This is a genomic window from Stenotrophomonas sp. YJH_SMC_20 (genome assembly GCF_059367845.1).
The window spans coordinates 114,536-172,206 of sequence record NZ_JCAFRG010000012.1; the positions used below are offsets into that span (position 1 = coordinate 114,536).

Genomic DNA, 57,671 nt, shown 5'->3' on the forward strand with positions numbered 1-57,671 from the left:
GCGGCCGCATCGCCCGCGAGACGCTGGAGATCTACGCGCCCATCGCCCAGCGCCTGGGCATGAGCCTGGTCAAGAGCGAACTGCAGAATCTTGGCTTCAAGGCGCTGTACCCGTGGCGCCACGCGATCCTGGAAAAGCACATCCGCAGCCAGCCGGTGGTACGCCGTGAAGCGCTGGCACAGGTGGAAGTGCAGCTGTCGCAGCGGCTGGCGAAGGAAGGTATCGAGCACCGCCTGGTCAGCCGCATCAAGACCCCGTGGAGCATCTACAACAAGATGCGCGACGAGAACAAAACCTTCGACCAGGTGATGGACGTGTTCGGCTTCCGCCTGGTGGTGCGCAGCGTACCCAGCTGCTACCACGCGCTGGGTTCGGTGCATGCCACCTTCAAGCCGCTGGATGGCCGCTTCCGCGATTTCATCGCCATTCCCAAGGCCAATGGTTACCAGTCGCTGCACACCGTGCTGTTCGGGCCGTATGGCTCGCCGATCGAAGTGCAGATCCGTACCGAGGAAATGGACCTGATCGCCGAACGCGGCGTGGCCGCGCACTGGACCTACAAGTTCGGCGGCGATTCACCCAACAGTGCGCAGAGCCGTGCGCACGCCTGGATCGTCGAACTGATCGATTCGCAGCGTGCTGCCGGTTCCTCGCTGGAGTTCCTCGACAACGTCAAGGTCGACCTGTTCCCGGACGAGGTCTACCTGTTCACCCCGAAGGGCAAGATCCTGGCCCTGCCGCGCAATTCCACCGCGCTCGATTTCGCCTACGCCGTGCACACCGACGTCGGCAACATGGCGGTGGCCTCGCGCGTGGACAAGAAACTGGTGCCACTGCGCACCAAGCTGGTGTCGGGCCAGTCGGTGGAGATCATCACCGCACGCTCGGCCACGCCGAAACCGCAGTGGCTGGAATTCGTGGTCACCAGCAAGGCGCGCACTGCCATCCGCCACCAGCTCAAGCAGCTGGAACACGAAGATGCCGTGCAGCTCGGCCACCGCATGCTCGACCGTGCGCTGGAGGCGATGGATTCGTCGCTGGAACGGTTGCCGAAGGGGCGCCTGGATGCGTTCCTGGCCGAGCATCGTTTCCCACGCCTGGAGGCGCTGCTGGCCGAGGTCGCACTGGGCAACTGGATGCCGACCCAGGCCGCGCAGGCGCTGATGGCCTACGCCGAACTGCGTGGCGGCCCGCATTCGCGCCACCACTCGCAGGAAAAGATCCTGATCAACGGCAGCGAGCGTGGCGTGGTCACCTTCGCCGGCTGCTGCCAGCCGATTCCCGGCGACGAGATCATGGGCTACCACACCGCCGGCAAGGGCATCGTGGTTCACCGCATGGACTGCCCGAACCTGGCCGAGCTGCGCAAGTCGCCCGAGCGCTGGGTGCCGATCGGCTGGGACACCACCGTTTCCGGCGACTACGACACTTCGCTGGTGGTGGAAGTAGAGAACGGCACCGGTGTGCTGGCGCAGCTGGCTGCTGCCATCGCGCAGAGCCATTCCAACATCGAGCGCGTGGACTACCTGGACCGCGACTTCAACGCCGCCGTGCTGGCGTTCAACATCCAGGTACGCGACCGCAACCATCTGGCCGAAGTGATGCGCCGCCTGCGCCGTCTGTCGGTCGTGCAGTCGGTACGCCGGCAATAACCCGCGCCGGCACCGATCCGTAGAGCCGAGCCCATGCTCGGCTGCTCTTGCCTGAAGCAGCCGAGCATGGGCTCGGCTCTACAGAGAGCGCACGGGGTCAGAGCCGTTTCCCGCCAGGAGACGGATCCGACCCCAGCCGACATCGCCCCCACCCGGTACAATCACCGCTCTGTTTTCCCCCAAGCACCGGAGCGACCCATGTCCCGCCAGATCATCAACACCGAAAAGGCCCCCGCCGCCATCGGCCCGTACTCGCAGGCCGTGCGCGCCGGCAACACCGTGTACTTCTCCGGCCAGATCCCGCTCGACCCGGCCACCGGCGACATCGTCGGCGCCGGTGACGTCGAAGCACAGGCCCGCCGCGCCTTCGACAACCTCAAGGCCGTGGCCGAAGCCGCCGGCGGCTCGCTGGACAAGGTCGTGCGCCTGGGCCTGTACCTGACCGACCTGGGCGAGTTCGCCAAGGTCAACGCGGTCATGCAGGACTACTTCCAGGCCCCGTACCCGGCCCGTTCCACCATCGAAGTCTCCGGCCTGCCGAAGGGCGCCAACTTCGAGGTCGACGCGGTGATGGTCATCGACTGACCGCCACGTGGCACGCAAGGCGGCGGTCACCCCGGTCCTGTCACCGTCCGGCGAAGCATCCCTGGCGATGCTCGCGGGCGTCGGTCCGGCCGTGGCCGCCAAACTGCAGGCGCGTGGCCTGGCCACCCTGCAGGATCTCTGGCTTCATCTGCCACTGCGCTATGAAGACCGTACCCGGCTGACCCGCATTGAGGACCTGCGCAACGGCGTACCGGCGCAGGTGGAAGGGCGGGTGGTCGCGGTCGAGCGCGGCATGCGCTACCGGCCGATGCTGAAAGTGGCGGTGGAAGACGAAGGGCGGGGCACTTTGGTGCTGCGCTTCTTCCACTTCCGCCAGCAGCAGGTCGGCCAGTTCGCGGTCGGCAACCGGCTGCGCTGCTTCGGCACGCCCAAGCCGGGCCACCTCGGCCTGGAAATCGTCCATCCCAGCTACCAGGTGCTGGGCCGCAACGACGATCCCGAACTCGGCGACCGCCTCGACCCGGTGTATCCCACCGTCGAAGGCGTGGGCCCGATGACGATGCGCAAGCTGATCGGCCAGGCGCTGGACCGCCTGCCGGAGGAAAGCACGCTGGAACTGCTGCCCAGCGGCTGGCTCGATGGCCTCGGGCTGCCGTCACTGCGCAGCGCGCTGCTGACCGTGCACCGGCCGCCGCCCGATGCCGACCTGGCCGCGCTGGCGGCCGGCACTCATCCAGCGCAGCGTCGCCTGGCAATGGAAGAGCTGCTGGCCCACCACCTCAGCCTGCGTCGCCAGCGTATCGCGCTGCAGGCGCACCATGCACCGCCGCTGGCCGGCCCCGGCAAGCTGGCCAAGGCGCTGCTGAAGCAATTGCCGTTCGCGCTGACCGGCGCGCAGGCGCGGGTGTTCAAGCAGATCCGCGAGGACCTCGCGCGGCCCAGCCCGATGCTGCGGCTGGTGCAGGGCGATGTGGGTTCCGGCAAGACCGTGGTCGCCGCGCTGGCGGCGATGCTGGCGGTGGAGCAGGGCAAGCAGGTTGCATTGGCTGCGCCCACCGAGCTGCTGGCCGAACAGCATCTCAACAACCTGCGCGGCTGGCTGGAACCGCTCGGCGTGCGCATCGCCTGGCTGGCCGGCAAGGTCACCGGCAAGGCGCGCGCCAAGGTGATGGAGCGGGTCGCCAGCGGCGAAGCGCAGGTGGTGGTCGGCACCCACGCACTGATGCAGGAGGCCGTGGTGTTCCAGGATCTGGCACTGGCCATCGTCGACGAGCAGCATCGCTTCGGCGTGCATCAGCGACTGGCGCTGCGTGACAAGGGCGCGGGAGGCAACAGCGTGCCGCACCAGCTGGTGATGACCGCAACACCGATTCCGCGCACGCTGGCGATGTCCGAATACGCGGACCTGGATGTCTCGGCCATCGACGAACTGCCACCGGGCCGCACGCCGGTGCAGACCGTCGCACTGAACAATGACCGTCGCCCGGAGCTGATCGAGCGCATTGCGCTGGCCTGCCAGGAAGGGCGGCAGGTGTATTGGGTGTGCACGCTCATCGAGGAAAGCGAAGAGCTGGATGCAACCCCCGCGCAGGCCACTTACGAATCACTGCAGGCACTGCTGCCCGGCGTACGCGTCGGGCTGGTGCATGGCCGCCTGAAAGCCGCCGAAAAGCTGGCGACGATGGTGGCGTTCAAGGCCGGCGACATCGACCTGCTGGTGGCGACCACGGTGATTGAAGTGGGCGTGGATGTGCCCAATGCATCGTTGATGGTGATCGAGAATGCCGAGCGCTTGGGCCTGGCCCAGCTGCACCAGCTGCGCGGCCGCGTCGGCCGTGGTTCGGCGGTGTCGCGCTGCGTGCTGCTGTACCAGGCACCGCTCTCGCAGATGGCACGCGAGCGCCTGCAGACCATGCGCGAAACCAACGATGGTTTCGTCATCGCCGAGAAGGATCTGGAACTGCGCGGCCCCGGCGAACTGCTGGGTACGCGGCAGACCGGCCTGGCCGGCTTCCGCATCGCGGATCTGGCCCGCGACGCCGGCCTGCTGCCCGGCGTGCACGACCTGGCCGAGCGCTTGCTGGACCAGCAACCCGCGCTGGCCGACCGCGTGGTGCAGCGCTGGATCGGCACCGCCGTGCGTTACGCCTCGGCGTGATGTCGCGTTGGTGGGGGTGGACCTTGGTCCACACATCCACGCATGGCGTGGATCTACAACACCAAGCGTTCCGACAGGCCTGGAAGCACCAGATATTCTGACGCTTTGCCGACGCGCTCTTTGCTGACAAGCCCAGATGCCACCAGTCCATTCAGATCCTTCAATGCGGTCGGATAGGTGATGGTGTGTGCCGCCTGGTGGCTGGCGACGGTGTAGGTCCGATCAGGATCTTTCAGCGCGTTGGCCAGCAACGCGCGCTGACGGTGATTGAGCTGCATGCCGCCAAGCCGGGCGGTTCGCAACATGCGTCGCGCTGCCTGATCCTCTGCATGCTTCCTGGCGATGTAGGCGTGCAGTCCCTGGATCGATTGCTCAATGGCCTCCAGCTGTTGCGCAACGAAGTAGCCAAGATCCCGGTTGTCACTTTCGGTGTACAGGTAGGCCCGCATGTACTTGCCTGGGGACTTCTTCAGCACGCTGGAAATGGAGAAGTACTCGGTCATCCAGTACCCGGCATTCATCATTGCCCAGTAGAACAGTGCGCGCGCAGTACGGCCATTTCCATCCACGAAAGGGTGGTCATAGCCAATCTGGAAATGTAGTGCGATGGCTTTGGCGACTGGATGCACAAACGGTGTGCTTTCTTCATTGATGAACGTGCACAGCCGCTCAATCCGTGCAGGCACTTCCTCGGCCGGAGGAGGGGTGTGCAGAAGCGTAGGCGGTGAGCCGCGGTCGAAGATCGCAACGTTGTCTTCGGCGGTTCTGAAACGCCCGCTGTCGGTTGGCAGCTCCAGCGTTCCGTCGGTGAGAATGCTGTGCAGTTCCAGAATCTCGCCGGGAGTGATCGGGCGTATGCCGCGCTCGCGGATCACGTTCATTGCCACGTAGTTGTTGTAGATCATGCGCTCGGACTGGTCGCGCGGCGCGCGGCCCGTGCTCAACATTTCCTTTGCCACGGCCCGCGTGGTTGAGGCGCCCTCCAACTGCGATGAGGTCATCGCTTCCTCGATAAGCGACCGGATCATGAACCGTCCTTGGCCGCTGGCAGCATCCACACCCTTCACCGAGCCTGCGGCCTCCCGGTCAATGTAGTGCAGGTGCCGCTGCATTGAATCGGTAAGTGCGAGCTTGAAGGGTTGCTGCGTCTTGTCCAGCAACAGCGGTAGCGGCTTCAGCAATGCTGCGCGCGTCCACGTGATACCCAGCCACCACTGCTCCGCGTTCAGGCCTGCCGGTGGCGCTCTGTGGCGCACCTTGTCCCAGTGCTCATAGGCGCCGTTCATGGCGGCTTTCTATAAAATATTTATCACTTTTTATAGCAAATGAATGTTGAGCGCTCCAAGCGTGCCCAATCAAAATTCGTTCATGTTCGTGAGCGAGTCGGGCGGGGCCGTTAGTGGCGAGCAAAGGATCCGACGCTCTCCCCGACACCTTTGCCGTTGGGGCTGTGCGGTATTGCAACGGTCATCAACCCGGTCCACACTTCGTTGCCGATCTGAAGACGGCAACGATGACCCACAAGATCCCGCTGTTGATCGACACCGACCCCGGTGTGGACGACGCCCTGGCCCTGCTGATGGCCTTCGCCGATGAACGGCACGACGTGGTCGCCCTGACCATCGCCGCCGGCAATGTCGGCCTCGAGTACACCGTTCGCAACGCCCTCAAGCTCTGCGACATCGTCGGCCGCGCCGACGTGCCGGTGTTTGCCGGCAGCCCGGATCCGCTGCTGCATCCCTCCGTCGACGCTGCCCACGTGCATGGCCGTGACGGCTACGGCGACGTGGACCTGCCGCCGCCCAGCCGCCAGGCCGAAGCCGAGCACGCGGCACTGGCCATCCTGCGCCTGTCGCACGAGCACGCCGGCGAGCTGATGCTGGTGATGCTGGGCCCGCTGACCAACCTGGCCCTGGCGCTGAAGCTGGACCCGACCCTGCCACAGCGCATCAAGCGCATCGTGGTGATGGGCGGCGCGGTCACCTGCCACGGCAACATCACCCCGGCGGCCGAATTCAACATTGCGTTCGACCCGGAAGCGGCGCACGTGGTGTTCACCTCGTTCAAGCACCTGCTGGTGTCGGACTGGGAGGCCACCGTCGCCCATGGCCTGCCGCTGCAGGACGCCGAGAAGTGGCTGCAGGCCGATTCCGATCGCGCCCGCTTCTACGAGCTGATCTCGCGCAAGACCCGGGGCCTGTCCGAAGACAGCAAGGGCGGCCGCTGGTACACCGCCGATGCGGTGGCCATGGCCTGGGCGCTGAACCCCGACGGGCAGCTGCGGGTCGAGTCGCGCCCGCTGAACGTGGAGCTGAACGGCACGTTCAGCCGCGGCGCCACCATCGTCGATTGGAACCGCCAGACCGGCCAGCCGGACAACTGCGATCTGCTGATGGCCTACGACCAGCAGCGTTTCGAGGCCCTGGTGCGCCAGGCCCTGGGCGCGGACTGACGTCCGTGGCCCGGCACCGGTTGCCCCGGGCGGCAACCGGTGCTTATAATGCCGCTCTTGACCACCAGCCCATTTACGGTGTGAGCCCATGAAGGCCGATATCCATCCGAACTACCGCGACGTCGTCTTCCATGACGTCACCTCCGATTTCAAGATCCTGACCCGCTCCACCATGGCGACGAAGGAAACCATCCAGTGGGAAGACGGCAACGAATACCCGCTGGTCAAGGTTGAAATTTCCTCGGCTTCGCACCCGTTCTACACGGGCAAGCACAAGGTCATCGACACCTCGGGCCGTATCGACAAGTTCCAGAAGCGCTACGCGCGCTGATCTGTCGATCCAGCTTCGAACCAACGGCCGCGCTCTGCGCGGCCGTTTGTTTTTCCCCAACGCCAACCCAACGGGCGTTTGGATGGACGGAACACTGCGTTCGTGTGACAACGCTTTTGCCGATCCGGGCCGCTCAACGGCCGGCGTCTGGCTGCCTGTCGTATACGACTTCTGTCTAGCGCCGGGCAAATGCTGCTGTGCGATAATGACCTGATCCCCGGCACAGGCCGAGGACGTCATTCACGTGCCTGACCAATGCGCTTGGGCAGGCGCCTTCCCATGAAGGAGCGCACACAGTGTCCGATCTTGATCAGGTCACGCTCAACGCCGGCGACAAGTCGGTCGTTCTGCCCGTCATCAAACCCACCCTTGGCAACGACTGCGTCGACATCGCGAAGCTGACCAAGGAAACGGGGTATTTCACCTACGATTCCGGCTTCACCGCGACGGCCAGCTGCAAGTCCGCCATCACCTACATCGACGGCGACAAGGGCGTGCTGCTGTACCGCGGCTACCCGATCGAACAGCTGTCGGAAAAGTCGAGCTACGTCGAAGTGGCCTACCTGCTGATCAACGGCGAGCGCCCGAGCGCCGAGCAGCTGAAGGCCTTCACCGATGAGCTGACCGCCGAAGCCAACGTCGATGAGTCGATCAACACCCTGATCGGCAGCTTCGCCAAGGATGCCCACCCGATGGCCATCCTGGCCGCTGCGATCGCGCAGCTGTCGGCCATCTATCACGACTCGCTGGACCTGTCCGACGCCGAACAGCGCCGCCAGGCCGCCGTGCGCCTGATCGCCAAGGTGCCGACCCTGTCGGCGCTGATCTACCGCCACGGCAAGGGCCTGCCGGCCAACAAGCCGGACACCTCGCTGGACTACGTCAGCCGCTTCCTGAAGCAGACCTTCGAGTCGGCTGATGGCCAGTACGACCTGAACCCGGACGTGGTGAAGGCGCTGGACCTGCTGTTCATCCTGCACGCCGACCACGAGCAGAACGCCTCGACCTCGACCGTGCGCCTGGTCGGCTCGACCGGTGCCAACCCGTATGCGTCGGTCGCCGCGGGCGTCACCGCGCTGTGGGGTCCGGCCCACGGCGGTGCCAACGAAGCCGTGCTGAAGATGCTGGAAGAGATCGGCACTGCCGACAACGTCGAGTCCGCCGTGGTCAAGGCCAAGGACAAGACCTCCGGCTTCCGCCTGATGGGCTTCGGCCACCGCGTCTACAAGAACTTCGACCCGCGCGCCAAGGTCATCGGCGAGATGACCAGCAAGGTGCTCAAGCAGCTGGGCGTGCAGGATCCGCTGCTGGACGTGGCCGTGAAGCTGGAACAGGCCGCGCTGCAGGACGAGTACTTCGTCGCCCGCAAGCTGTACCCGAACGTCGATTTCTACAGCGGCATCATCTACAAGGCGCTGCAGATCCCGACCGAGATGTTCACCGTCATGTTCGCCCTGGGCCGTACCTCCGGCTGGGTGTCGCATTGGCTGGAACAGCAGGTCGACCCGGAAATGAAGATCGGCCGTCCGCGCCAGGTCTACACCGGCAGCGACGTGCGCGACTACCAGGGCTGATCGCCCGCGTAGGTTGTGCCGAGAACGCCCCGCATCCGCGGGGCGTTTTTTTTTGCGCGGACCTGGTAGGTGCGGACCGTTGGTCCGCACGATTTCGGCGCCGGCGAAAAATCATCCACGCCTGGCGTGGATCTACCACCGCATCCGCCTTCGGTAGGTGCCAACCTTGGTTGGCACGCGCTTCACCGCGCCAAGACCGCGTGATTCAAGGGTCTCACCAGCTTCACAAGCGCTCGCGCAGCCTCAGGACGCCAGCTGCATCCTTAGCACCTGAAATGGAGCGTCCATCCCGATGAGTACCCGATTCGACCCACCCGAGCGCGGCCCGCTTGGTCCCGACGTCGCCACTGTCGTCACCGCCCCGATCATCACCCCTCCCAGCGAAAGCGCCGTGTCCTGGGGCGCGATCTTCGCCGGTGCCGCCGCTGCCGCCGCACTCTCCCTCATCCTGCTCATCCTCGGTGTCGGCCTTGGCCTCTCCTCGGTGTCGCCGTGGTCGTTCGAAGGCGTCAGCAAGGAAACCTTCGGCTGGTCCAGCATCGCCTGGCTCACCTTCACCGCACTCGCCGCCTCGGGCCTGGGTGGCTACCTCGCCGGCCGCCTGCGCACCAAGTGGACGCAGATCCATGGCGATGAAACCTACTTCCGCGATACCGCGCACGGCTTCGTGTCGTGGGCGGTGGCCACGCTGCTGACTGCGGGCCTGCTGACCTCGGCCATCGGTGGCGTGCTGGGCGCCGGTGCAAAGGTGGCGGGCGCCACCGCAGGCGCTGCCGCATCCACGGCCGGTGTTGCCGCTGCGGGCGCCGGCAGCGCTGCCGCTGCGGCTCCGGAAGGCGACCTCAACTACTGGGTCGATTCGCTGTTCCGCAGCACCACCAGCGCAGGGCCGTCTGCTCCTGCAGCGCCGCCGCCGGGTGCACCGATGGATCCGAATGCCCCCCCGCCGCCGCCGGCCGCAAGCGTCGGCCCACGCGACGCGCGCATGGGCCCGCCGCCGCGCCCGATGCCGGGCAACGGCCCGATGGGCGACCGCCGTGAAGTCCGCGCCGAAGTGAACCGCATCATCGTCAACAGCCTGCAGGGCGAGGGCCTGGACCCGGCCGACAGCCGCTACCTCTCGCAGCTGATCGCGCGCGAGACCGGCATGAGCCCGGCCGAAGCGCAGGCCCGTGTGATCGATGTGCAGACGCGCATGCGTGCCGCGCTGGAGAAGGCAAAGACCACCGCCAAGCAGGCGGCCGACGATGCTCGCAAGGCCGCAGCGTACGCCGCGCTGTGGCTGTTCATCACTCTGCTGATCGGCGCGTTCTTCGCCAGCCTCAGCGCCACCTGGGGCGGCCGTCGCCGCGACCTGTAACCCGCATTCCATGCAAGGAGACCTGCCATGAAAATGATTCTGCTCTGGCTGTTGGGCGTGCCGATTCCGCTGCTGATCCTGTACGCGATCTTCTTCTGATCGCGCGCCAACGCGATGTCTTATCGGGCCGCCGAAAGGCGGCCTGATATCTGTAGAGTCGAGCCATGCTCGACTCCCGCGCGCAGCGCGGACAGCAGCCGCGCCCGGGCGCGGTTCCACAGGGACTCGCTTCAGGATCTGAATGCATTCTGACAATGGATGTCGCGTTCACATCTTTTCGGATCTATTGCATGGGCATCACATGGAGGGCGATAGAACCTGAGGGTACTCATCCCTCCACGGAGAACACCATGAACCGACTGCTTGCCATCGCCCTCATCGCCACGCCGCTTGCCCTGCTGAGCCCGCAGGCCTTTGCGCAGTACACCGGACCAGGCGCAGGAACGGCTGCCAGCACCGTCGCCGACGCACGCGCGCAGCGCGATGACCATCCGGTGGTGCTGCGTGGCACCCTCATCTCCAAGATCGGGGACGAACGCTACCAGTTCCGTGATGCCAGCGGCCAGATCGAAGTCGAGATCGATGACGAAGACCTGCCGCCGCAGGCCATTGGCGCCGACACCGTGGTCGAGCTGCGTGGCAAGGTCGACACGCATCGATTCAAGCCGACCGACATCGATGTCGATCACGTCACCGTGGTGCCCGCAGGTTGAAGCGAACGGCAGCCGCGCATGGGCCCGGCGCCACAGTAGATCCACGCCATGCGTGGATGACGTCAAACGACCGGAAAAGCTGTCTATAGAGTCGAGCCATGCTCGACTCGCACGTATGGTGCGAACAGCCGTCGAGCACGGCTCGACTCTACAAATGCGAAGCAATGAGGTTTATTGCATTCAAGCAGTGAGGGGAATTGCATAGCCCTCAAACATTGAACACCTTCAAGAATTCTCCTTAACGTTCCACGTTTTAGGAATGCTTGAATAGTCTGCATGGCAATGGATTCCTAACATTCTCTCCGTCGCCCGCACCCACCTCTGCGGGTGGCGCCTCCCTCCCTTTCTCCTTAGGGGAGGGAGGCTTTCATATTCCCCTGTCCGAGAGAGACAACCCATGCACGCCATCATCAAGAAGGCCGCGCTCGCTGCAGCGCTGGCCACTGTTTCGCTGTCTGCGCACGCGCTGGAAACCAAGATCTCCGTCTATGCCGACGTCGACCCGACCCTGGCACTGCTGCGTGATGACGGCACCCCGCTGCCGGACCTGGTCACGCTGACCCACGATCCGCTGCGCGGCCTGATTCCGGACACGCAGCGTGTGCGCATTCACTCCAACGACGAAACCGCGGATATCGAGGCACGCATCGACGGTGCGTTTGCCCTCGCAAATGAGACCGGCAGCGTCACCGTGCCGATGACCATCAGCCTCAACAATCGCGCACTGGGTGCCGCCGCCATCGAGTACAAGGCAGTCGACCTGTTCACCGGTGCCGGCTCGACCCCGGGCGCCTCGATCTCGATGCCGTTGACCATTGCCCAGGCCACCCCGGCCCCGATCACCACCAAGGGTCGCTACAGCGGCATCGTCAACGTCGTGCTGAACCAGAAGGCCGCCACGCCGTAATCCCCCGCGCCGGCCCGGCTCCCGGGCCGGCCGCTTCTCCAGCGGTACCCCCATGACCTCACACGCCCCCGCCGTCACCCGGCTGGCGGTCGCGCTCGCCCTGGCGTTGTCCACTCCGCTGGTGGCCGCGCGCGGCGTCCCGCCCGGTTTCGAAGATCTGGTCGAAGGCCAGACCGAACAACTCGACATCCGGCTGTTCGGCCGCTCGGCCGGGCTGTCGCCGGTGCGCGTCACCCTGGAGCATGTGCAGCTGGAAGATCCCGCGCGCGTGCTGCAGGCACTGGACCTGTCCGCCGAGGCGCAGGCCGCGCTGCTGCCGGCGCTGTCGCAGCCGCTGCCACGCAACAGCCACCTGGCCTGCCGCTTCGGTGGCGCCGAGGCCGGTTGCGGTTATCTGGATCCCCCAGAAGACCCTGCCGCCGCGCTCGCGCTGTACGACGAAGGCGAGGGCGCCGTGCGCCTGTTCGTGGCGCGCAAGTGGATCGGTGGCGAGCCCGCCGCGGAACGCTTCCACGCGCTCAGCAGCAATGCCGAGAACGCTTTCCTGCACCAGCAGGTACTCAACCTTACCGGTGGGCGCGACTACCAGTCGTTCAGTGCGCGCGGCACCGGCGTCCTCGGCCTGTTCCAGCGGGGCCATATGTCCGCCGACTGGTACTTCACCCAGCAGCGCTACCGCAGCAACGGTGGCGATGCGCATTTCGAATTCGACAACGTCTATTACCGCCATGACCTGGGCCAGCAGTATTACCTGCAGGCCGGGCGCATGGACCGCCGCAACCTGTCCAGCCCACAGGGCGGCACCTTCGGTTTCAGCATGCTGCCGCTGGACCGCTTCGACGGTGCCCGCGTGGGCACCACCCAGGCTTACGTGGACAGCGATGCTGCCGTGCAGGCCTCGCCACTGACGGTCCTGCTCGCCCGCGATGCGCGCGTGGACGTGTTCGACGGCGAGCGCCTGCTGCAGACCTACTACCTGCAGGCCGGCATCAACCAGATCGATACCCGCAACTTCCCGTTCGGCAGCTACCTGGTGCGCATGCGCATCTACGAGGATGGCGTGCTGGTGCGTACTGAAGAAGCCCCCTTCGACAAGGGCGGTGACTGGACCGACAGCCAATGGCAGTGGTTCGTGCAGGGTGGCCGCCGCAACGAGCGCCGCAGCGACCGCTTCGATGGTGAGCAGGTAACGGTGGCCGGCATGCGCGTGCCATTGGCTCGCGACCTGGCGGCTACTGCGGGCGTCGCCCACCTGGGCGGGCACAGCTATGGCGAACTGCGGATCGACCTGCGCCGCGTGCTGGCCACGCAGGAGATGCGCGCAACGTTCAGCGGCATGCGCGGCAGCGATGGCAGCCACGGCCAGCAGCATCAGCTGTCATACCGGCGCAAGGCCTCCTGGAACATCTACCAGCAGCGCATGCGCGGCAAGGCCTGCCAGTTCGAGGCCGATGCACGGGACCGCCTGGGCTGCACCAACTCGCTCAGCGGATCGGTCTCGCTGCCGATCGCCGGGGGTACGGCCTACCTCGGACACACCCGGCGCCAGACCTGGCGCACCGGTTGGAGCCGTCCTGGTGACGATGGCCCGTTGGCGCCGCTGGATCCGTTCCTGCCGCCGCAACCGCTGCAACCGCACCGCGAGCCGCAGCTCAGCCGCACCTGGCAGGCCAGCTTCAGCCGCAGCCATCGCTGGCAGGATTTCAGCGTCTCCACGCGGCTGGGCCTGTGGCAGCAGCACAGCCACGACAGTGCCCGCGACACCCGCACGCGCGACCGTGGCATCTACCTCAACGTGAGCTTCAACCGCCTGCAGCGCAGCCATGTTGGCAACGGCCAGCGCCGCCATGCGGTGGACATGCGCCAGCCGCAGCACCAGCGGCCGGAGATCAACTACAGCGTCGGCCAGAGCTATCGCCAGGAGGTGGACGCGCAGTTGCGTGAGCTGATCTCCGAGCTGCGCGCCAACAACAACGACCGCTACAGCGCATCGCTTGGCGGGCAGCTGCAGAACCGCTACGGACAGACCGGCGCCACCGTGGCGTACTACCAGCAGCATGGCCGCAGCGAGACCGCTTACAGCGGCACGCACAGCTCCGCCTTCGCGCTGGGCCGGCGGGGGGCCTACTGGGGCGCAGGCACCGGCGCCGATGCCGGGCTGGCGGTACAGGTAGCCGCCACCGATGACCTGGACCTGCAGGGCGTGGCGGCCGAACTGCAGGTGAGTGGCGCAGGCCGGCAACGGCTGCAGATCGGCGAGCGCCGGCTGCTGCCGTTGACCGCCTACCAGTCGCACCGTGCCGAACTGCAGGACGCCAGCAACGACACCAGCATGGCCGCCATCCGCGTGAGCGGCGTGGGCGGCGTGCGCCCGATGTTCCTGGCCCCGGGGCGGCTGATGCGCATGCCGGTGCCGATCGAAGTGACCTATACCTTCATCGGCACCGCCCGCACGCTTGCCGGCGCGCCGCTGGGCGGCGCCCGCATCCTCAACGCGCCGGTGCCCGGCACCAGCGCCAACGGCGGCTTCGTCGCCGACTTCCCGCGTCGCGAGACAACGCTCTACCTGCTGCAGGACGACCGCCTGCTGCACTGCCCGCTGCAGGTGCGCGAGCGCCGCCAGGTGGTGCTGCTGGTCGGTGCCGTGCGCTGCGAACCGCTGGCCGTGGCCCAGCTGCCGGCGGAGATCCGCCAGCAGGCCCGCGTCACCCGGCTGCTGCAGGAACGCGCGCTGATTGCCGCCACGCCCCAGACCGCTGCTGCAGGAGGAACGCCATGAGCCGGCGTGTGTTGTTCGTGTTGATGCTGGTGTGCGCGCTGGCCGTGCTGATGCCACGGGCGTGGGCGCAGTGGCCGCCGGAAACGCATCCGTCCGACCAGAGCCGGGACATCGTGATGAGCTGGGACCGCTCGGCCGTGCCCGGCGACGTGGAGCTGTGGGCGCCGAGGACGGTGCTGGGGTTCAGTCATGACGTGGCGATGAAGTATGGGCAGATCCATGTTGTGTGTGGGTCATTCGCGGACCCAGAGTTCGGCAGATGCCGGACGGAAGGGGTTGGAGGGGAGCTCACCGTTCCCTCGGAGGTTGTCATTCGCCTGGTTGAGCAAAGAACGGGTCTACGAAACGACATTCGCATGGTCGGGTATCTGGAGCGTTCGATGACCGACCGCAGTTGCGCGGGTGACTTCTGGCAACCGGGGGTCCGGCCGCTATTTGCATCACGCTTGGACTATTGCGGTACCGGCGAAGCAATTGGTACCGGCGCTGCGTTGACCTTGTCAGAAGCTGAACTCGCGCGTCTCGTCGCAGGCCACTGGAAGGCCACGATGCGCCTGTACATCAAGGCCGATCCCGCCGCAGCTCCTGTCGCCACCGCCACTTTCAACTTCGATTTTACCGTCACCGACTACGACGCGATCTCGATCTACTTCCCAGCCTTCGACACCATTGCGCCGCTGGTCAACATGGACCTGCGCTACGACCCCATCAAGCAGATGGTGGGCGGCCGCAAGCAGCTGGAGATGTGCCTCTACGACGGCCTCGGCTCGCAGAGCGAGTTCCTCGGCGTCACCGTGCGCGACAGCGGGCCGCGCCCACCACCCGGCAGCGACTTCGCGGTCTGGCATCGCGATGGTGGCAGCGACGACCGACAGCGCCTGGACTACCACGTCAGCCTGAACTACGGCGGGCGCGATATCCGCATGCGGCATGGCGTGGAAGAGCTGCTGCATGGCATCGACAGCGCCGAACTGCGCCTGGTCATGCTGCCTGGCATCAGCCAGCCGGTCTATTGCGTGCCCACGCCGCTGACATTGCTGACACCTCCCACCCCTATTGCCAGCAAGCGCCCCGGTCTCTACGAGGGCGAGCTGACGGTGGAACTGCGCGTCCCCACCGCCAAACCCTGATCCCACACGGAGCCTGCCATGAACAAACTGATCGCCTGGATGCTGCCGTTGAGTGCGCTGCTTGCGCCAGCAGCACACGCCAACCTGTCCATCCATCCCATGCGAACTGCGATGGATGCCAAGCGGGGTGCGCAGATCCGCGTCTACTCGCAGTCCACCCGGCCGCAGTATGTACAGGCCAGCCTGCGACGCATCGACAACCCGGCAACGCCCCGCGAACAGGAGCAGGACGTCGAGGTCGCCGATTCGGCCATTGCCATCACCCCCGGCAAGTTCGCGCTGTCAGGCGGTGGCAATCGACTGATCCGGCTGATCCCCCTGCAACCGGTGCAGAAGGAAACCGCGTACCGCGTGTACTTCGAAGGCGTGCGCGGCCCGGAAGGCACTGAACTGGAAAGCAGCGACGACGCTGCGCACGCCGACGTCGGCGTCAGCCTGGTGTGGGGTGCGCTGGTGAACGTGGTGCCCGCCGACGGCGTGGTCGACCTGCAGGTGCGCGGCAACACGCTGCACAACAGCGGCACGCTGCGCGTGGGCATCGTCCATGCGGCCGAATGCACGGCCGCCGGCGTCTGCACGCCGCACGACCTCTCGCACAGCCTGTACCCGGATGCCGATTTCACCCTGCCGTTCCAGCCGCAGCCGGGCAATTCGCTGCGCCTGCGCTACCGGCTTTCCCAGGACGGTTATCGCGAGCATGTCCAGGACGTGGCCATCCAGTCCAGCTGATCCCCCTCCCTGCGTCCCGCGCATGGCGCGGGATGCCTTTTCCGAAAACTGTTAAGGAGAAAGACCATGAATCGAATCTATCGGCGTATCTGGAACCGGGCCAAGGGGTGCTGGGAGGTAGCCAGCGAGCTGGCTGTAGTAAAAGGAAGCACCAGCGGCCCGCGCAGGCTGATTCCAGTACTGGTGGTCGCGTTGACGGCTACAGCCGCCATGCAGGATGCGACCGCGGGAGTTGACTACTATGGCTGCTCGGTCCTTGACTCTGGTTCCAACTATCTTCGCTGCCTTCCACATGCGGGTCAGACCGATGGAACCTTGTGGGCTAACGCTGCGGCCGATGCGAAAGAGTATCTGATCATTGGTGGCGGGACGTATCTGAGTGGCAGCTGGGGGGCGGGTTTCGGGCACCAAAGCCGGATCGTTGGCAACTATGGATCCGCGTTTGGCTACAAGTCCAACATCAACGGGGTAGACAGCGTTGCCGTTGGCTACAACGCCAGTGCTCAGCTGGGGCACAGTACGGTGGTCGGTGCCAACGCCTACGGCAAGGGCATCGGGTCTACTGCATTCGGGAACAAGGCATCGGCCACCCGGCAGAACTCCATTGCTATTGGCAGTGGGTCACTTTCACAAGGTGAGAATTCCGTGGCGCTTGGTGCGAATTCCCTTGCCACCGAAGTGAATACGGTTTCGGTGGGTAGTGACAAAGAGAAGCGGCGAATCGTCAACGTGGCCGATGGGCGAATCAATGCGACCAGTGCCGATGCGGTGACTGGCAAGCAGCTGCACACCACCAACAGCAAGCTGGGTGCCGTTGAAGCGAGCGTGGGTGCGGTGAAAACAGACCTGGCAGCCGTTCGGACACTCGCACAGTCGGCCACCAACCGTATCGATGCCACCACCCTGGCACTGGGCAAGGGCGCGATTGCCGAATCGGGCAGCTTTGGTATCAGTACAGCCATCGGCAACAATGCCAAGGCCTACAACGGTCGCAGCGTCGCACTCGGGTTCGATGCGCTGGCTGGCGTCGATGCGGAGGGCAATCGAGTGACCGGCCAGAATGCCGGCGTTTCCATCGGCGCGAACACGCGCAGCGCGAACGGCGCGGTCGCGACGGGTTTCCGGGCCATTGCCAGCGGAAACTCCTCCATTGCAGTGGGCGGTGACGCCAATGCGGCGGCCGAGCATGCCACTGCAATGGGGTACCTGAGCAAAGCCACGGCAAAGCAGTCCACTGCGCTGGGGCGTGGCAGCGAGGCCAAGGCGCAGTTCGCCATCGCGTTGGGCAATCTTGCGGTATCGGCCAACACGAGCGCCGTGGCGCTGGGTGACCGCGCCAATGCCCGCCATGACAATGCAGTGGCACTGGGTGCGGGCTCTGTCACGGCGTCCGTCAACTCCGTTTCGGTGGGCAGCGCCACTCTCAAGCGCAAGATCCAGTACATTGCCGATGGCGCGGTCAGCAATGGCAGTACCGATGCCATCACCGGCAATCAGCTGTTCGCGACCAACCAGGCCGTGTCCACCGCGCAGAGCACGGCCACGAGCGCGCAGACGGCGGCCAACGCCGCCAAGGCCGACGCCGCCAAGGCACTGACCGAGACCACCGCGCTCGCCGGGTTGGTCTCTCAGACCACCGCCAGCGGCAATGTCCGCCTGGGCGAGAAGAACAGCGGCACTGTACTGGACGTGCGCAACAGCGCCAACGCCAGCCGGAAGGTTGCCGGTGTGGCTGACGGCGACTTGGATGACAGCAGCAACGAGGCTGTGAACGGCAAGCAGCTCAATGCCACCAACGTGCAGGTCGCTGCTGTGGAGAAAGCGGCTACGGCGGCGCAGGCGGATGCAACGGTTGCGAAGGCAGACGCTGCCCAGGCGTTGGTCGGCACGGGTGCGCTGGAAGGGCTGGTCAGTCAGGTTGCCGTTGATGGAAGTGTCCGTCTGGGCGAGAGGAACAGCGGAACCGTGCTGGATGTGCGCAACAGTATGGGTGTCGACCGAAAGATCAGCGGCGTTGCAGATGGCATGGTGACCGATAGTAGTGCTGAAGCTGTATCAGGGCGTCAACTTTTCGCAACTAATGCCCGGGTCTCGATGATCGAGCGCCAATCGAAGTTCGTTGGGCTCGGTACTGACGAGTTCAGCGAACGGGCTGTGGCCGGCGGATTCGGTGTTGCGATTGGTGATTCCGCCAAGGCCAGCCCGCTGAGCGAAGGCGGGACGGCAATCGGGGCCTTTGCCAACTCACTGGGAATGAACTCGGTCGCCATTGGTCGGGGCTCTCTGGTTACGGAACATTCCGAGAGGGGCTTTGCACTTGGCGTAGCTTCCAGGGTAGAAGCGGCCGGCGGTATGGCAATTGGTGCAGGCGCCAAGGTGTCAGTCGGCGCTACGGACTCTGTCTCGATAGGCTCAGGTTCAGAGGCGACTGAAAGCGGAACCGCATCATTTGGCAATTCCCTTACCAAGCGCCGTCTCGTGAACGTTGCTCGTGGCGCCGCCGATCACAATGCCACGACCGTCTCTCAGCTGAAGGATTCCCTTGCCGCCCTCGGCGGCAGCGCAGGCATGGATGCCAGCGGCAACATCATTGCCCCGACGTACTCGGTGCAGGGCGGAACGCAGAACACCGTGCAGGACGCACTGATGGCGCTCGATGGAGCTGTCACCACCGCAGGCCGCCGTGCGGACAGGATGGAAGGCCAGCTCAGCTCGATCTTCCAGGATTCACCCTCGGCCCGTGGCGATGGCATGAGCCAGATCGCGCTGAATGGCGCGAACGGCATGGTGCTGACCAACTTGGCTGACGGTCGGGTGGCGCCAGGAAGCCGTGATGCCGTAACGGGAAATCAGCTGTACGCCGCAGAGCAGAGGATCTCGCAGAATCGGAATGATCTGGAGGCCATGCGCAAGGAGCGGGAGATGGGTGAGCAGGCTATGCGTGGATTGGATGCGAGCGGCCCGATCGATTTCGGTGGTGCGCGTTTGACTGGTGTGGCCGAGGCTAAGCTGTCGGCTGACAGCTCGGATGTTGTGCGGGGCAGCCAGCTCTATGAGACCAACAGCCGTGTTTCGGCCATGGAAGGCATCAGCCAGTACGTCAGTGTGGGTGCCGCTCCAGGCTATGGTCCTGCTCAGGCTGGACCGGTTGGTCTTGCAATTGGGAACTTCGCTAAGACCGGCAACGATGGAGGAACTGCAGTGGGAACCCATGCGAAGGCACTGGGCAGAAATTCCATAGCCCTTGGTCGCGCTTCGGTCGTGCATGAGGATTCCGATAGCGGATTTGCGCTAGGTACTGGAGCGGAGGTAGGCATTGCCGGAGGTGGTGCACGAGGAGGCATTGCTATCGGTGCTGGAGCAAAAGTGGGTAAAGGAGCGAATGGTTCGCTGGCAATAGGCGAAGGCTCTCAGGCGAATGAGGCCGGAGTGGTTTCATTTGGAAGTGCAACTACTTATCGCCGCCTCATAAACATCGCCAACGGCACCGCCAACCACAACGCCGCCACCGTCGGCCAGCTGCGCGGGGCGCTGTCCGCGCTCGGCGGTGAAGTCGATGCCAACGGCAACATCGTCGGCCCCAGCTTCACCGTGCAGGGCCAGTCCCAGTCCACGCTCAATGGTGCATTGGAAGCACTCGACGGCGCAGTGGTCAGCAACCGCTCGCGGCTGAACCAGGTCGAGTCCCAGCTGCGCAGCGTGTTCCAGGACACCCCCTCGGTCCGCGCCGACGGTCTCAACCAGCTCACCCTGGCCGGAACCCACGGCATGGTCATTTCCAACGTGGCCAATGGCCTGATTGCGGCCGGCAGCCGCGATGCAGTCAATGGCGGCCAGCTGCACTCGATGCAGCAGCAGCTCAACGGCCGTATCGATGGCCTGGAAGAGCGCATTGATGCGCCGCAGCCGCGGGCAATGGCCGTCGCTTCGGCGCCGGAGCCGGAAGCACCGGTGCCGCAGGCCGAAGGCGGCCAGCAGGTGGCGTCGGTCGGCGAGGGTGAGAAGCCCGCGCCGCAGCCGAAGTCGAAGCAGGACGACACGCCCAAGCCGCAGGTCGACACCGCTGAATTGGAGAAGATGCTGGCCCGCGCAAACGAGTACACCGATGGCGCGATCAGCAATTTCGAACGTCGCCTGGACAAGATGGACAAGCGTTTCAACCGCATGGCGGCGATGAGCAGCGCACAGACCGCGATGGCGATGAACACTGCGGGCCTGGCCACCTACAACCGCCTCGGTGCGGGCGTGGGCTACAGCGAGGGTGAGTCCGCGATGGCCGTGGGCTACCAGCGCGTGCTCAACGAAAAGGGCTCGGCCACCTTCAGCCTCAATGGGGCGTTCACCAACAGCGGTGAGCGCAGCATGGGCGTCGGCGTCGGCATCGGCTGGTAAGCCATGCGGCCCCGGCGTGGTGCGCGTAATGAACCCCGCCGCGCCGGGGTCCTTGCCGAGGAGAAGGCAATGTACAGATGGGTAAGTGGAATCGTCAGCTATCGCACGTTCTATATCTGGCGGGCGCGCTTTCGCTACTACACCCGGAACCTGGATCTGTGGACGCTGATGAGCGGGCTATGCATTGCCGGTCTGCTGCTGGTGCTGTGGTACCTGTGGCAGATGCTGGGTGTACCGCCGCCGCGCGTGCAACCGAAAGCCGCGGCGCTGCGGATCGAGGGTGTCACCAGCGAGGCGATCCATCGCATCGTGCTGGTGCGTCACGCGGGCCGCACGCCGGGTGCACCGTTCACCACGCCGGAGGAGGTAAGGGCGAGCACGTTGCGCACGATGCGGGTGCGGCAGGTGATGGACAGCGAAGTGGTGTGGCGGCTGAAAGCCGACATGCTGGCGGACATCGCCGACTACATCACCGCCACGGGTGGGTGCGTCCCGTACGACTGCCGACGGATTCGCGCTCGATTGGAGGATGTGCGCAGGGCGGGTGTTGAGAATGCGCAGATCAACACAGCACTGTTGACGATCCTGGAGGTGTCGCTGGACCAGATGCCCTCGTTGGAGGCGGTCGAGCATGAGCGGGTGAAGAGTGGGTGGTCGGATGGGTTCAACGACATCTATGACCAGATCTGGTTGCTGCGGGGCCTGCAGGTCATGCATGCACAGATGATGCGGGAGTATCCGCAGCGAGCCCCAGTACCGTGGCTGCCGCGGCTGCTCAGCGACCCGCTGCGCGATACCCGTTTTGTCTGGTAACGGGAGCATGATGGGCATCATCTGCCAGCGCAGGTAGCGCAGCTTTTGTAGAGTCGAGCCGTGCTCGACTGCTCTCCGGCCAGCAATCGATTGCCTGAAGCACGGTGCGGAGCAACGGTCCGCACCCATCACTGGCAGGTACCGCTGCGCTCGCCGGCCATGGGCCGGCGCTACCGTCATCCGCCGATGTACGCGGTGATCTCGGCCTCGGCCAGCACCTGCCGCAACTGCGCCACGGACGCACGTCGCATAGGCTTCTCATCCACCGGTGACAGTGGGGCCTGGCGCAGGGCGTCGTACGGCAGCACCGCTAGGTCGAAGGTCAGCTCCTCGGCACTGAACACCCACACCGGCACGTCCAGGCAGCGTTCGCGGTCCATGCGCAGGCGGCGCGTCCGCGATTCGGCGGGAATGCCGTGCTCCTCCAAGAAGCGGTGCACGGCTTCCGGGTCGTCGCTGTGCAGGTGCAGCTGCACGGGACTGTTGGCGTCGGCGGTGCCCTCCAACACTGGGCCAGCCAGGCGCGGGGAGAAGCCGTGCAGGAACTCCAGCGCACGCATGGCAGCCTCGCGGCGGCGCTGAAGCTCGCTGCCGTGCTGGGGGCCAGCGAACAGCCGCTGGTATTCGCGCAAGGCGTCTTCGATCTCGGTGTTGCGGGGCAGGGAGGCATCGTCGTGGATGCCGAGCCGGCTGGCGGCCTTCAACTTGGCCTGGTGATAGTCGCGGATGCCGCCTTCGGCCATCAGGCGGGCGGCTTCGTGGGCGAGGCGGTGGCGCCGCTCGCGGGTCTGGCTGGCAGCATGCTGACGGGCGCGATGCATGCGATGACTCCCTGTTGCGACCTGGCTACAGAGTAGCGCACGGATGTGACATCTGCGTGGGTATGGCGCGGAGATGCCAACCAACGGTTGGCACCCACCACGGCAAACGGGTGCCGTTGATCCTGTAGAGCCGAGCCCATGCTCGGCTGCTCTACCGCGGGCCCCCGAAGCCGAGCATGGGCTCGGCTCTACAGAGGCAGTGCCAACCAACGGTTGGCACCCACCGAATCCTTCCTCAGAAGATATCGAACGCGGCGGCGTCGGCCTGCGGCGTATTGAGGTTCAGGTCGTAGTCGGTCAGGCGGTCCATGTCTTCCACCTTCACCCATTCGGTCGCGCCGTTGAGGGTGGCCTGGACCATGCCGCTGGGCGGCTCGTTCTGCGCGATCGGGGTGTCCTTCAGCGCGGTGCGCATGTAGTCGATCCAGATCGGCAGCGCGGCCTTGCCACCGTATTCGCGGTAGCCCAGCGAGCGGAAGTCGTCGCGGCCCACCCACACGGTAGTCACGTACGGGCCACCGAAGCCGGAGAACCAGGCGTCGCGGTGGTCGTTGGTGGAGCCGGTCTTGCCGCCCACGTCTTCGCGGCCGAGCACCTTGGCCTGCACGCCGGTACCGCGCTGGACCACGTCGCGCATCATCGACACCAGCTGGTAGGCGGTGCGGGCGTCGATCGCGCGCGGGGCGGTGCGGGCATCGGGGTTGACCGGCGCGGCCGGGGTCTCGGCCTTGGCTTCGGCCTTGGCCGCAGCAGCCGGGTCCACCTTCGGGGCCGGGGCGCCGAAGTTGAAGCCGTCCACCACCTGGTTGACCGGCTGGTCGCTGCTGCCGGCGCAGTCGCGGCAGGCCATCGCCGGGTTTTCCTTGAACACCAGGTTGCCGTCGCGGTCGTTCACCTGGTCGATCAGCCAGGTATCCACGCGCGAGCCGCCGTTGGCGAACACCGCGTAGCCACGCGCCACCGACAGCGGGGTGAGCGAGGCAGTACCCAGCGACATCGACAGGTTCGGCGGAAGCTCCGATTCGGCGAAGCCAAATTCGCTGATGTACTTGCGCGCATAGTCCACGCCCATGCCATCGAGCAGGCGCACCGAGACTAGGTTGCGCGACTGCACCAGCGCTTCGCGCAGGCGCATCGGGCCGCGGAAACCGCCGCCGTCGTTCTGCGGGGCCCAGGTCTTGCCGCGGCGGTCGCGGAACACGACCGGGGCGTCGAGCACGATCGAGGCCGGGTTGTAGCCCTTGTCGAAGGCCGCGGCGTAGATGAAGGGCTTGAAGCTCGAACCCGGCTGGCGGCGGGCCTGGGTGGCACGGTTGAACTTGTTGCCGGAGAAGCTGAAACCGCCAACCAGCGCCTTCAGCGCGCCGCTGTGGGCATCCAGCGAGACCAGCGCGGACTGGCCGCGCGGGAGCTGATCCAGCAGCCACTCCCCTTCCTTGGCACCGGCACGCACGCGCACGATGTCACCGCGCTGCACCAGCTTGCCCGGTGTCTTGTTGGTCCACTTGGCGGCACCGGCCGGCAGCACGATCTCGCTGCGGTTGGCCAGCACCACGGTGGCGCTGCCATCGGCACCGGTGCTGGCAACGATGGCCGGCAGCAGGCCGGCCTGGCCGTACAGGCCACGCAGGTGCTCGGCCAGGGCGGCGGCGTCTTCACCGGCACCCACCTGCACCTGCTTCTCCACGCCGTGCCAGCCGTGGCGGTGGTCGTAGAGCAGCAGGCCATCACGGACGGCCAGGTTGGCGGCGGTCTGCAGGGTGGAGTCGATGGTGGTGGTGACGTGGTAGCCCTTGTTGACCACATCGCCGCCGAAGCGGGCGATCATCTCCTGGCGCACCAGCTCGGCTACGTAGGGCGCGTCGACCTGCACCGGCGGCTCATGCGCGGTGGCGTGCATCGGCACGGCCTTGGCCGCGTCGGCCTCGGCCTGGCTGACGAACTTCAGGTCGGCCATGCGCTGCAACACATAGTTGTCACGACGCTGGCGGGCGCGCTCCGGATTGGAGATCGGGTTGCCCGAGGAGGGGAACTTGGGGATGCCGGCCAGCGAGGCCATCTCGTCCAGGTCCAGCTCGTTCAGCTTCTTGCCGTAATAGAACTCGGCGGCGGCGGCCACGCCGTAGGCGCGGTTGCCGAAGAAACTCTTGTTCAGGTACAGCTCGAAGATCTCGTCCTTGCTCAGTTCGGACTCGATCTTCCGCGCCAGCAGGATCTCGGCCAGCTTGCGGGTATAGCTGTACTCGGAGCTGAGGAAGAACTGGCGGGCCACCTGCTGGGTGATGGTGGAACCACCGGGCACGCGCTTGTCGTTGGTGGTGGCCAGCAGCCAGACCGCGCGGCCGATGCCCTTGTAGTCCACACCGCCATGCTCATAGAAGCGGGCGTCCTCGGTGGCCAGGAAGGCCTGCTTCAGCTTCTCCGGCACGTCCTTCATGGTGATCGGGGTACGCCGGGTCTCGCCGAACACCGCCATCAGCTTGCCGTCGGCGGCATAGACGTACATCGGCTCCTGCATTTCCACGTCGCGCAGGGTCTGCACGTCGGGAAGCTTGGAGGACACGGCGTAGTACAGACCGCCCACGGCGGCCGCGCCGATCAGCGCCAGGACCAGGACAATCAGGAAGATCCAGCGCAGCCAGCGGCGGAGTCGAGTCATCGGGTTCAGATTCCGATTGCGAATTTCGTGGTCGCAGAGTATAGATTACGCAAGGTGGCGGCTGGGGTCGGCACCGGGGAGCGCAAGGGGAACAGTCAGGGGCTGCATCGTGAATCCGTGAGGAACTTCACAGCAGGGCCGTTGCCATTTGCTAAGAATACGTTATTAATGCTCGGGCGCAGGTCTTGCGTCCAAGTGCCCGTCGGCAGGGGAGAAACCGTGGGGCTCATCCCAAAAAGTCAGTCGCCGCTTGTAGGCGTCGACATCAGTTCGACTGCGGTAAAGCTTTTGCAGCTGTCCCGCAGTGGCAACCGTTTTCGCGTGGAACATTACGCTGTGGAACCTCTTCCGCCGAATGCGGTGGTGGAAAAGAACATCGTGGAAGTGGAGGCCGTGGGTGAGGCCATCCGCCGCGCGATGAACCGCTCGGGGAGCAAGGCCAAGCTGGCCGCTGCCGCCGTTGCCGGTTCGGCGGTGATCACCAAGGTGATCCCGATGCCGGCCGAGCTCGACGAGAACGACATGGAAGCCCAGATCGAGCTGGAAGCGGTCAACTACATTCCGTACCCGATCGAGGAAGTGAACCTGGACTTCGAGGTGATCGGGGCGATCCCGAACAACCCGGAGATGGTCCAGGTGCTGCTGGCCGCGTCGCGTTCGGAGAACGTGGAACTGCGCCAGTCGGCCCTGGAACTGGGTGGCCTGCAGGCCAAGGTGATGGACGTGGAGGCCTTCGCGGTCGAGAACGCCTACGCCCTGGTCGCCAGCGAGCTGCCGGTGTCCATCGAGGGCGTGGTCGCGCTGGTCGATATCGGCGCCACCATGACCACCCTCAACGTTCTGCGCGGCGGCCGCAGCCTGTACAGCCGCGAACAGGTGTTCGGTGGCAAGCAGCTGACCGACGAGATCATGCGCCGTTACGGCCTGAGCTACGAGGAAGCCGGCCTGGCCAAGCGCCAGGGTGGGCTGCCGGAAAGCTACGAGATGGAAGTGCTGGAGCCGTTCAAGGAAGCCACGGTCCAGCAGATCAGCCGCCTGCTGCAGTTCTTCTATGCAGGCAGCGAGTTCAACCGCGTTGACCACATCGTGCTGGCCGGCGGCTGCGCCGTGCTCGGCGGCCTGCCGGAAATGGTCGAGGAACAGCTGGGCGTGCCGACCGTGGTCGCCAACCCGCTGGCGCAGATGACCCTGGGGCCGAAGGTGAACGCACATGCGCTGGCCCAGGATGCCCCCGCGCTGATGATCGCCACCGGTCTGGCGCTGAGGAGCTTCGACTGATGGCACGCATCAATCTATTGCCCTGGCGCGCCGAGCGGCGCAAGCAACGCCAGCGCGAGTTCTACGCAATGCTGGGCATGGCCGCTATCGGTGGCCTGCTGCTGTCGCTGGTGATCTGGTTCTATTACGACCGCCAGGTGAGCGGCCAGATGGACCGCAATGCCTATCTGGAAGCCGAGATCGAGAAGGTCAAGGAACAGAACAAGGAGATCGACCGCCTTGACGCGCAGAAGGAACGCCTGCTGGCCCGCAAGAAGGTCATTGAAGAACTGCAGGCCAAGCGCTCGCAGATGGTGCACCTGTTCGATGCGCTGGTGCGCACGATTCCCGATGGCCTGGTGCTGACCGCGCTGAAGCAGGAAGGCGACGTGCTGACCCTGGAAGGGCGCACCCAGTCCAACGCCCGTGTTTCGGCGTACATGCGCAACCTGGAAACGTCCGGCTGGATGACCAACCCGGAACTGTCGATCATCGAAGCGCGTGACCCCGAGAAGGACAAGGACGGCAAGACCGGCCCGGTTGCGGACATCAAGGCGCTGCCCTATGTGTTCGTGGTCAAGGTGAAGCTGCCGGCACAGAGTGAGGAAGTGGCCGGTACGCCAGGCCTCAACGCCGATGGTTCGGTGGCAACGCCGGCTCCGCCCGCCGTGGCCCCGCTTGCCGCCGGCCCGGATGCAGCGGCGCCTGCTGCACCGGCCGCAGGCCAGCCCGCTGCTGCTCCGGCTGCCCCCGCCGCCGCTCCGGTCAACGCACCCGCTGCCACCCCGGCCGCGCCGAACCAGCCGGCAGCCCCGGCTGCCAAGCCTGCGCCGAAGCCCGAGGGCAGCCGCCTGGCGCAGCCGCCGCAGGCCTTCAACGCCCCGCTGCAGGGGGATCGCGCATGAGCCAGAAAATCGATCTGAAGAACCTGGATTTCAACGACATCGGCAACTGGCCGCAGAAGGCCAAGATCGTCTTCTGCTCGCTGTTGGCGCTGGTGATCATGTTCGTTGCGTGGATGCTGCTGATCAGTGGCAAGCGCGAGGAACTGGCCGGCCTGGAATCGAAGGAAGTCGACCTGCGTGCCGAGTTCACCAAGCAGCAGGAACGCGCGGTGAACCTGGCGCCGCTGAAGCAGCAGCTGGCACAGATGGAACAGGTGCTGCAGCAGATGCTGCGGCAGCTGCCCAGCAAGACCGAAATGCCGGACCTGATCATCGACATTTCGCAGACCGCGTTGTCCAGCGGCCTGACCAACGAGCTGTTCGAGCCGGAGCAGGAGCAGGTCAAGGAGTTCTACGCCGAAAAGCCGATCAAGCTGCGCATGGTGGGCAGTTACCATCAGTTCGGTGCGTTCGTCAGCGGCGTGGCCTCGCTGCCGCGGGTGGTGATCCTGACCATGCACGACATCAACCTCAAGCCCAAGGACAAGGCCAGCGGCAACGCCCGCAGCGGTGCGCTGGAGCTGTCCGGCACGGTCAAGACCTATCGCTATCTGGATGAGACCGAGGTGCAGGCACAGCAGGCGGCTGACGCCGGCAAGGAGGACAAGAAGTGATCGGTTCCCTCTTTGCGCGTTGTGGGATGGCAGCCGTCGTGCTGATGCTGGCCGCGTGCGGCCGCGATGTGACCAGCACGCCGGGTGATGCGCCGAATCTTGAAAAGTGGGTGGAAGGCGAGCGTGCACGACCGGCGCAGCCGCTGGAGCCGCTGCCGGTGATGCAGCAGTTCGAAACCTTCGAATACTCCGCACAGGGCCTGCGCGATCCGTTCACCGATGCCTGGACCAATCCGCAGCAGGGGAATGGCGGATTGCGTCCGGATCCGAACCGGCGCAAGGAGCCGTTGGAAGGCTTCCCGCTGGATGCACTGGACATGGTCGGTACCATCGGCACCGGCGCCGCTACCGTGGCGCTGGTGATGGGGCCGGACAAGGTGACCTACCGGGTACGCCCGGGTGGGTACCTGGGGCAGAGCGACGGGCGGGTCACGGCGGTCTTCGAAGACCACGTGGAGCTGATCGAACTGGTGCCGGATGGCGCGGGCGGCTGGCTGGAACGGCCGGCAACGCTCTCGCTTGAAGATCAATGATCGTTTACTGGGGATAGCACGATGACCTTTCACCAAGCCAAGGGGCTGCGTCCCATCCGGCGCTCTACCTTGAACCGTGTCAGCGCGTTGGGAGTCGCGCTGATGCTGGCCTGCGCTCCGGCGCTGGCCGCCGCACCGGCCGAGAAGCCGGTGGGCGCCACCGTGGCTCCGGCGGCAGCGCCGGCCGGCCTGTCGGTGGCCAAGATCGATTTCAAGCGCGGCGATGATGGCGCCGGGCGCCTGATCGTCCAGTTCGACGGCCAAGGCGCGGTGCCGGATCTGCGTACGCAGGGCAACAGCGTGGTGGTCGATGTCGGTAACGCTCGGCTGCCGGCCAACCTGCAGAAGCCGATGAACGTCACCGACTTTGCCACACCGGTGCAGCGCATCGACGCCAAGCCGTCCGGTGCCGGTACGCAGCTGGTGCTCAGTACCGGTGGCGCGGTGGAGTCGCTGGCCTACCAGAGCGGCAACGAGTACGTGGTGGAGATCAGCCCGCGGCAGGCGCCCGCCGCGGTGGGCGCGGTCACCGCCGGCAGCGTCACCCAGGCCGCCAAGGCGGTGGGGCAGCGTGGCTTCACCGGCAAGCCGGTGACCTTCAACTTCCAGGACGTGCCGGTGCGAACCGTGCTGCAGTTGATCGCCGAGGAATCCAATCTCAACGTGGTGGCCTCCGATTCGGTACAGGGCAATGTGACCTTGCGCCTGGTCAATGTGCCGTGGGACCAGGCGCTGGACATCGTGCTGCGCGCCAAGGGCCTGGACAAGCGTCGCGATGGCAGCGTCATCTGGGTCGCTCCGCAGGCTGAGCTGGCCAAGTTCGAGCAGGAGAAGGAAGACGCGCGCATCGCCATCGAGAACCGCGAAGACCTGGTCACCGATTACGTCCAGATCAACTACCACAGCGCCACGCAGATCTTCAAAGCGCTGACCGAGGCCAAGGGCATCGGCGGCGGTGGTGGTGGCGGCAATGGCGGTGGCGGCGGTTCGTCGCAGGAAGACAGTGGTTTCCTGTCCTCGCGCGGCCGTATCGTGGCCGACGAGCGCACCAACACGCTGATGATCAGCGACATCCCGAAGAAGATCGCGCGCATGCGTGAGCTGATCGGCGTGATCGACCGTCCGGTTGACCAGGTGCTGATCGAAAGCCGTATCGTCATCGCTACCGATACCTTCGCCCGCGAGCTGGGTGCGAAGTTCGGCATCAGCGGCAGCCGCGACAACGTGTACTTCAGCGGCAGCCTGGATGCCAATGCCGAAACCCGCAAGTCGCAGGTCGATACGGCGCAGGCCAACGCCAAGGCGATTCGCGAGTGGCAGGCCGGCGGCAGCGTCGGCCCGGCGCCTATTCCCAGCGGCCCGACCATCAAGCGCGGCCTGAACTGGAACCTGCCGGTGGCCGCAGCCAACAACCCTGGCTCGCTGGCGCTGTCGATCCTCAACGCAGGCTACCTGCTGGACGTGGAGCTGTCGGCCATGCAGGAAGAGTCGCGAGGTGAGGTGATCTCCAACCCGCGCGTGGTCACCACCAACCAGCGCGAGGCCATGATCAAGCAAGGCAAGGAAATCGGCTACGTCACCATTAGCGGCACCGGTGCTGCCGGTGGCGCCGGCTCCACCCCGAACGTGCAGTTCAAGGAAGTGGTGCTGGAACTGCGGGTGACCCCGACCATCACCAACGACAACCGCGTGTTCCTCAACATGCAGGTGAAGAAGGATGAAGTCGACCGCCTGATCGAACTGCAGGGCTACGGCACGGTGCCGTCGATCAACCGCCGCGAGGTCAACACCGCGGTGCTGGTCGAGGATGGGCAGACCGTGGTCATCGGTGGCGTGTACGAGTTCACCGACCGCAGCAGCATCAGCAAGGTGCCGTTCCTGGGCGACGTGCCGTTCCTGGGCAACCTGTTCAAGAAGCGCGGCCGCAACAAGGACAAGGCCGAGCTGCTGGTGTTCGTCACGCCGAAGGTGCTGCGCGTGGCCAAGCAGAACTGAGCCCGCGCCACCCGCGAAACGAAGAAGGGCCGCCATGCGCGGCCCTTCTTCGTTTCCACCCGTAGATCCACGCCGCCCATGTCCAGTAGATCCACGCCATGCGTGGGCGCTGTTCATCCTTTCTTGATGCCAATCGCAAGGCACCCTGCGATGATGTCGGGAACCCGTGCCGTCCCGCGCCGGTCAAAGGCCCCCATGAACCTGCCACCGCCGATGCCCGAAACCGTCTCGCCGCCGCCCGCGCCGGCCGCCTCCCGCCTGCATGGCGCCTTCACCCAGCTGCGCGATGCCCTGTCGGCCGAGATCGTCGGCCAGGCGGCACTGGTCGAACGCCTGCTGATCGCGCTGCTGGCCGATGGCCACCTGTTGGTGGAAGGCGCTCCGGGCCTGGCCAAGACCACGGCGATCCGTGCGCTGGCCTCGCGCCTGGAGGCGGATTTCGCCCGCGTGCAGTTCACCCCGGACCTGTTGCCGGCCGACCTGACCGGCACCGAGATCTGGCGCCCGCAGGAGGGCCGCTTCGAATTCGTACCCGGCCCGATCTTCCACCCGATCCTGCTGGCCGATGAAATCAACCGCGCGCCGGCCAAGGTGCAGTCGGCGCTGCTGGAAGCGATGGGTGAGCGCCAGGTTACCGTTGGCCGCCACACCTACGCGCTGCCGCCGCTGTTCCTGGTGATGGCCACGCAGAACCCGATCGAGCAGGAAGGCACCTTCCCGCTGCCCGAAGCACAGCTGGACCGGTTCCTGATGCATGTACGCATCGGCTACCCGGACCAGGCCGCCGAATCGGAGATCCTTCGGCTGGCCCGCGACCGCGCCCGTGGCGCGCTGGGCGAAGCCGCACCGGCGGCGGAAAAGCTGCCGATGCAGGATGTGTTCGATGCCCGCCGCGAAGTGCTGGACCTGCACATGGCGCCGGCGCTGGAACGCTACCTGATCGAGCTGGTGTTGGCCTCGCGTGATCCGTCGCGCTATGACGCTGGCCTGGGCCGCCGCATTGCCTGGGGCGCCAGCCCGCGCGGTTCCATCGCGCTGGAACGCTGCGCACGTGCGCGCGCCTGGTTGGCCGGCCGCGACTTCGTCACGCCCGATGACGTGCGAGCGGTTGCTGCCGACGTGCTGCGCCATCGCGTACTGCCCAGCTACGAAGCCACCGCCGAAGGCTGGGACGGCGAACGCCTGGTGCAGGAACTGCTGGCCCGCGTGCCGGCACCCTGAGCCTGCGCATGGCCGATCCATCCCTGCACCACGCCTCTTCCGTCAGCGACGGTGACGGGCTGCGCCCGCAGCTGGCCGAACTGGTAGCGCTGCGCCGCCTTGCACAGCGACCGCCGCCGCCACGCCGTGGCCGCGCCGGCAACGCGGGGCAGGCGCCGTCGCCGCTGCGTGGGCGTGGCATGGAGTATGCCGAGTCACGCGAGTACGTGGCCGGTGATGATGCGCGCCATATCGACTGGCGGGTGACCGCACGCACCGGTCGTGCCCACACCAAACTGTTCCAGGCCGAACGCGAGCGGGTCAGCCTGATCGTGGCCGATACCTCGCCGGCCCTGTACTTCGGCACCCGCGTGCGCTTCAAATCGGTGCAGGCCGCACGTGCCGGTGCTGTCGCCGCGTGGTCGGCACAGCGTCGTGGTGATCGCATCGGCGCCCTGCGTGGCAGCGACCGTGAACCACCGATCGCACCGGCAGGTGGCCCGCGCGGCGTGCTGCGCGTGCTGGATGCGCTCACCCGGTGGTATGCGCAGCCCCCGGCCGATGACCTTGGCCTGGAGCGCGCGCTGGACCATGCCGGTCGCGTCCTGCGCCCGGGTGCACGCGTGCTGGTGCTGGCCGACCCGCAGCAGGCCATCCGTATTCCGCCTGCGCGCTGGAGTGCGCTGGCCCAGCACCATGACCTCAGCCTGGTGCTGCTGGTCGATCCATTGGAACTGCAGCCTCCATCGGCTGCGCTGCAGTTCCAGACCCTGCAGCAGCGCATCGGCCTGGACCTGCGGCGCAGCGAGGTGCAGGCGCATTGGCAGGCCCACTTCGTCGAACCGCTGCAGGAGCTGCGGCGCCAGCTGGGAGCGCGCCGCGTCGATGTACAGGTGCTGTCCACCGATGCGCCCAGCGATGCCTGGCTGGCACCATCGCCCACCGAGGCGCCGGCATGAGCGCGAACCTGCCGCTGCGCGATGTGCAGCTGCCGCCGGCCCCATCGTGGTGGCCACCGGCACCGGGCTATCTGATGATCGGCGGCGTGGTGCTGCTGTTGCTGGTGGCGATGGCCTTCCTGTGGTGGCAGCGCCGCCGACGCCGCCAACGCTGGTTGCAGCTGTTTGATCAGGAGCTGGCAACCACCGCCGATGCGGCTGCCGAACTGGCGGCGATCGCAGGACTGCTGCGTCGCGCCGCGCGCCAGGCACAGCCCGGCAGTGAATCCCTGCGCGATGATGCCTGGTGGCAGCGCGTGGATCCGGAAGGCACGCTGCCCGCGGCGCGTCGCAGCCTGCTGGCCGAAGGTGCCTATCGCCCACGCGTGGACGCCAACGATGTGGCGGCGCTGCGCAGCTGGGCGCGCGAGCGCTATCTGGCCATGCTGCTGGAGCGGCGCCGATGAACCTGCTGGCAAGTTACTGGCCATGGCCGGACCTGCAGCTGGCATGGCCGCTGGCCCTGCTGGCGCTGCCGTTGCCGTTGCTGATGCACTGGTGGAAGCGTCGTGCCGATCCCGGCGCAGCACTGCGTGTGCCCTATGCGGCGACGGAACTGGAAGCGCTGGCCGGTGGCGGCCGCGTCGATGTGTCGTGGCTGCGTACGCTGCTGTTGTGGCTGGGCTGGTGCGCGCTGTGCGTCGCACTGGCTCGCCCGCAACAGCTGGGCGAAGCAATCACGCCGCCGCAGGAGGGCCGGCAGATGATGCTGGCGATGGACGTGTCCGGCAGCATGGGCGAGGGCGACATGGTGCTGGGTGGACAGGCGGTGGATCGCCTGACCGCAGCCAAGGCCGTGTTGGCCGATTTCCTGGATCGTCGTGCCGGCGACCGCATCGGCCTGCTGATCTTCGGCGACCGCGCTTACACGCTTACGCCGCTGACGGCCGATCTGGCCAGCGTGCGCGACCAGCTGCGCGACAGCGTGGTTGGCCTGGCGGGTCGCGAGACGGCCATCGGTGATGCCATCGGCCTGGCGGTGAAGCGCCTGCGCAGCCAACCCGAAGGCCAGCGCGTATTGATCCTGCTGACCGACGGCGTCAGCAACGCCGGCGTGCTGGAACCGCTACGCGCGGCGGAGGTGGCCCGCGCCGAGGGCGTGCGCATCCACACCGTCGCATTTGGTGGCGATGGCAGCATGCGCCTGTTCGGTATTCCCATTTCCGCCGATCAGGACCCGGTCGACGAGGCCACGTTGAAGAAGATTGCCAGCATGACCGGTGGCCAGTTCTTCCGCGCGCGTGACACCGCGCAGCTGGCCGGGATCTACGCTGAACTGGACCGGCTGGAGCCGATCGCCGCGAAGGGGCCGAGCCTGCGCCCGCGCGAAGAACGTTATGCCTGGCCATTGGGGGTGGCGTTGCTGCTGGGCGTGCTGGCGTGGCTGTGGCCGGAGCGTCGCCGATGATCGCGCTTGCTTCGAATCTTCCCGATTGGAATGCGCTGCACTTCCTGCGCCCGGAATGGCTGTGGGCCTTGCTGGCTTTGCCGGTCATTCTTGCACTGGCGCTGTACCGGCAGCGGCGCAGCGATGTGTGGCGAACAGCGGTGGATGCCCACCTGTTGCCGCATCTGCTGGCCGCGGGCACGCGCCGCCGCGTACGCCTGCCCTGGGCCGTCCTGCTGGGCTGGACGCTGGCCTCGCTGGCCATGGCCGGGCCAAGCTGGCGCCAGCAGGCACAGCCGATGTTCCAGGCCAGCGCACCGCTGCTGGTCGTGCTGGATCTGTCCAGCCGGATCAATGCCACCGACCTGCCGCCGTCGCGCCTGCTGCAGGCGCGGGCGAAAGTGGGTGAGCTGCTGCGTGCCCGCCAGGGCGGACAGGTGGGCCTGGTGGTCTACGCCGAGGACGCCTACACCGTGGCGCCGCTGACCGACGACGGCAGCAATGTGGCGCTGTATCTGGACGCGTTGTCGCCGGATGTGATGCCACGTGACGGCCAGCGTGCCGACCGCGGCATCGACTGGGCAACGCGGTTGATGCGCCAGATCGGGGCGCTGCGGGGGCAGATCCTGCTGGTCAGCGATCACGCCGATGATGAAGCGGCACTGGCCGCAGCGCAGGCGCGCAGCCTGGGCCTGCAGGTGTCGGTACTGGGCCTGGGCACCCCCGCCGGGGCGGCGTACCGGGATGGCAGTGGGCAGATCCGCCAGGCTGCGCTGGATGAAGGCAGCCTGCGTGCCGTGGCCACCGCGGGCGGTGGCCGCTATGCCCGCATCGCCGCCGATGCCAGTGATCTGCGCGCACTGGGCGTACTGGATGCACGCGAAGGCACTGCAGCGCAGCGGCCGGGCGAGGGCAAGCAATGGCGTGATGAAGGGTTCTGGCTGCTGCCACCGGTGATGCTGCTGGCGTTGCTGGCCTTCCGCCGCCGCGCGCTGCTGGCGGCAGTGCTGGCGGTGGGCCTGCTGCCATGGATGAGCGACGTGCAGGCGCAGGCGCCTGCCGCGCCCGCCGCACCGCCAGCGCAGGGCACGCTGTGGAAGCGCGCCGACCAGGTGCAGCACCAGCGCTTGGCCGAAGGTGCGCAGGCGTACCGCAATGGCGATTTCGCCGGTGCCCGCAAGCAGTTCGAGGGCATCGACAGCGATGCGGGCTGGTACAACCTGGCCAATGCACTGGCCCGCCAGGGCCACTACGACGAAGCCATTGCCGCCTACGACCGCGCGCTGGCGCTGCATCCCGGCATGGCCGATGCGGTCGCCAACCGTGCCGTGGTCGATGCCGCGCGCAAGCGCAAGCAGTCCGGTGGCAAAGGCCAGGATCAGCAGAAACCACCGCAGAACGGGCAGCAGAAGCCACCGCAGAACGGCCAGGGGCAGCAGAATCCGCAGGGCCAGAAGCCGCAGCAGGGCCAGCAGGATCCTGGCCAGGGCCAGCCGCAGTCGGGCCAGCAGGGGCAGCCCAAGCCCGGTGACGACAAGAACCCGTCGAGCCCGCAGCCCGGCGAGCGCGGCCGCGATGGACAGCCGGCGCCACCACAGGTGGAGGATGCCAAGGCACAGGCCCGGGCCGATGAGCAGCAGCGCCAGCGCATGCAGCGGGCAATGCAGCAGGCACGTGAGGGCAAGGGCGAACAGGACGGCAAGCCCGTGCCCGGCAGCGACGGCAGCACTGCGCGCCAGCGCGAGGAGCAACAGGCGGTGGAGGCGTGGATGCGACGCGTGCCGGATGATCCGGGGGCATTGCTGCGGGCCAAGTTCCAGCTGGAAAACGAACGCAGGAAGAGGGAAGGGCGATGACGCGGGCGATCAACATGCACAGGCACTGGCCCCGACAGGTACTGGCGGCGTTGCTGCTGTGGCTGCCGCTGCTGGCGTGGGCGCAGCCGCGCGCGTGGCTGGACCGCGACCGCATCGCGTTGGGTGACACGGTCATGCTCAATGTCGAGAGCGACCAGGGCGCGCCGGACTTCACGCCGTTGCGTACCGACTTCGATCTCAGCGGGCAGACCAGCAGCCGCCAGGTGGAGTGGCGCAATGGCAGCATGCAGCAGCGCACTCTGTATGGCGTGGCACTCACGCCGCGGCGCAGCGGTGCACTGGTGGTGCCGGGTCTGCAGGTGGGCAGTGCACGTACCGCGCCGCTGACCCTTCAAGTGGATGCCGCTGCCGTGGCCGGCCCCGACAGCAACGCGGTGGCCTTCATCGAAACCGTTGTCGATGACGAGACGCCGTACGTGCAGCAGAGCGTGGGCGTGGTGGTGCGGCTGTATTTCGCCTCGCAGCTGGCGTCCGGCGAACTGGTGCTGGATACCCCGGCAGGCGCGTCGTTGCAGCGGGTGGGCGATGACCGCACCGATGTGCGGCAGGTCAATGGCCGTCGCTACAACGTGGTCGAGCGGCGCTTCCTGCTTGTTCCCGAGCGCAGCGGTGCACTCCGGCTGGCCGGTGCGCGCTTCAGTGGGCGCAGTGCCGGTGGCTTCTTCGACGATTTCTTCGGCGGCGGCGACGGGCGCATGAATGCCACCGGCGCCGACCGCACGTTGCAGGTACAGGCACAGCCGGCGCAGGCGCCGCAGCCGTGGCTGCCGCTGCAGGGCCTGAAGCTGCGCTACACCAGTGCACCGACCAGCGCACGTACCGGTGAGGCGGCCAACGTGGTGGTCGAGGCGATTGCCGACGGTGCCACCCGCGCGCAGTTCACCGACCTGCCGGTGCCCGACGTCGGCAGCGCCGCGCAGGTGTTCGCCGAACCGGCGCAGTACGAAGAGAGCTTCAACGGCAGCACGCCGCGCCTGAAGATCACCCGCCGCTATTCGATCGTGCCGCGCCAGCCGGGTTCGCTGGTGGTGCCGGGGCCGCACCTGCCGTGGTGGGATGTTCGTGCGGGCAAGCCACAGGAAGCGAAGCTGCCGGACCTGACACTCGCCGTCGCAGCCGGTAATGGCGGTGGCAGTGCTTCACCTGCGCCGCTGCCGCCGATCGACACCGATGCTGCGCTGCCGGGGGGCGATGGCCAGGACAGCCGTATCGCGGCCACCGATCCGCGCGCCAGCGGCCTGGCCGAGCGTCCGTGGCCATGGATGGGCGCCGCTATCGGCCTGGCGCTGCTGTGGCTGCTGACCTTGCTGTGGGGCTGGCAGCGTGGCCGTCGCCCGCGCGTGGCGCCGCCTGAGGCGGGCAGGGGGGCTGTGCCGGCTGTGGCGACGGGACGTGCCTGCCTGGCCGAACTGCGCCGCGCGCTGGATGGTGAAGGCTTCGATCAGGTAGAAGCTCAGCTATGCGCGATGGCCGGCGTTGAACGCATCGAGCAGGTCATCGCCCGGTTGGATGACCCGGCCCAGCGCCAGGTGCTGCAGGACCTGCAACAGGCCCGCTGGGGCGGGCAGGGTGATCTGGCGCCGCTGCGCACGCGCCTGCGCGGGGTCTTCCGTGACGGACCGCACTGGTCGGCGGCGGCGATCACCGCTGACACTGGCCTGGCGCCGCTGTATCCGCCGCGGCGAACCTGAACCGGCGCCGCTTGCGCGCTTTGTTAGAGTGCATTCATTTTTCGAGGAAACCCGCGCATGACAGCAGCTGCTGCCGACAAGAAGAAGTTGCCCCTGCATTGGAAGATGGGCATCGGCTTTGCGATCGGCCTGATCCTGGGACTGATCGTGCACGCCCTGGGTGGCAGCGTCGATGGTCTGCAGGCCGGTGCCAAGTGGGTAATGGACTACATCACCACCCCGGCGTCGGGCCTGTTCCTCAACCTGATCTTCATGCTGATCGTGCCGCTGATCTTCTCGGCGCTGATCATGGGCGTGTCGGAGATGGGCGACATCCGCGCTCTCGGCCGCATCGGCTGGAAGACCCTCGCCTACACCGTGCTGCTGTCCGGCATCGCCGTGGGCATCGGCCTGGTGCTGGTCAACCTGCTCAAGCCGGGCGCCGGCGTGGATCCGCAGGTGGCCGCCATGATGCTTTCGGAGAACGCCGAGCGCAGCAAGGAAATCGTTGCAGGCATCCATGGCACGCCGAAGGGCATGGACATGCTGCTGTCGATCGTGCCAAGCAACGTGCTGCAGGCTGCATCGGACAACGGTGCGATCCTGTCGCTGATGTTCTTCGCGCTGATGTTCGGCATCGGCATGGTGTTGACCGACGACGAGAAGGTCGCCCCGCTGCGCCGCGCCATCGAAGGCGTGTTTGAAATCTCGATGACCCTGATCAACCTGGTCATCCGCCTGGCGCCGTACGCGGTGGCCTGCTTCATGTTCAACCTGGCCGCGCTGTTCGGCTTCGAGCTGATCATCCGCCTGGGCGCCTACGTGGGCGTGGTGGTGCTCGCGCTGGGCCTGCACATGATCGTGACCTACGGCACCGCCGTGTGGCTGTCCGGCCGCTCGCCGCTGTCGTTCTTCCGCGATACCCAGGAAGCGACGGTGATGGCGTTCTCCACCGCCTCCAGCAACGCCACCCTGCCGACCGCGCTGCGCGTGGCCGACCAGATGGGCCTGCCGCAGCGCGTGTCGCGCTTCGTGCTGACCGTGGGCGCCACCGCCAACCAGAACGGCACTGCGCTGTTCGAGGGCGTGACGGTGATCTTCCTGGCCCAGTTCTTCGGCGTGGACCTGAGCATCGGCCAGCAGATCATGGTGATGGCGGTCTGCATCCTCGGTGGCATCGGCACGGCCGGCGTGCCCTCGGGCTCGCTGCCGGTGGTGGCGATGATCTGCGCGATGGTGGGCGTGAACCCGCTCGGCATCGGCCTGATCCTGGGCGTGAACCACTTCCTGGACATGTGCCGTACCGCGCTGAACGTGACTGGCGACCTGGCCCTGACCACGCTGGTGGCCAAGGGCGAAGGCCACGATGGCCCGGCGCTGGGCCCGCAGCAGGACTGAGTCCGGATTCCCGCCCCCGGACTCCGGGGGCGGGTAGTGCCGGCCGCTGGCCGGGTACGCGTCATCGCATGCGCGCTGCCGCTCCCACGTTTCGCGATGCGAATCGTAGGCCCCCCTTACCGGCTTCCACACCCCCGCGCCTAGGGCGCAGCCCCCGGACTCCGGGGGCGGTAGTGCCGGCCGCTGGCCGGCAACTTCATGATCTTCATTGAATTCTGCGCAGTTGGCGGCCAGCGGCCGGCACTGCCGGGCACGGTGAACCGACCCCCCGCCCGGCGACTATGGGACAATAGGCCGCCCGCACGTCCGCGGCCGCCTCCCGATTCCGACAGAACCATGACGCAGCCTACCCGTCGCCAGTTGGCCAACGCCATCCGCTTCCTTGCCGCCGATGCGGTTGAAACCGCAAAGTCCGGCCACCCCGGCATGCCCATGGGCATGGCCGACATCGCCGAAGTCCTCTGGAACGACTACCTCCGCCATAACCCGAGCAACCCGCACTGGTTCAACCGCGACCGTTTCGTGCTGTCCAACGGCCATGGTTCGATGCTGCAGTACGCGCTGCTGCACCTGAGCGGTTACGACCTGCCGATCGAGCAGCTCAAGCTGTTCCGCCAGCTGGGCAGCCACACTGCCGGTCACCCGGAACGCCACGAGACTCCGGGCGTGGAAACCACCACCGGCCCGCTGGGTCAGGGTTTTGCCAACGCCGTGGGCTTCGCCCTGGCCGAGAAGCTGCTGGCACAGCGCTTCAACCGCCCGGAGCTGGAAGTGGTCGACCACCGCACCTGGGTGTTCATGGGCGATGGCTGCCTGATGGAAGGCGTATCGCATGAAGCGGCGTCGCTGGCCGGTACCTGGGGCCTGCACAAGCTGGTCTGCTTCTGGGACAACAACCACATCTCCATCGACGGCAACGTCGAGGGCTGGTTCACCGACAACACCCCGGAGCGTTTCGAAGCCTATGGCTGGAACGTGGTCCGTGACGTCGATGGCCACGACCCGGAAAGCATCAAGGCCGGCATCGAGGCCGCGCTGTCGCAGAGCGACAAGCCGACCCTGATCTGCTGCCGCACCACCATTGGTTTTGGTTCGCCGAACAAGGCGGGCAAGGAATCCAGCCACGGCGCACCGCTGGGCAAGGACGAACTGGAAGCCACCCGCAAGCAGCTGGGCTGGGAGTACGGTCCGTTTGAGATCCCGCAGGCGATCTACGACGGCTGGCGCGCCAATGGCGCCGGTACCCTGCGCCAGGCCGAGTGGGAACAGCTGTTCGACAAGTACGCCAGCCAGTACCCGGGCGAGGCCGCCGAACTGACCCGTCGTTCGCACGGCGAACTGCCGGCCGACTTCGTTGCCAAGGCCGATGCCTACATCGCCCAGGTGGCGGCTGAAGGCCCGACGATCGCCTCGCGCAAGGCCTCGCAGCTGGCCATTGAAGCCTATGCTCCGCTGCTGCCGGAAATCGTCGGCGGCTCGGCCGACCTGGCGCACTCCAACCTGACCCTGTGGAAGGGCAGCAAGTCCGTTGCCAGCGACGACGCCAACGCCAACTACGTGTACTACGGCGTGCGCGAGTTCGGCATGACCGCCATTGCCAATGGCCTGGCCCTGCACGGTGGCTTCATTCCGTTCGACGCCACCTTCCTGGTGTTCAGCGACTACGCCCGCAACGGCGTGCGCATGAGCGCGCTGATCCCGGCCCACGCCATCCACGTCTATACCCACGACTCGATCGGCCTGGGCGAAGACGGCCCGACCCACCAGCCGGTGGAGCACCTGGCTTCGCTGCGCTACATCCCGAACAACGACGTGTGGCGTCCGTGCGATGCGGTCGAGTCGGCGGTGAGCTGGAAGGCCGCGATCACCCGCCAGGACGGCCCGAGCTGCCTGGTGTTCAGCCGCCAGAACCTGCCGCACCAGCCGCGCAGCGCCGAGCAGATTGCCCAGATCGAGCGCGGCGGTTATGTGCTGGCCGATGCTGCCGGTACCCCGGACGTGATCCTGATCGCCACGGGCTCGGAAGTCTCGCTGGCCACCGAAGCCAAGGCCCAGCTGGACGCGGCCGGTATCAAGACCCGCGTGGTCTCGATGCCGTCCACCGACGTGTTCCTGCGCCAGGATGCGGCCTACCGTGAATCGGTGCTGCCAAATGCCGTGCGCAAGCGCGTGGCCGTGGAAGCCGGCGTCACCGGTTTCTGGCGCCAGTTCGTCGGCCTGGACGGTGCTGTGGTCGGTATCGACACCTTCGGTGCCTCGGCGCCGGCCGATCAGCTGTACAAGCACTTCGGCATCACCACCGCCCACGTGGTGGAAGCGGCCAAGTCGCTGTAAGCAGCATCGCAGCGTGATGCAGGAAAGGCCGGCGCAAGCCGGCCTTTCTCGTTTTCCTGGGTAGATCCACGCCATGCGTGGACGAGAAAAGGGGACGGCGTGTTCCGCCCGACGGCGCCGCTGTCGCGTTGGCCTTTTCATCTGGCCTGCGTTCCTTGCGAAAAGGAGAGTCTGCCGAGACAACCTCAATAGTAAAAATGGTCAACAAGCGCGGCGCAGAAACCTATACTGGATTTGCGGAGTGTAAGGTGTGGCCTTACACTGGTGCTGCATGATCGTCAGCTTCAGGCATAAGGGCCTGAAGGCGCTCTATGAGCGGGGCGACATTTCCGGAGTCCGTGCCGATCATGTGGCTCGGTTGCGGCGTTTGCTTCTGCAGTTGGATCAAGCCCGGCTGCCTGGAGACATGGGGCTGCCCGGAAATCGCCTGCATCCCCTGCACGGAAGCTATAGCGGCTACTGGGCTGTGAATGTCTCGGCGAGTTGGCGATTCGTGTTCCGCTTTCGTGGGCTCGACGTCGAACTGGTCGATTACCTTGATTACCACTAGGAGTCTGCTCGATGCCGTTGCATGATCCGCCGCATCCAGGAGAATCGCTGCGCGAAGACATCCTGCCGGCGATCAGCATGTCCATCAGTGCGCTGGCGCAGCACCTTGGTTATTCCCGTGGACAGCTGTCGACCATCATCAACGGGCACGCCGGCATCTCTGCTGAACTCGCGTACCGTCTTGAACTTGCGGGCCTCGGCAGTGCTCGTATGTGGCTGGCGATGCAGGCGGCCTATGACCTGTGGCAGGTCGAGCATCGAGAGCATCCGCCCATTGCCCGCCTGTATCTTGAGGATGCAGTGAGGATAGAGCGGTAGATCCACGCCATGCATGGATGAAAAAGGGGACGGAGGGGATCAAGTCGTCTGTGCATGAACGACTTGATCCCCTCCGTCCCCCTTTCTCAGGCAGTGCGTGCCAGCGCCAGGCGCAGCAGTCGCGCGTCCAGGCGCTCTGCGAAATCCGTCGGGGCCTGTAGACCCATGCGCTGCAGGTACACCGCATCGCCGTCGCCGGCCGGTTGCCGCAACGCTGCCCAGACGGTACGCAGCTTGTCGCCGCGGGTCTGCGTGTTGGCCTTCAGCCAACCCAGCGCTTTCACCAGCACCTGCTCGATCTCGTTGAAGTCGCTGCCCAACGGATAGTCCGGCAGGCTGCCATCGGCGCGGAACGGTGCCAGCGCTGCCGCCAATGCCTGCGGCGTATTGCGCTGCAGGCGCACCGGGTGCGGTTGCGCGGTCGCCAGCAGCTTGCGCGCGGCATGTGCCTGCTGCAGCAGATCGCCCTGGAACGGGGCTTCGGTGATCGCGGTCATCGCATGCACGCAGTCCTCGTCGGTCAGACCTCGCAGGTCGGCGATGCCGTACTCGTTCAGGTAGATATCGCGCAGGTGGCGCGGGATGGTGGTGTGCCCGTAGTTCCAGCGCACGTTGGACTCGCGCCGGCCCTTGTCATCGCGCGCGGCGCGGAACATCAGCACGCTGCGCGCTTCCGGCAGGGCATGCGCCATCGCCACAAAGTTGTACTGGCCACCCACGCCGGACACCACGCGGCCATCGTCCAGCGCGTCCGACACCGCTGCACCCAGCGCGGTGGCCATCATGCAGGAATTGAAGAAGCGCGCGTGCCGGCGCTGCAGGCGTTCCAGCGTTTCGTTGCCACCGTACAGCTGGTTGATCTCGCTGATGCGGCGCATGCCGATCGCACGACACTCATCTTCCGGCAGCGTGCGCAACCACTCGTAGAACTCCGGCGAGCCCAGGTAGAACGCGCCGTGCAGGTACTCGCCCTCGGCGGCCAGGGTGGCGTGGTCGATGGACAGCGTGCTGCCATTTTCGATGCGCTGCATCAGCGCCAGGTCGTCGTGCACCTTGCGCTTGATCACCCCGGTCTGCACCAGCCGGCGGAAGCCCTCGTTGAGCATCTCGCTGCAGCCGTACAGGCCCACTTCGAACGGATCCAGCCCGCCGATCTCCTGCACCAGCGGGTGGCTGGCCAGCTGCGGATCCAGCGCGTGCAGCACGCGGCGGTAGCGGGCGTTGTCGGTGTGGCGCAGCACAAGCGCATGGCTGAGTGCATCGGCCAGCGTGCCGATACCGATCTGCAGGGTGCCGCCGTCGCGCACCAGCGTGCTGGCGTACAGGCCGATGGCGTAGTCGGCATCGCCGACCGGCTGCCGCGGCAGCCCGAACAGCGCCGGGTACGGCGGTGGCGGAGTGATCACCAGATCGAAGAACGACACATCGACCGTTGCCGAGCCGCCCAGATAGGGCAGCTGCGGATCGATCTCGGCGATCATCAATGGGCGCGGCAGGCCGCGCGCGGTCATCGCATCCAGCGTGTCCTGGGTGATGTCGTTGTTGCACGACAGGGAAAGCCGGCGGTCGTTCGGGCGCATCGCCACCTTCTGCACGATCACCTGCGGTGCGCGCTGCGCCACCGCGTCGGCGGCATGGGTGTAGTTCAGGCTGGTATAGCTGGATTGTGCCTGCCGCGACCCGAGCAGGGCGCCGGACTGCATGTAGAACTCTTCCACCTGCACATGTGCCGGCAACGCGTCGCGCGCGATCGCATCGGCATAGGCCAGGCGCGGGAAATCGTCGCCGAAATGACGCTGCGCGAACGGCGCCAGGAAGCGCGCTTCCAGACCGTTGCCGCGCGCCTTCGGCGGGTTCAGCGACAGCGCGGTATACAGCTGCAGCGGCCGCGAAGGGTCGTGCTCGACGCGTGCGTAGAGGGCATTGAGCAGCCGGTGCGGCTTGCCCAGCGCCAGCGGTGCCCCGATCCGCAACGGCCCGTCAACGCGCGCAAACAACCAGTCGACAGCGGCGTCCAGGTCGGTGAGGTGTTCGGTCATGCGGGGCGGTCCTGCGTGTGGGGGAGTGCGGGCATTACAGCATGTCGGGCTTGAACCGCCGTCGACGTGAGACTTCGGCGCCGGACACCATGAACTGCCCATCGCCGCGGTAATGCACCGTGCGCGGCAGCTTCGGCCGGGGCGCGACGTGGGCGCGCACGATTTCCCAGATGAACAGGTTGCTCGATGCCACCTGGCTGTCGTCGTACAAGCGGCATTCGAAGTTCGAGTGGCATTGCCCGACCAGTGGCGCGCCGACCTCGCGTGCGGGCAGCGCGTCGAGCCCGAACCGGGCGAACTTGTCGACCTCGCGGCCGCTGCAGTTGCCGATGTCGACCACGGTATCGAGCAGCTCCACGCCGGGTACGTTGATCACGCACTCGCCACTACTGACGGCCAGTGCATGGCTGTGGTTTTCATTCCACAGGTAGGTGGCGACCAGCGACGGCGAAAAGCCCATCACCATGTGCCAGCCCATCGTCATCAGGTTGCGCTGGTCCTGCCACGCGGTACTGACCAGCACGATCGGGCCGGGTTCGAGGAAGCGGCGCGCCTGCTCGACCGGGAAATCCTTCTTGGGCAGCGCTTTCATCCGGGGCCTGGGGCGGGAGGAATCGATGCTGGCGTAGCCGGGATGAACCCGGAGTCGAGGGGCTTGACAGATGATTCGATTACGCGCGTAATCGAGCTGTCGATTACGGATGTAAACCATGACCCCGATCAGCGAAGCCGAAGCCGTTGTGATGGAGGTGCTGTGGCAGCAGGCACCACGGAGTGCCGATGACGTGGTGGCCGCGCTGGCCCATCGCGACTGGGCCGAGCCGACCATCAAGACCCTGCTCAACCGCCTGCTGACCAAGGGCGCGATTGCCGCCGAGCGCGATGGACGGCGTTACCTGTACCGGCCGCTGCTGCAGCGCCAGGCTTGGGTGGAGGCGCAGAGCCAGGACTTCATCGGGCGTGTCTTCGAGGGGCGCGTGGCGCCGCTGGTCGCGCACTTCAGCGAACGTGGCCAGTTGAGCGCACAGGACATCGCCGAACTGAAGAAGCTGATCCAGGAGCTGGACCATGACTGAGCTGCTCGACGGACTGTGGCAGGCCAGCCTGTGGCTGGCGGTGGGCGTGATCCTGCTGGCAGTAATGCGGCCGCTGCTGGTGCGGATGGGCGGTGTGGGTCTGGCCTACCGCAGTTGGTGGCTGCTGCCGATGCTGCTGGTGGCACTGATGCTGCCGTTGCCGCAGGTTGCGTTGTTGCAGCAGGTACCCACGCTGCCGCTGAAAGTGATGCCCGGTGCCATCGATGCTCTGAACGGGCCGTCGTTGCCATGGGCAGGGCTGTTGTTCGCGCTGTGGGCGCTGGGCGCGGGCATCTGCCTGCTGCGCGACCTGCGCGCACAACTCCGTTTCGAACGGCGGATGGGTCCACTGACGCCGCGCACCGATGGCAGCTGGCAGGCCAGCGGCGATCCCGGCCTGCCCGCGCTGGTGGGCCTGTGGCGACCGCGCATCGTGGTCGGCCCGGCATTCGACCAGCAGTTCACCGCACAGGAGCAGAACCTGATCCTGCAGCACGAGCGCAACCACCGTCGCAACGGCGATCACTGGGCCAACGGCGCGCTGCTGCTGGCGCGCGTGGTGTTCTGGTTCCACCCGCTGCTGCCATGGGCCGCACGCCGCTTCCTGCGCGATCAGGAACTGGCCTGCGATGCCCGCACCATCGGTCCGCAGCCTGCGCTGCGCGGCCTCTATGCCAGCACGCTGCTGAAGGCGCAGCTGGTCCACCCGGTTGCGCCCGCGGTTTGCCATTGGCGCAGCCAACCCGTGTTGAAGGAGCGTATCGCCATGTTGAAGCAGTCCAAGCGGAAGGCATTGCCGTGGGTGTCCGGGCAGGTGCTGGTGGTCGGGTTGTGTGTGGGCATGGGGGCGGTGGCATGGGCCAGCCAGGGCGGTGCGGCCGGTGGCACCCGGATCGGTGTCGAGCCGTTTGAACATGCGCAGGACGATGGGGCCAAGGCGGGGTTGGACCGGCCGATCCAGGTGGACAAGATGCCGCCGCCGTCCTATCCGAAGTCCGCCGTCGAGCAACGCCAGGTAGGCGTGGTCAATCTGCGCATCGAAGTGGATGCACAGGGCCATCCGACCGATGTGCGGGTACTCAGTGCGACCAATCCGGGGGTGTTCGACGCCGTCTCCGTCGCCGCCGCGCACAGCTGGACCTATCGTCCCGCGGTGAAGAACGGCAAGCCGGTGGCCGGTGCCGTACGCATTCCGATCACCTACGCCATGGATGACACCGAGGACGCGAAGTGAAGTCCGCGCCGCTGTTGATGATGGCAGCGCTGCTGGTGGGGTGTGCAACCCAGGATCGCCTGACCACCGTCGATACCCGCAGCGAGAATGTCGGTCACCAGCGCCTGCAGCCGCAGGCGGGCGGCGACAGTGGGCAGCTGCAGGTGTATTCGCTGGGTGCGACCGAGGGCTACCGGATGCCGCAACTGTACGCGGCACCGGACCCGGAGGTCGGGGATAGCGACCCGCGCGCGGAACTGGCGCCGACCACCATCTGCCTGCAGGTGGTGGTTGATGCCAATGGCGCCGTGGAGCGCAGCCTGCCATTGACCGATCGTCCGGAGTGCGCGGCAGGGGCTGCACGCGAGAACGCGCCCCTGCTGCAGGCTGCGCAGGAAGCCGTGGCGATGTGGAAGTACTCGTCCGCAGCGGTCTGCCACTTCGCGGCCGGCAAGGTGCCTGCCGACCGCGGCGACTGCCGCGGCGCCGAGCGCGTCGAGCCGGTAGCGGTCACCCTGCAATATGCCTTCACCTTCGAGATCGTGAAGGGCCAGCACGTGGTGCGCAAGCAGGGAAAATGATCGCTCGCGATGACCGGGGTAGCGCCGGGCCATGCCCGGCGGGCGCAGCGGCGTGGATCAGGCCCCGCCCTGGATGTTGGCCTTCACTGCGGGCTGCATCAGCTTCGGTTCTTCCAGCGTCGCATCGCGGGCCTGGCGCACGCTGACGAACTCCGCCTCGGCCACGCCGTCGTGCACGTGGATGTTGTGCGCGCGCTGTTCGCCGATGGTGGTCTCGTTGGCGAACCCGCGGCCACCCGGGCCGTAGTCGTGGCAGACGAATACGCGCGTCGCATCGGGCAGGGCCAGCAGACGCTGGATCGAGCGGTACAACTGCGCGGCATCGCCGCCCGGGAAATCGCAGCGGGCGGTGCCGCCATCGGGCATGAACAGCGAGTCGCCGGTGAACAGCGCATCGCCGATCAGATAGGCGATGCTGTCGCTGGTGTGGCCGGGCACGGCGATGACCTGACAGCGCAGTTCGCCCAGAGCGAAGGTCTCGCCATCGCTGAACAGGCGATCGAAGATCTCATCGGCGGCCGGAAGCTGCAGGCCGTAGCGCGGCGCAAAAGTGGCCTGCACCGCACGGATGCCTTCGCCGATGCCCAGCGTGGCCTGCGGAAAGCGGTGCTTGAGCCGGCGCCCTGCCGACACATGATCGGCGTGGGCATGCGTCTCCAGCAGCCAGCGCAGCTGCAGGCCTTGTTGTTCGATGGCATTCAGCACGTCGCGCAGCGGTGCTTCGCTGCTGGCGTCGGTATCCGGGTCGTAGTCCAGTACCGGGTCGATCAGCGCTGCCTCGCCACTTGCCGGGTCGCTGACCAGATAGCTGAAGGTGTTGCTGTCACGGTGGAAGAACGACTGCACCTGGACCGACATTGGAACGCTCCTCAGCGCGTGCCGAGCACGCGGTTCAGCAACTGCGCCAGGTTCTCGCCGGCCAGTCGCAGCTGCGCTTCGGCCAGCGGCCGGTAGCGCTCGGTGTATTCATCACCGATCTTACGCGTGGCCGGATAAACGCCAGCTTGCATGGAAATGCGGCAGCTGGCCTCGGCCCACGTCTGCGGGTCGCGCTGCGGGTTGGACTGCCGCGCCAGCTTCGGCGCGCGCTGGCTCTGCAGCACCGGCAGATAGCCGGCATCGTCCAGCTTGCGGGTGTTGAGCATGCCGCTGTCCCACAGCGAATGCAGGTTGGTACCACGGTTGCCGAACTGCAGCTGGAAATCGTTGCCGCCCTTGTCGTGGGCGTAGCCGGCGTGCATCGGCTGGTGGATGTCACCCACCAGGTGCACGACGAACTTCAGCGCCTGCAGGCGCTCGCCGTCGGTCAGGCTGCGGTCGCCGAGGATGGCACTCTGTGCTTTCAGTGCCTCGACAATGCAGTTGCCGCTTTTGCAGTGCTTCGGTGCTTCGTAGTGGCAGTTGTCTTCGGCGATGTTGACGTAGTGCCAGCCGGCCGAGCGGCGGCCCAGGCCCGGGTCCTTGGCGCGCAGCTGGTCGGCCCACGGCGCGATGCTGGCCAGGGTGGCGTCTGGCTCGGTGGCCAGCAGACGGTCCACTTCGGCGCGGGCGGCGGGGTTGAGGCGGGCGTCGGCGACTTCGGCAACCAGGCGGTGGCCTTGTGCGCCCCAGGCATGGGCCGGGGCGGAAGCGGACAGCAGGGCCGGCGCCAGGGCGGCGGCGAGGAACAGGGAGTGCAGGGCTTTCATGCGCACATTCTAGCGGGCCTCTGCAGGCCCGGGCTTGATCACGCCTGGTGTTCGCCACGCGGCCTTGATGCGGCGGCCGCTAGGGTGGCCCGTGCACATGCGGGGAGGGGCCGATGGCGATCACGGACAGGCGCATCATGGCCGGGCATCCCGATGACGACGGGTTCGCTGCCGCGTTCGATGCCCAGGTGGTCTGGCGCATGCGCTGGGCCTGCGCCGTGGCCGGGGCGTTCTCGCTGGGCTTTGCCGTGCTCGATACCTACTGGTTGCCGCCGGACGTGCACGCGCCGGTGCTGCGCTGGCGGCTGGGCGTTCTGCTGCCGGCACTGCTGCTCGGCGTCGCGCTGACCTTCGTGCCGGTGCTGCGGCGCCACCTGCAGTGGCTGGGCGGCAGCGTCGTGCTGGTCAGCGGGCTGGCGCTGGTGACCATGATCTGGACCGCGCACCGTGCCGGCGTGGACTACCCCTACGAAGGCATCAGCCTGTTCCTGTTGTTGAACTACTTTCTGTGCGGGCTGCGCTTCGGGGTAGCGACGCTGACCGGAACCCTGATCGCGCTGGCCTTCGTGCTGGCCGAGCTGCAGGTGGGCCGGCACTGGGCGCAGATGCTGCAGAGCGTGATGTTCGTGCTGGCCAGCAACCTGGCCGGCATTGTCGGCAGCTACATCTCCGAACGGCAGGCGCGTGCAACGTGGCGGGCCGAGCAACGCCTGGATGCATTGGCCAACCACGATGGGCTGACCGGCCTGCTGAACCGGCGCGCCTTCGATCGCCAGGCCAACCAGATCTTCCAGCGCTATCTGCGTACACCGCATGCGCGTGGCGCACTGCGCATCGCCATGATCGATATCGACTACTTCAAGCGCTACAACGACCACCACGGCCATCCCGCCGGTGACACCGTGCTGCATGCGGTGGCGACGACCCTGGTTGCTCAGCTGCGTGGTAGCGACTCGGTGGTGGCACGCTACGGCGGCGAAGAGTTCGTGGCGCTGGGGCACTGGGCGCCGGGACAACCGGAATCAGCGCCGTTCGAGCAGCTTCGGCAACAGGTGCAGGCGCTGGCGATCGCACATGCCGATTCGGATGCGGCCCCGGTGGTGAGCGTGAGCATCGGTGTGGCACGCTGGCATGATGATGGTGGCGATACGCTGGAACAGGCATTGGCGCGGGCCGATGCAGCGCTGTACCGCGCCAAGGAAGGCGGCCGCAACCGGGTGGAAGTGGCGCCGGATCAATAATCGACTGAAAGGCGGCCCGTTCATGCTTCTGTAGAGCCGAGCCATGCTCGGCTGATCTTCTTCGGGTACCTGCGCGCTCCGCGCGATAGCCGAGCATGGCTCGGCTCTACAGAAGAGCGCGCCTCTGCATGCTTTCCAAAAAAAAGCCCCGGCAAAGACCGGGGCAACATGCTGCGAGGGTTTTGCGTTCAGCGGGGGAGCGGGGGGAAGCCCCCGCGCCCGGCACACGCTTAGAACTTGAAGACGTACGACGCGCCGTAGACCAGCGGATCGATGTTGACTGTGCCGATCTTCTCGCCGTTCAACTTCACCTTGCTGTCGATGTCGATCCAGCGCATGTCCACGCGCAGGGCGCCCTTCTCGCCGATCGCGAAGTCGATGCCGGCATGCGCGGCCAGGCCCCACGAATCCTGCAGCTTCAGCTTGCTGCCGGCCAATGCGCCGGTGGTGTCTTCGCTGAAGAAGGTCGTGTAGTTCACGCCGGCGCCGACGAACGGCGAGACCTTGCCCTTGCTGTTGAAGTGGTACTGCAGGGTCACCACCGGCGGCAGCTGCTTGGTGCTGCCCACGCGGCCCAGGCCGTTGATGTTGATGTCGTGCTTGAACGGCAGCGCGGCCAGCACTTCGATGCCCAGGTTGTCGGCGATGAAGTATTCACCGGTGATGGTCGGCTTCACGTCGTTGTCGACGTCGACCTTCAGGGTGCCGCCGGCCAGCCTGCCGTTGTTCGACTTCGGCGCCACCTGGTGGACGCCGGCCGAGACGGTCCAGTCACCCTTGGACTGGGCCATGGCCGGGGCGGCGGCGAGGGACAGGGCGGCGGCCAGGCCGGCCAGGATCAGGGGGGAGGTCTTGCGCATGGGGGTGATCTCGTTGCTGGGTGGATGGCGACAGTCTCGGCCTCACGCCGTGCTAACGCTTTGATCCGGATCAAATCCTGTCCGTGGGCCCGCCGGCGGCCCCCGACTGGCCCACGGTGGCCAGCGGCGGTTTGCTAGACTTGTGGGCCCTATCCATCCCGCCGCACCTGTCGCGGCCGCAGGAGCTTGAGAAATGGCAATCAAGGTTGGTATCAACGGTTTCGGTCGCATCGGGCGTAACGTCCTGCGCTCGGCGGTGCTGAACTTCGGCGACGACATCGAAATCGTGGCCATCAACGATCTGCTGGAGCCGGACTACCTGGCGTACATGCTCAAGTACGACTCCGTGCACGGCCGCTTCAAGGCCGACGTGGCCGTGCAGGGCAACGACCTGCTGGTGAACGGCAAGAAGATCCGCCTGACCCAGGAACGCGACCCGGCCAACCTGAAGTGGGACGAAGTCGGCGCCGACGTGGTGCTGGAAGCCACCGGCCTGTTCCTGACCAAGGAAACCGCGCAGAAGCACATCGATGCGGGCGCGAAGAAGGTCATCATGTCGGCCCCGTCGAAGGACGACACGCCGATGTTCGTGTTCGGCGTGAACGACAAGACCTACGCCGGCCAGGCCATCATTTCCAACGCGTCGTGCACCACCAACTGCCTGGCCCCGCTGGCCAAGGTCATCAATGACAAGTGGGGCATCAAGCGTGGCCTGATGACCACGGTGCATGCGGCCACCGCCACCCAGAAGACCGTCGATGGCCCGTCCAACAAGGACTGGCGCGGCGGCCGTGGCATCCTGGAAAACATCATTCCGTCGTCCACCGGTGCGGCAAAGGCCGTCGGCGTGGTCATTCCGGAACTGAACAAGAAGCTGACCGGCATGAGCTTCCGCGTCCCGACCTCCGACGTGTCGGTGGTCGACCTGACCGTCGAGCTGGAAAAGGAAGCCACCTACGCCGAGATCTGCGCCGAAGTGAAGGCACAGAGCGAAGGCGCGCTGAAGGGCATCCTGGGCTACACCGAAGACAAGGTGGTGGCCACCGATTTCGTCGGTGAAACCCACACCTCGGTGTTCGACGCAGACGCCGGCATCGCCCTGGACGGCACCTTCGTCAAGCTCGTGTCGTGGTACGACAACGAGTGGGGCTATTCCAACAAGTGCCTGGAAATGGCCAAGGTTGTCGCCGCCAAGTAAGGCCGGCGAAGATCGCACGCGGACCCCGGCCTGGCCGGGGTTCGTCGTTTATGGGGCCAGCCCTGTCGTAGCATGGGCCGGTCGACCGCTGCCGCTGGGGCGCGGGATTGCAATGGAAGCATGCAATGGAAGCACTCATAGCCCTGGTGGTACTGGTTCTGCTGGCCATCCCGCTGCTGCTGGTGGTGGCGCTGGTGATGATTGCCGGCCTGCGCCGCCGTGTGGCCGCGCTGGAGGCCGCCATGGCTGCCGCGCCGGCCGCCCGGCCGGTTGCAGCCGAGCCTGCGCCGGAACGGTCTGCGCCCCTGCCTGTGGCCGGCGCCGATCCGCCGTTCCTGCGGCCGGTGGCGGCTGCCGCACCGCCTCCGCCCCAGCCAACGCCACCGCCGGTGCGCGAAGCGGTGTCTGCGGCAGTGGAGGCGCCGCGCCCGGTCGCACCACCGCCGGTGCCACCCGCGCCGGTGCAGCCGCCGTTGCCCCCCGAACCGGCACTGCCCAACTTCATCGAGCGCGGCATTGGCGCGGTCAAGCGTTGGTTCACCGAGGGCAACGTGCCGGTCAAGATCGGCATGCTGGTACTGCTGGCCGGTGTTGCTGCGCTGTTGAAGTACGTCAGCGACCAGGGCTGGCTGGTGTTGCCGATCGAGCTGCGCCTGGCCGGCGTCACGGTGGGTGCGCTGGGCCTGTTGGCGTTCGGCTGGCATCAGCGCGAGCGCCGGCGCCTGTTCGCACTGGCACTGCAGGGCGGTGCCATCGGCGTGTTGCTGCTGATCATCTTCGCCGCCTTCAAACGGTTCGAGCTGCTCAACCCCGGGTTTGCCTTCGCCAGTTCGATCGCGCTGGTGGCCGGCCTGTGCGTGCTGGCGGTGGTGCAGAATTCGCGCACGTTGGCGGTGCTGGGCATCCTCGCCGGCTTCATGGCACCGCTGTGGCTGTCCACCGGCAGTGGCAACCACGTGGGGCTGTTCAGCTACTACGCGGTGCTCAACGCTGGCATCTTCGCCATCGCCTGGTTCCGTCCGTGGCGTGCGCTGAACCTGCTTGGCTTCGCTTTTACCTTCGGCATCGGTACGTTCTGGGGCGTGTTGCAGTACGCGCCGGACAAGTTCAGCAGCACCGAGCCGTTCCTGCTGCTGTTCTTCGCCTTCTACCTGTTGATCCCGCTGCTGTACGCGCGCCGGCAGCCCGCCGGGCGACGTGACCTGGTCGACGGCAGCCTGGTGTTCGGCACGCCCCTGGTTGCCTTCTCGATGCAGGCGGGCATGCTGCACGAGCAGCCGATGACGCTGGCGCTGTGCGCGCTGGGCCTGGCGGCGATCTACGCCGTACTGGCGCGGGCACTGATCGCGCGCGCGTCTTACACCGTGCTGGCGCAGTCGCATGCGGTGCTGGCGGTGGGCTTCGCCACGCTGGCGGTGCCACTGGCACTGTCTGCGCGCGCCACCGGCGCGGTGTTTGCGCTGGAAGGCGCGGGCCTGGCCTGGCTGGGCCTGCGCCAGAAGCGCTGGCTGCCGCAGGTGTCCGGTGCGCTGCTGCAGATCGGCGCCGCGTTCGCCTTTGTGGCAGGCGCCGACCACTGGCTCGACGACGCCCGCTTCCTGCTCAACCCGACCGCCATCGGTGCGTTGCTGCTGGCCCTGGCCGGGTTCGCCTCGGCGTGGAGCTACCAGCGCAGGGTGCGCCACGAGATCGCACTGGTTTACTACCTGTGGGGCCTGCTGTGGTGGCTGGGGGGGCTGGTGCACGAGATCTTCCGCTTCTTCCCGCACCGCACCCAGGCCGACGCGCTGCTTGTGCTGGTCGCAGCCACGGCCTGGCTGGCGGCTGAAGTGCAGCGCCGCCAGCCGGCACGCGCGCTGGGCGTCACCGCGCTGGCGATGCTGGCCCTGGGCTTCCCGCTGGCGCTGATGCAGAGCGATGCGCACCAGCAGCCGTTCGCCGGCTATGGCGCGCTGGCCTGGGCGGTGTTCGCGGCGCTGGGCGTCCGTACGTTGCTGTGCCTGCGCCAGGGCGGCAACACCGTGGCACGCATCGCGCAGTTCCTGTGGTGGCTGTTGTGGCCGTCGCTGCTTTCGTTGCTGGCCCTGTGGGGCGGTGGCGAGGCCGGGCTGGCACAGGGCTGGACGCTGCTGCTGTTCACGCTGCCGTGGCTGCTGATGGCGGCGCTGTCGTTGTGGCGCTGGGACGCACTGCGGTGGCCCCTGGGGGCTGCCTTCGACAGCGTGCGCCTACCGTTGCAGTGCGTGCTGTTCGGCCTGCTGTCCGCAGGCTGGCTGTTCGGCCAGTTGCTGCCGGGTGACGCAGCGCCGCTGCCGTGGCTGCCGGTGTTGAACCCGGCCGAGCTGGGGCAGTGGTTGAGCCTGGCGCTGCTGGCGCGCTGGCTGTACAGCGGGCAGGCGCCGCAGGCACTGGTGAAGATCCGGCTGCCGCTGTTGGCATTGGCCACCTTCGTCGCGCTGACCAGCCTGGTGCTGCACGGCGTGCATCAGTGGGGCGGCCTGTCGTGGAGTTCGTCGATGATGCGTTCCAGCCTGGCGCAGACCAGCCTGACCGTGCTGTGGAGCGTGCTCGGCGTGATCGCCTGGGTATGGGGTTCGCGCCGCGGCCAGCGCGTGTTGTGGATGGTGGGAGCGGTGCTGATGGGCGTGGTGTTGGCCAAGCTGGTGCTTGTCGATCGCCAGCACCTGGGCAACCTGCTGGGCATCGCATCGTTCATCGCCTACGGCCTGCTGTGCACGGTCGTGGGTTATCTGGCACCGGCACCGCCCAGCGCGGCGCCGACCGTGGAGGAAAAACAATGAAGACGTGGAGCAGGGCGCTGCTGCCGGCGATGTTCGGCATGCTGGCCGCCATCACCGCACAGGCTGCCGATTACCGTACCCAGTACGCCGAACAGTGGCCGCTGACGTTGTCCAGCGCACAATCGGGTGCCTACCGTGTCGTGCTGGAACCGGCGATCTACCGTCGCTCCGGTAGCGCAGACCTGGGTGACGTGCAGGTGTTCAATGCCGCCGGCCAATCGTTGCCGTCGGCATTGCTCGCGCCGGACCAGCCGCTGGCACAACCGCCGGTGCAGCGGGAACTGCCGTGGTTCGCGTTGCCGCCGCTGGCCGAAGCACAGCGTAACGACCTGCAGTTGCTGACCGAGCGCGATACCGATGGCCGTGTCCGTCGCGTGGAAGCACGTGTGACTGGCGGTGCAAGGGCCAACGGGCAGGGCGGCTGGCTGATCGACGCCAGTGTGCTGGGCCAGCAGCCGCTGGCGGCGCTGGTACTGGATTGGGCCGACAGTGGCCAGCCGTTGCAGGCTCAGGTGCAGCTGGACGTCAGCGACGACCTGCAGCATTGGCGTGCACTTGGCCGCGACATTCCGCTGGTGGACCTGCAGCGCGCCGGCAAGCGCCTGCTGCAGCGCCGCCTGCAGGTGGATGGGGAAGCGCGCTATCTGCGCGTGCTGGCGCAGGGCGATGCCCGTCTGCCAACGTTGCGCAGCGTACTGGCCGAGCTGCCGCCGGCACCGGCCACACTGCCATGGGAGTGGTTGTCGCTGGCACCGACCTCGAAGGGCAAGGGCGAGTACACCTTCGAGATGGATGGCCGCTTCCCGGCGGCGCGTGCCGACGTGGCCAGCACTGACAACAGCCTGGTGCAGTGGACTTTGTTCAGCCGCGATGACGAGAGCGCGGAGTGGCAGCGCCGCAGCGCACCGTGGATTGCCTATCAGCTGCAGCAGGGCGCGCAGGGCCAACGGCAGCAATCGGCTGCGCAACCGCTGGGCGGCGTGCACCGCGATCGTTACTGGAAGCTGGTGGCGAACCCCGCCGAAACGGCAACCGCACCCACCCTGCGCCTGGGTTATCAACCCGAAGTGCTGGTGTTCCTGAGCCAGGGTGCAGCGCCATATGCACTGGCAGTGGGCAGCGCGACCGCGCGCCGCATGGAAGCGCCGATCGGCGTGCTGATTGAAGAGCTGCGCCAGCGTAATGATCCGTCGTGGCAGCCGACGCTGGCGCGCCTGGAAGGCAGTCCGGAACCGCTGGCCGGCGATGCGGCGCTGAAGCCGCAGCACGATTGGAAGGCGTGGTTGCTGTGGGCGCTGCTGGGGCTGGGTGTGTTGGTTGTTGGCGGCCTGGCGGTCAGCCTGCTTCGGCAGAAGCCGGCGCCTTCGGCGTAGGTTCCGGCAAACGGCGCAGCCCCTCGTGGGTGGGCGGTTGGTCGCGTAAAGCAAAAGCCGTGCTTGGCCGGGCGGGGTGGGTTCGCGGGAGACGCCGCAAGTACGTCCTTGTAGGCTTGGCAGCGGCTTGCTCGTGTGCGCTGTCCTGCGCACCCGGCAAGACCGGGGTTGGGCGTCCTGCCCAACCCGCCCGAGGCATGCCTCGGGCCCATGCGGCTGACACTCCCGCGAACCCACCCCGCCCGGCCTCTGACAATTTCCGTGTGCGTCCACCCACGGAAAGAAAAAAAGAAGAGCAAAAGCTGCTTGGCAGGGCGCTCTTTGTAGAGCCGAGCCCACGCTCGGCTGCTGTTCGCGATAGACCCAGCCGAGCACGGGCTCGGCTCTACATTTTTCTCCGACATCAGAAACCGCTCTTGCCTTTGCCATCCGCTCCGTCACATGAACCTGTCGAGGCCGGGGCGGTGTGGGTTGGCAGGGTGTCAGCCGCATGGATGCGGCTGCCAAGCCTCCATGGACGGATTCACGGCGCCCCCTGCCAGCCCACACCGCCCCGGCCCACCCCCAGCATCATGAAGCGTCAGCGCTTTGGCAGTTGCTGTTGCCGTTGCCGTTGCCGTGCGCCTCTGCCTGCCGCAGGCATCGACCCTCCCACCACCCGCACCCGATACAATGGCCGTCTGCCGTACCCCGGCATCCCGTCCCTGAGCCAAAGAGTTGCCCATGTCCATCGTCCGCATGACCGACCTCGACCTCTCCGGCAAGCGCGTGCTGATCCGCCAGGATCTGAACGTGCCGATCGAGAATGGCCGCATCACTTCCGAACAGCGCATCACCGCTTCGCTGCCGACGCTCAAGCGTGCGCTGGAGCAGGGCGCGGCGGTGATGGTCACCTCGCATCTGGGGCGCCCGAAAGAAGGCGTGTGGAGCGAAGCCGATTCTCTGGCGCCGGTGGCCCAGCGCCTGTCCGAACTGCTCGGCCGCGAGGTTCCGCTGGTGCGTGACTGGGTCGACGGCGTCGAGGTGCAGCCGGGCCAGCTGGTGCTGCTGGAAAATTGCCGCATGAATGTCGGCGAGGGCAAGGACGATGAAGCCCTGTCGAAGAAGTACGCGGCGCTATGCGATGTGTTCGTGATGGATGCCTTCGGCACCGCGCACCGTGCGCAGGCCTCCACCCATGGTGTCATCCGCTTCGCACCGGTCGCGGCCGGTGGCCCGCTGCTGATGGCCGAGCTGGACGCGCTGGCGCAGGCGCTGGATGCACCGGCCAAGCCGTTGCTGGCCATCGTCGCCGGCAGCAAGGTCAGCACCAAGCTGGAACTGCTTGCCAACCTGGTCGGCAAGGTCGATCAGCTGATCGTGGGTGGCGGCATCGCCAATACTTTCATTGCTGCCGCTGGCCATAACGTCGGCAAGTCGCTGTATGAACCGGACCTGCTGGACACGGCGAAGAAGATCGTGGCCGATGCGAAGGCGCGTGGCGCCGACATTCCGTTGCCGGTGGACGTGGT

Annotated in this window: 45 protein-coding genes (2 of these 45 running past the window's edge); 37 read left to right on the forward strand and 8 right to left on the reverse strand. The window is 66.6% G+C overall.

Going from position 1 to position 57,671, the window contains the following annotated elements:
• The 3 genes from AC5P6A_RS18240 to recG form a co-directional block, all read left to right on the forward strand.
• Nucleotides 1–1,652 carry the 3' portion of a RelA/SpoT family protein gene (locus AC5P6A_RS18240; protein ID WP_019661980.1) on the forward strand. 511 nt of this gene lie to the left of the window's left edge, so only the last 1,652 of its 2,163 coding nucleotides appear in the window; its start codon lies off the left edge, out of view; its stop codon occupies nucleotides 1,650–1,652.
• Between the two features lie 198 nt (nucleotides 1,653–1,850).
• A complete protein-coding gene (locus tag AC5P6A_RS18245; protein WP_005410875.1) occupies nucleotides 1,851–2,237 on the forward strand; it encodes a RidA family protein in 387 nt (128 codons plus the stop codon).
• A gap of 7 nt (nucleotides 2,238–2,244) precedes the next feature.
• Complete coding sequence (gene recG / locus AC5P6A_RS18250; protein WP_227844872.1) at nucleotides 2,245–4,356, forward strand: ATP-dependent DNA helicase RecG; 2,112 nt, start codon at nucleotides 2,245–2,247, stop codon at nucleotides 4,354–4,356.
• Between the two features lie 53 nt (nucleotides 4,357–4,409).
• On the opposite strand, the gene AC5P6A_RS18255 is transcribed toward recG, so the two are convergent.
• Nucleotides 4,410–5,642 (reverse strand): Fic family protein, encoded by a 1,233-nt coding sequence (locus tag AC5P6A_RS18255; RefSeq protein ID WP_227844873.1) that lies wholly within the window; start codon nucleotides 5,640–5,642, stop codon nucleotides 4,410–4,412.
• Between the two features lie 227 nt (nucleotides 5,643–5,869).
• Here AC5P6A_RS18255 and AC5P6A_RS18260 point away from each other — a divergent pair, with 227 nt between their 5' ends.
• The 11 genes from AC5P6A_RS18260 to AC5P6A_RS18310 all read left to right on the forward strand — a co-directional run bounded on the left by AC5P6A_RS18260 (nucleotide 5,870) and on the right by AC5P6A_RS18310 (nucleotide 21,536).
• Complete coding sequence (locus tag AC5P6A_RS18260) at nucleotides 5,870–6,808, forward strand: nucleoside hydrolase (RefSeq protein WP_227844874.1); 939 nt, start codon at nucleotides 5,870–5,872, stop codon at nucleotides 6,806–6,808.
• Nucleotides 6,809–6,896: 88 nt separating this feature from the next.
• Entirely contained in the window at nucleotides 6,897–7,139 is a 243-nt protein-coding gene (locus AC5P6A_RS18265; protein WP_005410871.1) for a type B 50S ribosomal protein L31, read from the forward strand.
• Nucleotides 7,140–7,435: 296 nt separating this feature from the next.
• Nucleotides 7,436–8,713, forward strand: coding sequence for a citrate synthase (locus AC5P6A_RS18270; RefSeq protein WP_049453347.1), 1,278 nt, complete (start codon nucleotides 7,436–7,438; stop codon nucleotides 8,711–8,713).
• Between the two features lie 292 nt (nucleotides 8,714–9,005).
• Nucleotides 9,006–10,073 (forward strand): hypothetical protein, encoded by a 1,068-nt coding sequence (locus AC5P6A_RS18275; protein WP_227844875.1) that lies wholly within the window; start codon nucleotides 9,006–9,008, stop codon nucleotides 10,071–10,073.
• 350 nt (nucleotides 10,074–10,423) lie between these two features.
• Nucleotides 10,424–10,786, forward strand: coding sequence for a NirD/YgiW/YdeI family stress tolerance protein (locus AC5P6A_RS18280; RefSeq protein WP_021203707.1), 363 nt, complete (start codon nucleotides 10,424–10,426; stop codon nucleotides 10,784–10,786).
• Nucleotides 10,787–11,183: 397 nt separating this feature from the next.
• Nucleotides 11,184–11,693, forward strand: coding sequence for a CS1 type fimbrial major subunit (locus AC5P6A_RS18285; protein WP_180877599.1), 510 nt, complete (start codon nucleotides 11,184–11,186; stop codon nucleotides 11,691–11,693).
• A gap of 52 nt (nucleotides 11,694–11,745) precedes the next feature.
• Nucleotides 11,746–14,472 (forward strand): TcfC E-set like domain-containing protein, encoded by a 2,727-nt coding sequence (locus tag AC5P6A_RS18290; RefSeq protein ID WP_227844876.1) that lies wholly within the window; start codon nucleotides 11,746–11,748, stop codon nucleotides 14,470–14,472.
• Nucleotides 14,469–15,602 carry a CblD like pilus biogenesis initiator family protein gene (locus AC5P6A_RS18295; RefSeq protein ID WP_227844877.1) on the forward strand — a complete coding sequence of 378 codons (1,134 nt, stop codon included), beginning with the start codon at nucleotides 14,469–14,471 and terminating at the stop codon, nucleotides 15,600–15,602. The genes AC5P6A_RS18290 and AC5P6A_RS18295 overlap by 4 nt, the downstream gene beginning before the upstream one ends.
• Before the next feature lie 18 nt (nucleotides 15,603–15,620).
• Nucleotides 15,621–16,331 (forward strand): pilus assembly protein, encoded by a 711-nt coding sequence (locus AC5P6A_RS18300; protein WP_227844878.1) that lies wholly within the window; start codon nucleotides 15,621–15,623, stop codon nucleotides 16,329–16,331.
• Nucleotides 16,332–16,397: 66 nt separating this feature from the next.
• A complete protein-coding gene (locus tag AC5P6A_RS18305) occupies nucleotides 16,398–20,723 on the forward strand; it encodes an ESPR-type extended signal peptide-containing protein (protein ID WP_227844879.1) in 4,326 nt (1,441 codons plus the stop codon).
• 69 nt (nucleotides 20,724–20,792) lie between these two features.
• Nucleotides 20,793–21,536, forward strand: coding sequence for a hypothetical protein (locus AC5P6A_RS18310; RefSeq protein WP_207048922.1), 744 nt, complete (start codon nucleotides 20,793–20,795; stop codon nucleotides 21,534–21,536).
• Nucleotides 21,537–21,712: 176 nt separating this feature from the next.
• On the opposite strand, the gene AC5P6A_RS18315 is transcribed toward AC5P6A_RS18310, so the two are convergent.
• Complete coding sequence (locus AC5P6A_RS18315; protein ID WP_227844880.1) at nucleotides 21,713–22,357, reverse strand: hypothetical protein; 645 nt, start codon at nucleotides 22,355–22,357, stop codon at nucleotides 21,713–21,715.
• Nucleotides 22,358–22,592: 235 nt separating this feature from the next.
• Nucleotides 22,593–25,016 (reverse strand): penicillin-binding protein 1A, encoded by a 2,424-nt coding sequence (locus AC5P6A_RS18320; RefSeq protein WP_171953534.1) that lies wholly within the window; start codon nucleotides 25,014–25,016, stop codon nucleotides 22,593–22,595.
• Between the two features lie 219 nt (nucleotides 25,017–25,235).
• Here AC5P6A_RS18320 and AC5P6A_RS18325 point away from each other — a divergent pair, with 219 nt between their 5' ends.
• The 15 genes from AC5P6A_RS18325 (at nucleotide 25,236) to AC5P6A_RS18395 (ending at nucleotide 42,090) form a co-directional block, all read left to right on the forward strand.
• A complete protein-coding gene (locus AC5P6A_RS18325) occupies nucleotides 25,236–26,294 on the forward strand; it encodes a pilus assembly protein PilM (protein ID WP_010484061.1) in 1,059 nt (352 codons plus the stop codon).
• Nucleotides 26,294–27,178, forward strand: coding sequence for a PilN domain-containing protein (locus tag AC5P6A_RS18330; protein WP_134731838.1), 885 nt, complete (start codon nucleotides 26,294–26,296; stop codon nucleotides 27,176–27,178). The genes AC5P6A_RS18325 and AC5P6A_RS18330 overlap by 1 nt, the downstream gene beginning before the upstream one ends.
• Nucleotides 27,175–27,831, forward strand: coding sequence for a type IV pilus inner membrane component PilO (locus tag AC5P6A_RS18335; RefSeq protein WP_227844883.1), 657 nt, complete (start codon nucleotides 27,175–27,177; stop codon nucleotides 27,829–27,831). Before AC5P6A_RS18330 ends, AC5P6A_RS18335 begins: the two co-directional genes overlap by 4 nt.
• 26 nt (nucleotides 27,832–27,857) lie before the next feature.
• On the forward strand, nucleotides 27,858–28,364 hold the full coding sequence (locus AC5P6A_RS18340) for a pilus assembly protein PilP (protein WP_010484064.1): 507 nt from the start codon (nucleotides 27,858–27,860) through the stop codon (nucleotides 28,362–28,364).
• A 21-nt stretch (nucleotides 28,365–28,385) separates the two neighbouring features.
• Complete coding sequence (locus tag AC5P6A_RS18345) at nucleotides 28,386–30,359, forward strand: type IV pilus secretin PilQ (protein ID WP_111098865.1); 1,974 nt, start codon at nucleotides 28,386–28,388, stop codon at nucleotides 30,357–30,359.
• A gap of 195 nt (nucleotides 30,360–30,554) precedes the next feature.
• Nucleotides 30,555–31,580, forward strand: a complete 1,026-nt coding sequence (locus tag AC5P6A_RS18350; RefSeq protein WP_021203694.1) for an AAA family ATPase — start codon at nucleotides 30,555–30,557, stop codon at nucleotides 31,578–31,580.
• Between the two features lie 8 nt (nucleotides 31,581–31,588).
• Nucleotides 31,589–32,518 carry a DUF58 domain-containing protein gene (locus tag AC5P6A_RS18355; protein WP_111103978.1) on the forward strand — a complete coding sequence of 310 codons (930 nt, stop codon included), beginning with the start codon at nucleotides 31,589–31,591 and terminating at the stop codon, nucleotides 32,516–32,518.
• Complete coding sequence (locus AC5P6A_RS18360) at nucleotides 32,515–32,964, forward strand: DUF4381 family protein (RefSeq protein WP_010484068.1); 450 nt, start codon at nucleotides 32,515–32,517, stop codon at nucleotides 32,962–32,964. Before AC5P6A_RS18355 ends, AC5P6A_RS18360 begins: the two co-directional genes overlap by 4 nt.
• Nucleotides 32,961–33,965, forward strand: a complete 1,005-nt coding sequence (locus AC5P6A_RS18365) for a vWA domain-containing protein (protein ID WP_332328907.1) — start codon at nucleotides 32,961–32,963, stop codon at nucleotides 33,963–33,965. Before AC5P6A_RS18360 ends, AC5P6A_RS18365 begins: the two co-directional genes overlap by 4 nt.
• Complete coding sequence (locus tag AC5P6A_RS18370) at nucleotides 33,962–35,800, forward strand: VWA domain-containing protein (RefSeq protein WP_134735196.1); 1,839 nt, start codon at nucleotides 33,962–33,964, stop codon at nucleotides 35,798–35,800. The genes AC5P6A_RS18365 and AC5P6A_RS18370 overlap by 4 nt, the downstream gene beginning before the upstream one ends.
• Entirely contained in the window at nucleotides 35,797–37,512 is a 1,716-nt protein-coding gene (locus AC5P6A_RS18375) for a BatD family protein (protein WP_164145039.1), read from the forward strand. The genes AC5P6A_RS18370 and AC5P6A_RS18375 overlap by 4 nt, the downstream gene beginning before the upstream one ends.
• A gap of 57 nt (nucleotides 37,513–37,569) precedes the next feature.
• On the forward strand, nucleotides 37,570–38,889 hold the full coding sequence (locus AC5P6A_RS18380) for a dicarboxylate/amino acid:cation symporter (RefSeq protein ID WP_019660002.1): 1,320 nt from the start codon (nucleotides 37,570–37,572) through the stop codon (nucleotides 38,887–38,889).
• A 336-nt stretch (nucleotides 38,890–39,225) separates the two neighbouring features.
• Nucleotides 39,226–41,223 (forward strand): transketolase, encoded by a 1,998-nt coding sequence (gene tkt / locus AC5P6A_RS18385; protein WP_058980496.1) that lies wholly within the window; start codon nucleotides 39,226–39,228, stop codon nucleotides 41,221–41,223.
• Nucleotides 41,224–41,494: 271 nt separating this feature from the next.
• Nucleotides 41,495–41,773, forward strand: coding sequence for a type II toxin-antitoxin system RelE/ParE family toxin (locus tag AC5P6A_RS18390; RefSeq protein ID WP_227844886.1), 279 nt, complete (start codon nucleotides 41,495–41,497; stop codon nucleotides 41,771–41,773).
• Between the two features lie 11 nt (nucleotides 41,774–41,784).
• On the forward strand, nucleotides 41,785–42,090 hold the full coding sequence (locus tag AC5P6A_RS18395; RefSeq protein ID WP_021203687.1) for a HigA family addiction module antitoxin: 306 nt from the start codon (nucleotides 41,785–41,787) through the stop codon (nucleotides 42,088–42,090).
• 86 nt (nucleotides 42,091–42,176) lie between these two features.
• Here the strand turns inward: AC5P6A_RS18395 and AC5P6A_RS18400 are convergent, their stop codons facing one another.
• Nucleotides 42,177–44,129 carry an acetyl-CoA hydrolase/transferase C-terminal domain-containing protein gene (locus tag AC5P6A_RS18400; RefSeq protein WP_227854436.1) on the reverse strand — a complete coding sequence of 651 codons (1,953 nt, stop codon included), beginning with the start codon at nucleotides 44,127–44,129 and terminating at the stop codon, nucleotides 42,177–42,179.
• A gap of 34 nt (nucleotides 44,130–44,163) precedes the next feature.
• On the reverse strand, nucleotides 44,164–44,721 hold the full coding sequence (locus AC5P6A_RS18405) for a flavin reductase family protein (RefSeq protein ID WP_329842965.1): 558 nt from the start codon (nucleotides 44,719–44,721) through the stop codon (nucleotides 44,164–44,166).
• Between the two features lie 118 nt (nucleotides 44,722–44,839).
• Between AC5P6A_RS18405 and AC5P6A_RS18410 the strand changes: the two genes are divergently transcribed.
• The 3 genes from AC5P6A_RS18410 to AC5P6A_RS18420 are packed head-to-tail and all read left to right on the forward strand — an operon-like array spanning nucleotide 44,840 to nucleotide 46,999.
• The gene (locus AC5P6A_RS18410; RefSeq protein WP_010484077.1) at nucleotides 44,840–45,205 is read left to right on the forward strand and encodes a BlaI/MecI/CopY family transcriptional regulator; all 366 of its coding nucleotides are present in this window, start codon (nucleotides 44,840–44,842) and stop codon (nucleotides 45,203–45,205) included.
• On the forward strand, nucleotides 45,198–46,439 hold the full coding sequence (locus tag AC5P6A_RS18415; RefSeq protein ID WP_329842966.1) for a M56 family metallopeptidase: 1,242 nt from the start codon (nucleotides 45,198–45,200) through the stop codon (nucleotides 46,437–46,439). Before AC5P6A_RS18410 ends, AC5P6A_RS18415 begins: the two co-directional genes overlap by 8 nt.
• Nucleotides 46,436–46,999, forward strand: coding sequence for a hypothetical protein (locus AC5P6A_RS18420; protein WP_329842967.1), 564 nt, complete (start codon nucleotides 46,436–46,438; stop codon nucleotides 46,997–46,999). Before AC5P6A_RS18415 ends, AC5P6A_RS18420 begins: the two co-directional genes overlap by 4 nt.
• A 57-nt stretch (nucleotides 47,000–47,056) precedes the next feature.
• On the opposite strand, the gene AC5P6A_RS18425 is transcribed toward AC5P6A_RS18420, so the two are convergent.
• Entirely contained in the window at nucleotides 47,057–47,857 is an 801-nt protein-coding gene (locus tag AC5P6A_RS18425; RefSeq protein ID WP_019660009.1) for an MBL fold metallo-hydrolase, read from the reverse strand.
• An 11-nt stretch (nucleotides 47,858–47,868) separates the two neighbouring features.
• On the reverse strand, nucleotides 47,869–48,687 hold the full coding sequence (locus AC5P6A_RS18430) for a S1/P1 nuclease (protein ID WP_171953522.1): 819 nt from the start codon (nucleotides 48,685–48,687) through the stop codon (nucleotides 47,869–47,871).
• A 113-nt stretch (nucleotides 48,688–48,800) separates the two neighbouring features.
• On the opposite strand from AC5P6A_RS18430, the gene AC5P6A_RS18435 reads away from it, so the two are divergent.
• Nucleotides 48,801–49,928, forward strand: coding sequence for a GGDEF domain-containing protein (locus AC5P6A_RS18435; RefSeq protein WP_329842970.1), 1,128 nt, complete (start codon nucleotides 48,801–48,803; stop codon nucleotides 49,926–49,928).
• A gap of 230 nt (nucleotides 49,929–50,158) precedes the next feature.
• Here the strand turns inward: AC5P6A_RS18435 and AC5P6A_RS18440 are convergent, their stop codons facing one another.
• Nucleotides 50,159–50,788: an OmpW/AlkL family protein gene (locus tag AC5P6A_RS18440; protein WP_329842972.1), complete on the reverse strand. Its 630-nt coding sequence runs from the start codon at nucleotides 50,786–50,788 to the stop codon at nucleotides 50,159–50,161.
• Between the two features lie 193 nt (nucleotides 50,789–50,981).
• Here AC5P6A_RS18440 and gap point away from each other — a divergent pair, with 193 nt between their 5' ends.
• From gap to AC5P6A_RS18460, 4 genes are all read left to right on the forward strand, one after another.
• Nucleotides 50,982–51,986: a type I glyceraldehyde-3-phosphate dehydrogenase gene (gene gap, locus AC5P6A_RS18445; protein ID WP_019660012.1), complete on the forward strand. Its 1,005-nt coding sequence runs from the start codon at nucleotides 50,982–50,984 to the stop codon at nucleotides 51,984–51,986.
• A 125-nt stretch (nucleotides 51,987–52,111) separates the two neighbouring features.
• Nucleotides 52,112–54,787, forward strand: coding sequence for a DUF2339 domain-containing protein (locus tag AC5P6A_RS18450; RefSeq protein WP_329842974.1), 2,676 nt, complete (start codon nucleotides 52,112–52,114; stop codon nucleotides 54,785–54,787).
• The gene (locus AC5P6A_RS18455) at nucleotides 54,784–56,160 is read left to right on the forward strand and encodes a DUF3999 domain-containing protein (protein WP_058982358.1); all 1,377 of its coding nucleotides are present in this window, start codon (nucleotides 54,784–54,786) and stop codon (nucleotides 56,158–56,160) included. Before AC5P6A_RS18450 ends, AC5P6A_RS18455 begins: the two co-directional genes overlap by 4 nt.
• A 723-nt stretch (nucleotides 56,161–56,883) precedes the next feature.
• Nucleotides 56,884–57,671, forward strand: partial view of a phosphoglycerate kinase gene (locus AC5P6A_RS18460; protein ID WP_021203677.1) — the 5' portion only. Its footprint extends 388 nt past the window's final position; 788 of the gene's 1,176 nt are visible here — the first part of the coding sequence; the start codon lies at nucleotides 56,884–56,886; the stop codon falls past the right edge of the window.

Excerpts from the sequence above, each read along its gene's own strand:
- AC5P6A_RS18245 (WP_005410875.1), top strand. The coding sequence starts at position 1,851 with ATGTCCCGCCAGATCATCAACACCGAAAAGGCCCCCGCCGCCATCGGC.
- AC5P6A_RS18255 (WP_227844873.1), bottom strand. The coding sequence starts at position 5,642 with ATGAACGGCGCCTATGAGCACTGGGACAAGGTGCGCCACAGAGCGCCA.
- AC5P6A_RS18260 (WP_227844874.1), top strand. The coding sequence starts at position 5,870 with ATGACCCACAAGATCCCGCTGTTGATCGACACCGACCCCGGTGTGGAC.
- AC5P6A_RS18265 (WP_005410871.1), top strand. The coding sequence starts at position 6,897 with ATGAAGGCCGATATCCATCCGAACTACCGCGACGTCGTCTTCCATGAC.
- AC5P6A_RS18275 (WP_227844875.1), top strand. The coding sequence starts at position 9,006 with ATGAGTACCCGATTCGACCCACCCGAGCGCGGCCCGCTTGGTCCCGAC.
- AC5P6A_RS18280 (WP_021203707.1), top strand. The coding sequence starts at position 10,424 with ATGAACCGACTGCTTGCCATCGCCCTCATCGCCACGCCGCTTGCCCTG.
- AC5P6A_RS18285 (WP_180877599.1), top strand. The coding sequence starts at position 11,184 with ATGCACGCCATCATCAAGAAGGCCGCGCTCGCTGCAGCGCTGGCCACT.
- AC5P6A_RS18290 (WP_227844876.1), top strand. The coding sequence starts at position 11,746 with ATGACCTCACACGCCCCCGCCGTCACCCGGCTGGCGGTCGCGCTCGCC.
- AC5P6A_RS18295 (WP_227844877.1), top strand. The coding sequence starts at position 14,469 with ATGAGCCGGCGTGTGTTGTTCGTGTTGATGCTGGTGTGCGCGCTGGCC.
- AC5P6A_RS18300 (WP_227844878.1), top strand. The coding sequence starts at position 15,621 with ATGAACAAACTGATCGCCTGGATGCTGCCGTTGAGTGCGCTGCTTGCG.
- AC5P6A_RS18305 (WP_227844879.1), top strand. The coding sequence starts at position 16,398 with ATGAATCGAATCTATCGGCGTATCTGGAACCGGGCCAAGGGGTGCTGG.
- AC5P6A_RS18310 (WP_207048922.1), top strand. The coding sequence starts at position 20,793 with ATGTACAGATGGGTAAGTGGAATCGTCAGCTATCGCACGTTCTATATC.
- AC5P6A_RS18315 (WP_227844880.1), bottom strand. The coding sequence starts at position 22,357 with ATGCATCGCGCCCGTCAGCATGCTGCCAGCCAGACCCGCGAGCGGCGC.
- AC5P6A_RS18320 (WP_171953534.1), bottom strand. The coding sequence starts at position 25,016 with ATGACTCGACTCCGCCGCTGGCTGCGCTGGATCTTCCTGATTGTCCTG.
- AC5P6A_RS18330 (WP_134731838.1), top strand. The coding sequence starts at position 26,294 with ATGGCACGCATCAATCTATTGCCCTGGCGCGCCGAGCGGCGCAAGCAA.
- AC5P6A_RS18335 (WP_227844883.1), top strand. The coding sequence starts at position 27,175 with ATGAGCCAGAAAATCGATCTGAAGAACCTGGATTTCAACGACATCGGC.
- AC5P6A_RS18340 (WP_010484064.1), top strand. The coding sequence starts at position 27,858 with ATGGCAGCCGTCGTGCTGATGCTGGCCGCGTGCGGCCGCGATGTGACC.
- AC5P6A_RS18345 (WP_111098865.1), top strand. The coding sequence starts at position 28,386 with ATGACCTTTCACCAAGCCAAGGGGCTGCGTCCCATCCGGCGCTCTACC.
- AC5P6A_RS18350 (WP_021203694.1), top strand. The coding sequence starts at position 30,555 with ATGAACCTGCCACCGCCGATGCCCGAAACCGTCTCGCCGCCGCCCGCG.
- AC5P6A_RS18355 (WP_111103978.1), top strand. The coding sequence starts at position 31,589 with ATGGCCGATCCATCCCTGCACCACGCCTCTTCCGTCAGCGACGGTGAC.
- AC5P6A_RS18360 (WP_010484068.1), top strand. The coding sequence starts at position 32,515 with ATGAGCGCGAACCTGCCGCTGCGCGATGTGCAGCTGCCGCCGGCCCCA.
- AC5P6A_RS18365 (WP_332328907.1), top strand. The coding sequence starts at position 32,961 with ATGAACCTGCTGGCAAGTTACTGGCCATGGCCGGACCTGCAGCTGGCA.
- AC5P6A_RS18370 (WP_134735196.1), top strand. The coding sequence starts at position 33,962 with ATGATCGCGCTTGCTTCGAATCTTCCCGATTGGAATGCGCTGCACTTC.
- AC5P6A_RS18375 (WP_164145039.1), top strand. The coding sequence starts at position 35,797 with ATGACGCGGGCGATCAACATGCACAGGCACTGGCCCCGACAGGTACTG.
- AC5P6A_RS18380 (WP_019660002.1), top strand. The coding sequence starts at position 37,570 with ATGACAGCAGCTGCTGCCGACAAGAAGAAGTTGCCCCTGCATTGGAAG.
- tkt (WP_058980496.1), top strand. The coding sequence starts at position 39,226 with ATGACGCAGCCTACCCGTCGCCAGTTGGCCAACGCCATCCGCTTCCTT.
- AC5P6A_RS18390 (WP_227844886.1), top strand. The coding sequence starts at position 41,495 with ATGATCGTCAGCTTCAGGCATAAGGGCCTGAAGGCGCTCTATGAGCGG.
- AC5P6A_RS18395 (WP_021203687.1), top strand. The coding sequence starts at position 41,785 with ATGCCGTTGCATGATCCGCCGCATCCAGGAGAATCGCTGCGCGAAGAC.
- AC5P6A_RS18400 (WP_227854436.1), bottom strand. The coding sequence starts at position 44,129 with ATGACCGAACACCTCACCGACCTGGACGCCGCTGTCGACTGGTTGTTT.
- AC5P6A_RS18405 (WP_329842965.1), bottom strand. The coding sequence starts at position 44,721 with ATGAAAGCGCTGCCCAAGAAGGATTTCCCGGTCGAGCAGGCGCGCCGC.
- AC5P6A_RS18410 (WP_010484077.1), top strand. The coding sequence starts at position 44,840 with ATGACCCCGATCAGCGAAGCCGAAGCCGTTGTGATGGAGGTGCTGTGG.
- AC5P6A_RS18415 (WP_329842966.1), top strand. The coding sequence starts at position 45,198 with ATGACTGAGCTGCTCGACGGACTGTGGCAGGCCAGCCTGTGGCTGGCG.
- AC5P6A_RS18425 (WP_019660009.1), bottom strand. The coding sequence starts at position 47,857 with ATGTCGGTCCAGGTGCAGTCGTTCTTCCACCGTGACAGCAACACCTTC.
- AC5P6A_RS18430 (WP_171953522.1), bottom strand. The coding sequence starts at position 48,687 with ATGAAAGCCCTGCACTCCCTGTTCCTCGCCGCCGCCCTGGCGCCGGCC.
- AC5P6A_RS18435 (WP_329842970.1), top strand. The coding sequence starts at position 48,801 with ATGGCGATCACGGACAGGCGCATCATGGCCGGGCATCCCGATGACGAC.
- AC5P6A_RS18440 (WP_329842972.1), bottom strand. The coding sequence starts at position 50,788 with ATGCGCAAGACCTCCCCCCTGATCCTGGCCGGCCTGGCCGCCGCCCTG.
- gap (WP_019660012.1), top strand. The coding sequence starts at position 50,982 with ATGGCAATCAAGGTTGGTATCAACGGTTTCGGTCGCATCGGGCGTAAC.
- AC5P6A_RS18450 (WP_329842974.1), top strand. The coding sequence starts at position 52,112 with ATGGAAGCACTCATAGCCCTGGTGGTACTGGTTCTGCTGGCCATCCCG.
- AC5P6A_RS18455 (WP_058982358.1), top strand. The coding sequence starts at position 54,784 with ATGAAGACGTGGAGCAGGGCGCTGCTGCCGGCGATGTTCGGCATGCTG.